This is a genomic window from Aeromicrobium halocynthiae, from assembly GCF_039531385.1.
Lineage (GTDB): Bacteria > Actinomycetota > Actinomycetes > Propionibacteriales > Nocardioidaceae > Aeromicrobium > Aeromicrobium halocynthiae.
This window is the reverse complement of the sequence record NZ_BAAAPY010000003.1, coordinates 113,203-170,128: the sequence shown is the minus strand read 5'-3', so window position 1 is coordinate 170,128 and position 56,926 is coordinate 113,203. Positions and strand designations below refer to the sequence as shown.

The following is a 56,926-nucleotide window of genomic DNA, read 5'->3' as shown; positions in this document are numbered from 1 at the left end:
GTCGTCGGCCTGCTGTCCTCCTACTTCGCGACGCGCCTCACGATCACCCAGCTGCAGGGCCAGAGCGCCGGCACGTACGACCACTACTTCAACACCTTCCTGCCACCAGGGGACGTGCTGTGGTCCTTCGGCAAGGTGCTCATCTTCGCGGTCGTCGTGATCCTCATCCACTGCTACTACGGCTACTACGCCACCGGCGGACCCGCCGGGGTGGGCGTGGCCGTGGGCCGTGCCGTCCGGACGTCCATCGTCGCCGTCAACGTCGTCGACCTGCTCGCCTCGATGGCGATCTGGGGCACGACCGCCACCGTGAGATTGGCAGGCTGATCGCCGTGGCTGCTACTCCCCTGGCCGAGCGCCCCACGGCGCTGAAGGTCCTCGGCATCGGGTTCATCGCCCTGATGATCTTCTTCGTGTGGCTCACCTACGCCTTCTTCAACAAGACGTTCGTCAGCGCGGAGATGGTGACCCTGGAGACCTCCAACTCCGGGCAGAGCCTGTCGGTCAACGGCGACGTCAAGCTGCGGGGCATGATCGTCGGCTCGATCCGCTCGATCGATCCGGTCGACGGCGGCGTCGAGATGCAGCTGGCCATGAAGCCGGAGCTGATCGACCGCGTCCCGGCCGGCGTCACGGCCGAGATCGTCCCGAAGACGCTGTTCGGCGAGAAGTTCATCAACCTCATCCCGCCGCCGGGCACCGGTCCGGACAGCGAGTCCCTCAAGGCCGGTGACGTCATCACGCGCGCCGAGGTGCCGATCGAGGTCGAGGACCTGCTCAACGACTTCTACCCGCTCCTGCAGGCCGTCGAGCCCGCCGACCTCTCCTACACCTTGACCGCGATGGCCCAGGCCCTCGAGGGTCGCGGGGAGAAGCTCGGGGACACCCTCGTGACCTTGAACGAGTACCTGCGCGAGCTCAACCCCGACGTGCCCGCGCTCGTCGACAGCCTGGTCGCCACCGGCGAGGTCGCCGACGTCTACGCCCGCGAGCTGCCCACGATCGCGCGGTTCCTCGAGAACTCCGTCGTCACCGGCAACACGCTCGTGGAGAAGCGCACCGAGCTGGCGGCGTTCTTCGACGAGGGCACGCGTCTGGCCGACACCCTGCGCACCTTCGTCGACGACAACGGCGACAACCTCACCGCGCTGGCGGCGCAGCAGCGCCGGATCCTCGCGGTCTCGGCCAAGTACTCCTCGACCTTCCCGTGCTTCCTGGGCGGCATGGCCACGTCGATCGAGCGACTCGACAGCGTCCTGAAGAACCGGACCGTGCACATCGACCTCAAGACCCTCGCCACGCAGCCGACCAAGTACGAGGAGGACGAGAACGCCTCCATCCCGGACCAGGCGACGATCGACCGCACCCCGGCCGCGCAGCCCACCGGTGGCCGCGGGACGATCGAGGAGGTCTGTGACCGGTTGCCGCAGTACCAGAACCGCATCGGCGCCGACGGCCTGCCCGACGACTCCCGCAACCCCTTCGCCGCGTTCAGCGCCGGCGGAGGACGAGAGGGCAAGCCCTACCCGGGTCCCGATGCCGAGGTCTACGGACTCATCGGTCTGACCAACAGCCACAACGGCAAGTTCGGCACCGACGCCGACTTCGAGCGCGCAGCCGCGGCGTCACTGGCCGAGATGGGCTACTGGAGTGCCAGCCTCGCGAACGTCGACAGCCCGCAGCAGCGTTCCCAGGTCCGCCAGCTCGCCGGTGCGATGGCCGGCGTGGCACCGGCCGACGTGCCCGACGTCGCCTCGCTGCTGCTCAGCCCCGTCCTGCGGGGCACGGAGGTGATCGCGCCGTGAAGCTCCTCGACCGCGAGTCCTTGAGCGCACTGCTCAAGCTGTGCGTCTTCTTCGGCGTCACCGGCGGGGCCACCGTGCTGCTGATGATGGTCCTCAGCCAGGGCCTGTTCCAGAGCACCGAGACGTACAAGGCGCGCTTCAGCGACGTCACGGGCGTGGCCAAGGGCGACGACGTCCGGATCGGCGGCGTGCGCGTCGGTGAGGTCGAGAAGGTCGAGATCGTCGACGGCAACGAGGCCCTCGTGTCCTTCGGCGTCGACACCGACGTCTCCCTGACGCAGAACACCAACGCCCAGCTGCGCTTCCGCAACCTGATCGGCCAGCGGTACATGGCGCTCTACCAGGGCCCGGAGGGCGGCACGGCCGTGCTCGAGCCGGGTAGCACCATCCCCCAGGAACGCACCGAGGAGGCCCTCGACCTCAACGTCCTGCTGAACGGCTTCAAGCCCGTCTTCCAGGCGCTGTCGCCGGAGGACACCAACCAGCTCGCGTTCGAGATCGTGCAGACCCTGCAGGGCGAGGCGGGCACGGTGCAGAGCCTCCTCGCGCGCACGGCGTCGCTCACCCGGACCCTGGCCGACCGCGACCAGCTCATCGGCGACGTCATCGTCAACCTCTCCGACGTGCTCGACACGATCGGCAGTCGCGACCAGCAGCTCACGTCCACGATCGACAACCTCCAGGCACTCGTGACGGGGCTGAAGGACGACCGGAACGCGATTCTCGGATCCCTGGACTCCATCTCCCTGCTCACCGAGGAGACCTCGGGCTTGCTCAGCGACGGCCGGGAGGACCTCGTCGCCGACGTCCGCGAGCTCAACCGGCTCACAGGGAACCTCGCCGAGGGCCGCAACGAGCAGCTCGGCGGGCAGCGCAACCTCGACGTCTTCGAGCAGTCGCTGAGGATCCTGCCCATCAAGATGGAGAAGCTCGGCAACCTCGCCTCCAACGGAGCGCTCTTCAACTTCTACGTCTGCGAGCTCGAGGTCGACGTCGCCCTGATCCCGGACGACGTCCTGGAGGGGCTGGCGCAGTCCACCGGCATCGACCTGCGCAACGTCCAGGCCGGCGGAGCGCGGTGCGAGACGGCGGACGGAGAGTACCCACAGTCATGAAGCCCTTCCGCGAGCGCAACCACACGATCATCGGCCTGCTCGGCTTCGCCGTCATCGCCGCCATGCTGCTGGCCGCCTTCCGCGCGGACCAGCTGCCCATCATCGGTGCCGGCGACACCTACTACGCCGAGTTCGCCGAGATCGGCGGCCTGCGCGACGACGCCGAGGTGCGGGTCGCCGGCATCACGGTCGGCAAGGTCCAGGACATCGAGCTCGACGGTGACCGCGTCAAGGTCACGTTCAAGATCGACAAGGGCACCGACCTCGGCGCCGAGACCGGCGCGGAGATCAAGCTCCGCACGCTCCTGGGGGCCCAGTTCCTCGCCCTCACCCCGAACGGCAGCGGCGAGCTCGAGCGAGGGGCCACCATCCCGCTCGAGCGCACCGTCCCGCCGTACGACGTCGTTGAGGCCTTCTCCGACCTCACGGAGGTCAACGAGGCCCTGGACAAGGAGCAGATCGCCCTGGCGCTGGAGACCCTCGGCGACGTCGCGGCCGAGACCCCGACGGAGTTCCGCGCGGCCATCTCGGGCGTCTCGGACCTGTCCGCGAACCTCGCGGCGCGCGACGAGCAGATCAACACGCTCCTGGTGAACCTCAAGAAGGTCACGGGAGTGCTGAACTCGCGCAACGCCGAGCTGGAGACCCTGTTCCGCGACGCCACGGTCCTGTTCGACGCGCTGAGCTCGCGTCGGGAGTCGATCAACCGACTCCTGGTCTCCACCCAGGAGATCTCCTCCGAGCTCCAGCTGCTGGTCGCGGAGACCGAGGCCGACCTCAACCCGGCCCTGCGCCGCCTCGAGCGCGTCACCGACATGCTCGTGCGCAACCGCGACAGCCTCGACCAGGCCATCACCTCGCTGCCCGGGTTCCTGAGGGTCTTCTCCAACGCCCTCGGCACCGGCCCGTGGTTCGAGCTCTACGTCCAGATCGGTGGTGACAACAACTGATGTCCGCCCTCATGAGCAGGCTCGCCGGCCTCAGTCGAGTCGTCACCGTGGCCGTCGTCCTGGCCCTCGTCGCCGGCGCCGTGTTCGTCTTCGTCGACCGGACGGAGTCCCAGACCCTCACCGTCGACTTCCCGCGCACGAACTCCCTCTACGAGGGCTCGGACGTCAAGATCCTCGGTGTCGCGGTCGGCACGGTCGACTCCTTGGAGCCGCGCGGCGACGTCGTCCGCGCCACGCTCTCCTACCCGCAGGACGTCTCGCTGCCGCAGGACGTCAAGGCCGTGATCGTCTCCCCGTCGATCGTCGGCGACCGCTTCGTTCAGCTGGCCCCCGTCTACAGCGGCGGACCGACGCTGCAGGACGCGGCCGTGCTCGGCCCGGAGCGCACCGAGGTGCCGATCGAGCTCGACGAGGTCTACGGATCGCTCGACGACCTCGCCGTCGCGCTCGGGCCCGACGGCGCCAACTCCGAGGGAGCCCTCAGCACCCTGATCGACTCCTCCGCCGAGCAGCTCGACGGCCAGGGTGCGCAGCTCAACCAGACGTTGCGCAACTTCGGTCGCCTCAGCCAGACGCTCTCCAACAACAAGGACGACCTCTTCGGCAGCGTTCGCGAGGTCTCCCAGTTCGTCGACCTGCTGAACCGCAACGATGCCGCCGTGCGGGCGTTCTTCGACTCCACCGCGGAGGTCTCCGAGGTGCTGGCCGGGGAGCGCGAGGACCTCGCTCTGACGATCGAGGCTCTGGGCGACGCGCTCGTGGAGGTCAGGCGCCTCGTGCGTGACAACCGGGAGGAGCTGCGTGGGAACGTGCAGAACCTCCAGGTCGTCGCCGAGGTGCTCGCCCAGCACGAGAAGGACATCGAGGAGATCACCGTCAACGCCCCCACTGCACTGTCGAACGTCGCCCTCGCCTACAACGGCAACCAGGGCACGCTCGACAACCGTGATGACGCCCTCGCGCTGCTGACCGGCGTCGTCGGCGGTCTGCCGAGCCTGCTGTGCAACGCCGGGGATGGTGCCGGTCTCGGTGACATCCCCGTCCTCGGGCCCATCCTGGTCGACGGGTGTCGTCAGTTGTCCGACCTCCTCGGGCCGGTCTTCGGCGGCCTGACCGACGCCGCCAGCGGCGCGGGTGGCGCTCCCGGTCCGGGCGACGTGCCGGAGATCCTGCCGCAGGGTGGCGACGAGGCGTCGCCAGAGCTGTTGCAGCAGCTCCGCGAGGGTCTCGGGGTCGAGCGCGCCGCCGTCGCCCCGACCTCCTCGCCCGACCGGACCCAGACGTCCCTCGAAGACATGCTGGCGGTGCCGTGATGACCTCGATCAAGCGACTCCTGACCTCCGCGCTGGCGGCGGCGACCTCCGCCGTGCTCCTGGCGGGCTGCAGCTTCTCTCCCTACGACCTCCCGCTGCCCGGCGGCGCCGACGTCGGCAGCGACCCGTACGAGGTCACCGTCGAGTTCCGCGACGTCCTCGACCTCGTCCCCCAGAGCGCCGTGCGTGTCGACGACCTCGCGGTCGGCAAGGTGACGGCGATCGAGCTCAACGGGTGGACGGCGACGGCGACCCTGCGGATCAACGACGCCGTCGAGCTGCCCGCCAACGCCGAGGCGACCCTGCGTCAGTCGAGCCTGCTCGGTGAGAAGTTCGTCGCCCTCGAGGCGCCGGCGAACCCCTCGAGCGAGCCGCTGAAGGACGGTGACGAGATCCCGCTCGAGCGCTCGGGACGCAATCCCGACATCGAGGAGGTCCTCGGGGCCGCGTCGCTGCTGCTGAACGGTGGTGGACTGGAGAAGACCAACACCATCGTCAAGGAGCTCAACCGTGCCCTCGACGGCAACGAGCCCGAGGTCCGCCAGCTCCTGAGCACCTCCGAGCAGTTCCTCGGACAGCTCGACGACAACAAGGGCGAGCTGCTCGACGCGCTGGACAAGGTCGACAACCTGGCCAGGACCACGCAGCAGCAGGAGGGCGCCATCACGAGCGCCCTCGACGACCTGCCCGAGGCGCTCGCCGTGCTGAACGAGCAGCGTGACCAGATCGTCGGGTTCCTGCAGGCGTTGGACCGTCTCGGCGACGTCGCCGTCGACGTCATCCGCGAGTCCAAGGACGACACGCTCGCGGTGCTGCGTGACCTCGAGCCGACCCTGAAGGGCCTCGCGGACTCCGGCGACGACCTCGCCACCAGCACGCAGGTGCTGCTCAGCTTCCCCTTCAGCGACGCGATCGTCGGCGGCAGCCTCGCTCGCGCCACGGAGGCCTGCCCGCTGGGAGTGACGTCGGCCAACCGCCGCATCGTGGAGGACACCGCCTGCTACGGCGACTACTCCAACCTCGACATCAACCTCGTGCTCGACGGGCCGCAGATCAGCAACCTGTTCCAGGGCCTGTTGAGCCTCGGCAACACCCTCGTCCCGGCGGGCGCCGACGCGGCGCAGGCCGAGGAGGCGGGGCCGTCCGCCGGGCCCGGACTCGTCTCGCTCATGGAGGGCCTCGTGCCCGAGGGGGCCGGGACCGAGGACGCCGGACCGGCCGAGCCGGGCCGGCCCACGTCGCCGGCACCCTCCGGCGGCGCCGGAGGTGACGGCAGCGGTGGAGGTTTCTGCGGGCTGCTCGGGCTCTGCCGGACCGCCCCGACCACCCCGGAGGCCCTCATGGAGTCCACCTCTGACCTGGGACGTCTCGTCATGGGACCGGCGGTGGCGCGATGATCACCCGGTTCACCAAGATCCAGCTCGTGATCTTCGCCGTCATCACCGTCCTCGGCACCGCCTTCGTCGGTGGGCGCTACGCGGAGGTCGACCGCATCTTCGTCGACCGGTCCTTCCCGGTCACCGCCCAGTTCGAGGACTCCGGCGGCATCTTCGCCGGCGCCCAGGTGACGTACCGCGGCATCGAGGTCGGACGCGTCGGGGCGTTGCAGTTCACCGACGAGGGCGTCGACGTCACCCTCGACATCGAGAACAGTGCACCGCCGATCGCTGCCGACGCCAAGGCCCTCGTGGCCAACAAGTCGGCGATCGGCGAGCAGTTCGTCGACCTGCAGCCGCAGACGAACCGCGGTCCCTACCTGGAGAGCGGCTCGGTCATCACGACCGAGAACACCCAGATCCCGATCGACACCACCACGATGCTGGTGAACGTCAACTCGCTCGTGCGCTCGGTCGACACCGAGAACCTGCGCACCCTGGTCTCGGAGCTGGGAGCCGCCTTCGAGGGAACCGGGCCCGACCTGCAGCGCATCGTCGACACCACGACGGAGTTCATCGACGAGGCCGACGCCAACCTCGGCGTCACCCGCGACCTCATCTACGGCTCGCAGACCGCGCTGCAGACGCAGCTGGACAAGCAGGGTCAGCTGGCGACGTTCTCGCGCAACCTCGCCCTGCTCTCGGACACGCTCGTCGAGTCCGACGCCGACATCCGACGCCTGGTCGACGAGGGGACGCCCGCCGCCCGCGACACGCGTCAGGTGATCGACGAGAACGCGGCGGACCTCCGTTCGGTCTTCGCCGACCTGCGCACCGCCCTGGACCCCGTCGCGAAGAACTCCAAGTCGCTGCAGGTGCTCTCGATCCTCTACCCGTACCTGCTCGAGGGGTCGTTCAGCGTCGTCGCTCCGAGCGAGCGTCGACCTGGCGAGTACGATGCGACCTTCGGGCTCGTCATCACGCCGCCGTTCGGGGACGACAAGGTCGAGGTCTGCCAGCAGGGGTATCGTCCCCGTCTGGGGGCCTCGGAGCTGGGAGAGGCCGGGGACCCCACCCAGCTGGGCGAGCGCAACGTCGCTGAGAGCCAGCGCCGGACCGCTCGTGGCTTCGACCTCGACATCGACTGCACCGATCCGGACGCGATGCCGCCGCGCACCCCGAGCCGGACCGAGATCAACCGCAACCGCGCCGCGGTCGCCTCCCTGGATGGAAAGGACGCCCTCTCGTGGCTGCTGCTGGAGACCGCGGAGCGCTGAGCCCCGACACCTCCTCCGAGAGCACAGCCACCTCACCGGAGAGCGCGGCCGAGGAGGGTCCCCCACGGCGCACCGTGGTGAGGACGGCGGTCCTCGTGCTCGTCGTCGCACTGGTGATCGGTGGGCTCGCTGCCGTGACCGGTCTGGTCGTCCCACGGGTCGTCGAGGGTGGCGAGCCGGAGCAGGTGCGTGAGGTGCTGCAGCGGACCGAGGACTTCGCCGTCACGTACAACACGTACGCCGTGGCCGAGAAGGACGACTACCAGGAGCGCATGCGCGACCTCCTGACGACGGAGTACTACGAGGAGTTCGTGACGATCACCGACGCGGTCTTCGACGCGCTGGGATCCAACGACCAGACCAGCGGTGACGCACGAGTGCTCGCCAGCGCGGTGCAGACCATCGACGAGGACAGCGCCGTCGCGCTCGTCGCCGTGAACGCCTCGGTGGCGACCGACGCCGAGGAGGCGGCGGTCGAGCGACGCTTCCGCTGGAAGGTCACCCTCCAGCGTGAGGACGGCCAGTGGCGGGTGAGCCAGTTCGAGCAGGTCGCGCCGGTCCAGGCCGAGCTCGGCGAGCCCGGCGAGCAGGGCGGCCTGCTCCCGGAGGGTTCGGACAGCGAGGACGGGAACCCCGATGAGCCCGGCGCCGATCAGCCCGGTGCCGACGAGCCCGCGCCGCAGGAGGACGAGTGAGCACCGAGGACAAGCGCCCGCGCCGCAGGATCGCGGGGGAGAGGCCGGTCGCCGACGCCGCAGCCACCCCGCCGCGCGTCGTCAAGCGGCCCGTCGTGCGGCCCCCGGCCGTCGTCCCGGAGGAGACCGAGAACCAGGACCGTGCGGTCGAGAGCCCTGCAGTCGATGGCCCCGGGATCGAGCACGCGCCGGTCCCGGATCCCGCTGTCGAGGACTCCGACGCCGAGGACGACTCCCCGCCCCAGGACCCGCCGACGGACGGCCCTTCCCGGGGGACGGGAACCCCCAGGATCGTCCCCGCCGGTCGCAAGCAGCGCACTCCTTCGCCGGCCCCGGTCGCCGACGCGGCGTCGCCTCGCCAGGACGCCGCCTCCGAGGTGTCCCGTTCCGGCACCCGCAGGCCCCTGGTCGCTGGCGTGGTCCTGCTGGCCGTCCTTGCCGTCGTCCTCGCCGGCGCCTCGATCGTCTGGGCTGCCCAGCAGGTCGCGGGTGCAGACACCGAGTCCGCGCAGGCCGAGGCCGCCGACGCCGCGGCCACGGCCGCCGAGACGATCCTCGGGTACCGCTACGACCAGCTCGAGCAGCACCTCGAGGAGTCGCAGGCTCTGATGACCCCGGAGTACGGGGCGGACTTCGAGTCGCTGTCCCCGGCGCTGAACGACCTGGCGCCGCAGCGCCAGATCGTGGTCGAGGCCGCCGCCCGCGAGGTGGCGCCGCTGCCGTGCGGCGACGACTGCAGCGCCGACCGGGTCGAGGTGCTCGTCTTCGTCGACCAGGCGCGCGTCGTGGCCGACGACCCCGAACCCACGGTCTTCGGCAACCGCATCTCGCTCACCATGGTGCGCGACGGTGACGCCTGGCTCGTCGACGACATCGAGGCCTACTGACGCCGGTCGGCCGCCGACGGCATGCCGCGACGCCCGTCCACCCCTGCAATGCCAGGCATCGCGACCCGCGCGGCCGGATATATTGACGGATGCCGCCGGTGTTGTCAAGCACCCGGTTGCCTTCCGTGGGTACGGCGGGTTAGACTGAACCTTCGCGCCCACCACGCTCGCATGAGGACCCCTTGACCGGGGTCTTGTGGCGTGCGCAGAAGTCCATACGAGCCACCTTGCGAAGCCCTTGGAAGGATTCCTCTTGGCCGCCTCGCGCACCTCCGCCCAGTCCTCTGCTGCACAGTCCTCTGCTGCAGGACAGTCCGCTCTCTCTCCCCGCCGCGTCTCCTTCGCCAAGATCTCCGAACCTCTCGAGGTTCCCGAGCTCCTGGCCCTGCAGACCGACAGCTTCGACTGGCTGATCGGCAACGACGTCTGGCAGAGCCGCGTCGACGCCGCGCTCGCCGCCGGCCGGACCGACGTCTCCACCAAGTCCGGGCTCGAGGAGATCTTCGAGGAGATCTCCCCGATCGAGGACTTCTCCGAGACGATGAGCCTGTCCTTCAGCGATCACCGCTTCGAGCCGCCGAAGTACTCCGTCGACGACTGCAAGGACCGCGACGTCACGTACGCCGCACCCCTGTACGTCACCGCCGAGTTCATGAACAACGAGACCGGCGAGATCAAGAGCCAGACGGTCTTCATGGGCGAGTTCCCGCTCATGACCGACAAGGGCACCTTCGTCATCAACGGCACCGAGCGTGTCGTCGTCTCCCAGCTGGTGCGATCCCCGGGCGTGTACTTCGAGCGCACCGCCGACAAGACGTCGGACAAGGACATCTACACCGCCAAGGTCATCCCGTCGCGCGGCGCATGGCTGGAGTTCGAGGTCGACAAGCGCGACACCGTCGGCGTCCGCCTCGACCGCAAGCGCAAGCAGAGCGTCACCGTGCTGCTCAAGGCCCTCGGCTGGACCGAGGCGCAGATCCTCGAGGAGTTCGGCGAGTACGAGTCCATCCGGCTCACCCTGGAGAAGGACAGCGTCGCCGACCAGGACGAGGCGCTGCTCGACATCTACCGCAAGCTGCGCCCGGGCGAGCCGCCGTCGCGCGAGGCAGCGCAGACGTTGCTGGACAACTACTACTTCAACCCGAAGCGGTACGACCTCGCGAAGGTCGGTCGTCACAAGATCAACCGCAAGATCGGCGTCGAGGAGGCCTTCGACGCCCAGACGCTGACGATCGACGACATCGTGGCGACGATCAAGTACATCGTCGCCCTGCACGACGGTCGCACCGAGCTCGAGACCGCCTCGGGCACGACGATCGTCGAGGCCGACGACATCGACCACTTCGGCAACCGCCGCATCCGCACCGTCGGCGAGCTGATCCAGAACCAGCTCCGCACCGGACTTGCGCGCATGGAGCGCGTCGTGCGCGAGCGGATGACGACCCAGGACGTCGAGGCCATCACGCCGCAGACCCTGATCAACATCCGTCCCGTGGTCGCTGCGCTGAAGGAGTTCTTCGGCACCAGCCAGCTCTCGCAGTTCATGGACCAGAACAACCCGCTCGCGGGCCTGACGCACAAGCGGCGTCTGAACGCCCTCGGCCCCGGTGGTCTGTCCCGTGAGCGCGCGGGCTACGAGGTCCGCGACGTCCACCCGTCGCACTACGGGCGCATGTGCCCCATCGAGACTCCCGAAGGCCCGAACATCGGCCTGATCGGGTCGCTGGCCTCCTACGGACGCATCAACGCCTTCGGCTTCATCGAGTCGCCCTACCGCAAGGTCGAGGACGGCCGCGTCACCGACCAGATCGACTACCTGGTGGCCACCGACGAGGACCGCTACATCATCGCGCAGGCCAACTCGGCCCTGAACGACGACGGCACCTTCGTCGAGGACGCCGTGCTGGTGCGCCAGCGCGGCGGCGAGGCCGAGCTCCGCCCGGCCGGCGAGGTCGACTACATGGACGTCTCGCCGCGCCAGATGGTCTCCGTCGCCACCGCGCTGATCCCCTTCCTGGAGCACGACGACGCCAACCGTGCGCTCATGGGCGCCAACATGCAGCGTCAGGCCGTGCCGCTGGTGCGCAACGACGCGCCGCTGGTCGGCACCGGCATGGAGTTCCGTGCCGCCGTCGACGCCGGCGACGTCACCGTGGCCAAGAAGGCCGGTGTCGTCAAGGAGGTCTCGGCCGACGCGGTCGAGATCATGGAGGACGAGGGCACGTACACCACGTACCGCCTCGCCAAGTTCCGTCGCTCCAACCAGGGCACCTGCACGAACCAGCGCCCGCTGGTCGCCGAGGGTGACCGGGTCGAGGTCGGCTCGCCGCTGGCCGACGGGCCGTGCACCGACGAGGGCGAGATGGCCCTCGGCGCGAACCTGCTCGTGGCCTTCATGCCGTGGCAGGGTCACAACTACGAGGACGCGATCATCCTCTCCCAGCGTGTCGTCCAGGAGGACGTCCTCACCTCGATCCACATCGAGGAGCACGAGGTCGACGCCCGCGACACCAAGCTGGGCCCGGAGGAGATCACCCGCGACATCCCGAACGTCAGCGACGAGATGCTCGCCGACCTCGACGAGCGCGGCATCATCCGCATCGGTGCCGAGGTCGGCAACGGCGACATCCTCGTCGGCAAGGTCACGCCCAAGGGCGAGACCGAGCTGACGCCGGAGGAGCGTCTGCTGCGGGCCATCTTCGGTGAGAAGGCGCGCGAGGTGCGCGACACCTCCCTGAAGGTGCCCCACGGCGAGTCCGGGACCGTCATCGGCGTGCGCGTGTTCAACGCCGAGGAGGGCGACGAGCTCAGCCCCGGCGTCAACCAGCTGGTGCGCGTCTACGTGGCCCAGAAGCGCAAGATCTCCGACGGTGACAAGCTCGCCGGACGCCACGGCAACAAGGGCGTCATCTCCAAGATCCTGCCGGTCGAGGACATGCCGTTCCTGGAGGACGGCACGCCGGTCGACATCGTCCTGAACCCGCTCGGCGTCCCCGGCCGCATGAACGTGGGCCAGGTCCTGGAGACCCACCTCGGATGGGTCGCCAAGGCCGGGTGGGACATCGGTGACATGAAGGACGAGTGGGCCGACCGGCTGCGCGCCATCGGCGCCGACCGGGCGCCGTCGGACTCCAACATCGCGACGCCGGTCTTCGACGGTGCCCGCGAGGACGAGATCTCCGGACTGCTGGCCTCCACGCTGCCCAACCGCGACGGCGACCGCATGGTCGGCCCGGACGGCAAGGCGGTGCTCTTCGACGGACGCTCGGGCGAGAAGTTCCCGGACCCGATCAGCGTCGGGTACATGTACCTGCTGAAGCTGCACCACCTGGTCGACGACAAGATCCACGCCCGATCGACCGGTCCGTACTCCATGATCACCCAGCAGCCGCTCGGCGGTAAGGCCCAGTTCGGCGGCCAGCGCTTCGGTGAGATGGAGGTCTGGGCGCTCGAGGCCTACGGTGCGGCGTACGCCCTGCAGGAGCTGCTGACGATCAAGTCCGACGACATCCTCGGCCGCGTCAAGGTGTACGAGGCGATCGTCAAGGGCGAGAACGTGCCCGAGCCCGGCATCCCGGAGTCCTTCAAGGTGCTCGTCAAGGAGATGCAGTCGCTGTGCCTCAACGTCGAGGTCCTCAACGCCGAGGGCACCGCCGTGGAGATGCGCGACGCCGAGGAGGACATGTTCCGCGCCGCCGAGGAGCTCGGCATCGACCTCTCGCGCCGCGAGCCCTCCAGCGTCGAAGAAGTGTGAGCCGGTGGCGGGGTCGCACCGCGACCCCGCCCGCTCACTCCCCTCCACCACAGATTTCCAGAACAACCAGGAAAGAAGACACCGTGCTCGACGTGAACTTCTTCGATCAGCTCAAGATCGGCCTCGCCTCCGCCGACGACATCCGTCAGTGGTCGTTCGGTGAGGTCAAGAAGCCTGAGACGATCAACTACCGCACGCTCAAGCCCGAGCGTGACGGCCTCTTCTGCGAGAAGATCTTCGGTCCCACCCGGGACTGGGAGTGCTACTGCGGCAAGTACAAGCGCGTGCGCTTCAAGGGCATCATCTGCGAGCGCTGCGGCGTCGAGGTGACCCGGTCCAAGGTGCGCCGCGAGCGCATGGGCCACATCGAGCTCGCCGCTCCGGTCACCCACATCTGGTACTTCAAGGGCGTGCCCAGCCGTCTGGGCTACCTGCTCGACCTCGCCCCGAAGGACCTCGAGAAGGTCATCTACTTCGCGGCGTACATGATCACCCACGTCGACGAGGACGCCCGCCACCGCGACCTCTCCAGCCTGGAGTCCAAGATCCAGATGGAGATCGAGCAGCTGGAGAACCGTCGCGACCAGGCTCTGGCCGACCGCGGCCAGAAGGCCGAGGCCGACCTCAAGCAGCTCGAGGACGAGGGCGCCAAGGCCGACGCCAAGCGCAAGGTCAAGGACGCCGCCGAGCGCGAGGAGCGCCAGCTGCGTCAGCGTCACGACCGCGAGATCGACCGCCTCCGGGAGGTCTGGGACCGGTTCAAGAACCTCAAGGTCCAGGACCTCGAGGGCGACGAGATGCTCTACCGCGAGATGACGTACCGCTTCGGCGACTACTTCGAGGGCTACATGGGCGCCGCGGCGATCCAGAAGCGCCTGCAGTCCTTCGACCTCGAGGCCGAGGCCGAGTCGCTGCGTGAGGTCATCGCCACCGGCAAGGGTCAGAAGAAGACCCGTGCACTCAAGCGCCTCAAGGTCGTCTCGGCGTTCCTCGGCAGCAGCAACCACCCGCAGGGCATGGTCCTGGACGCCGTCCCGGTGATCCCGCCGGAACTGCGTCCCATGGTCCAGCTCGACGGTGGTCGCTTCGCCACGAGCGACCTCAACGACCTGTACCGCCGCGTCATCAACCGCAACAACCGCCTCAAGCGACTGCTGGACCTCGGTGCGCCCGAGATCATCGTCAACAACGAGAAGCGGATGCTGCAGGAGGCCGTCGACTCGCTGTTCGACAACGGCCGTCGCGGTCGTCCGGTCACCGGTCCGGGCAACCGGCCCCTGAAGTCCATCTCGGACATGCTCAAGGGCAAGCAGGGTCGTTTCCGCCAGAACCTGCTCGGCAAGCGCGTCGACTACTCCGGCCGTTCGGTCATCGTCGTCGGACCGCAGCTCAAGCTGCACCAGTGCGGTCTGCCCAAGCAGATGGCGATCGAGCTGTTCAAGCCGTTCGTCATGAAGCGTCTGGTCGACCTCAACCATGCGCAGAACATCAAGAGCGCCAAGCGCATGGTCGAGCGCGGCGTCCGGGCCGAGGTCTGGGACGTGCTCGAGGAGGTCATCACCGAGCACCCCGTGCTGCTGAACCGCGCGCCCACGCTGCACCGTCTGGGCATCCAGGCGTTCGAGCCGCAGCTCATCGAGGGCAAGGCCATCCAGATCCACCCGCTCGTGTGCTCGGCGTTCAACGCCGACTTCGACGGTGACCAGATGGCCGTGCACCTGCCGCTGAGCGCCGAGGCGCAGGCCGAGGCCCGCATCCTCATGCTGAGCACGAACAACATCCTGAAGCCGTCCGACGGTCGTCCGGTCACCATGCCGACGCAGGACATGATCATCGGGCTGTACTTCCTGACGCTCGAGCGCGACGACCAGCCCGGCGAGGGTCGCCTGTTCGGCTCCATCGCCGAGGCGCAGATGGCCTTCGACCGCCTCGAGATCTCGCTGCAGAGCAAGGTCAGGATCCGCATCCCGGACGTCGAGGGGACCCTCGAGATCAAGGACACGACCCTCGGTCGTGCGTTGTTCAACCAGGCACTGCCCGACGACTACCCGTACGTGAACTACCAGGTCGGCAAGTCCCAGCTGGGCGTCATCGTCAACGACCTCGCCGAGCGGTACAGCAAGGTCGACGTGGGCGTCGCGCTCGACGCGCTGAAGGACACCGGCTTCCACTGGGCGACCCGCTCGGGCGTCACGATCTCGATCGAGGACGTCGTCACGCCCGACTCCAAGGCCGAGATCCTGGCCAAGTACGAGGGCCAGGCCGCGAAGGTCCAACAGCAGTTCGACCGCGGTCTCATCACCGAGGACGAGCGTCGCCAAGAGCTCATCGAGATCTGGACCCAGGCCACGGCCGAGGTCTCCGGGGAGATGGAGAAGGTCTTCACGGCCAACGCCGACAATCCGATCTGGATGATGGTCCACTCCGGTGCGCGAGGGAACATGATGCAGGTCCGCCAGATCGCCGCCATGCGCGGACTGGTGGCCAACCCCAAGGGCGAGATCATCCCGCGTCCGATCAAGGCCAACTTCCGCGAGGGCCTGAGCGTGGTGGAGTACTTCATCGCCACGCACGGTGCCCGCAAGGGTCTGGCCGACACCGCACTGCGCACCGCCGACTCCGGGTACCTGACGCGTCGACTCGTCGACGTCAGCCAGGACGTCATCATCCGCGAGGAGGACTGCGGCACCGAGCGTGGCCTCATCCACACGATCGCCGTGCGCAACGACGAGGGTGACCTCGTCGCGGCCGAGCACGTCGAGACCTCGGCGTACTCGCGCAACGCGGCCGTCGAGATCGCCCACCCCGAGACCGGGGAGGTGCTGGTCGAGGCCGGCGGTGACCTCGGCGACGTCGAGATCGGTCAGCTCGTGGCGGCCGGCGTGGAGAAGATCCGCGTCCGGACCGTCCTGACGTGCGAGGCCCGCACCGGCACGTGTGCCAAGTGCTACGGCCGGTCGCTGGCCACCGGCAAGCTCGTCGACATCGGCGAGGCGGTCGGCACGATCGCCGCGCAGTCCATCGGCGAGCCCGGCACCCAGCTGACGATGCGCACCTTCCACACCGGTGGTGTGGCCGGTGACGACATCACGCACGGCCTGCCGCGCGTGGTCGAGCTGTTCGAGGCGCGTCGTCCCAAGGGCGAGTCCCCGATCACCGAGCTCGCGGGCCGCGTCACGATCGACGACTCCGACAAGACCCGCAAGATCGTCATCACCCCCGACGACGGCTCCGACGTGCTCGAGTACCCGGTCACCAAGCGTGCCCGTCTGCTCGTGGCCGACGGCGACCACGTCGAGGTCGGCGACCAGCTCACGCACGGCACGCCCGACCCGCAGGAGGTCCTGCGGATCCTGGGTGTCCGCCGGGCCCAGGAGCACCTGGTCGACGAGGTCCAGGAGGTCTACCGCAGCCAGGGCGTGGCGATCCACGACAAGCACATCGAGATCATCGTGCGCCAGATGCTGCGACGGGTCACCGTCATCGAGCAGAGCGACTCCGCCCTGATCCCCGGCGACCTCGTCGACCGGACGATCTTCGAGGAGGAGAACCGTCGTGTGGTCGCCGAGGGCGGTACCCCCGCCTCCGGTCGTCCGGTGCTCATGGGCATCACGAAGGCCTCGCTGGCCGTGGAGTCGTGGCTGTCGGCCGCGTCCTTCCAGGAGACCACCCGCGTGCTCACCGATGCCGCCATCCACGGCAAGTCGGACTCGCTGCGCGGCCTGAAGGAGAACATCATCATCGGCAAGCTGATCCCGGCCGGTACCGGTCTGGACCGGTACAGCAACATCCGGGTCGAGCCGACCGAGGAGGCCCGTCAGGCCGCCTACGCCGTGAGCGGCTACGAATCCTTCGACTACGGCTTCGCAGGCACGGAGGACGGCATCCAGCTCGAGGACGCGGACTTCACGACCTACGAGTGACCACGCTGCAGCCACGCTGAGACGAGGGGCCCCGGACCGCATGGTCCGGGCCCCCTCGTCGTCCGGGGCCTCGACACGTCCTTCGTCGTGCCCCCGCCTCGGAGCGGTTCAGGCCTTGTGAGGCTGCGGCTCGGGCTCGCCGCTCGAGCCCTCCCGGGCGAACAGCCAGGTCAGGCGAGGCTCGAAGATCGGCCGGAAGACCATCGCGACGACCGAGGTCATGAGCACCGTGGCGGCGACGGTCGCGACGACCATCGTCAGCACCACGGCGGGAGCGCCGTACGGCTGCAGCGCGTCGAAGACCCCGAACTGGTACCGCAGCACGAGGATGATGTAGCCGTGCAGCAGGTAGGCGTAGAGCGTGCGCTCGCCGAGGCGACTCGTCCAGGAGCGGCGGCGCGGCACGAGGGACAGGGCAGCGAACGTCATGACCAGCCCGACGGCCAGCAGCTCGCCGCGTTGCAGCATGCCCTCCAGCGGCGCGGCCTCGAGCGGAGGTTCGTCGTAGCGCTGCTTCCACAGCAGCCAGTCGAGGGTCCACTGCGAGGAGAAGAGGTAGCAGTAGACGAAGGCGCCGGTGAGCAGGAGCGCGGAGGCCACGCGGATCCGCACGTCGGCGAGCCGCTCGAACCGCTCGCGGGTCATGTGCATCCCGATCACGTAGAACGGCAGGAAGCCCAGGATCTTCGGCAGTGCCAGCACGTTCGGGACCTCGATGAGGCCGACGAGCAGCGAGATCGCCAGCGAGGTGGCGATGGGGTAGCGCAAGGAGCGCCAGATCGGGGTCGTCAGCCGCCAGACGAAGAGCGCGGCGAGGAACCAGCCGAGCCACTGGGGCGACAAGAACATGTAGGGCGTCGGTTCGCCCGTGTAGTGGCGGAAGATCATCTGCAGCGAGATCTCGACGATCAGGTACGGGACGACGAGCGTGCTCACGACGCGCCGCACCTGACGCGGCGTGCCCGTGTAGTTCCGCGCGAGGAAGCCGGAGACGAGCACGAACAACGGCATGTGGAACGCGTAGATCCAGGTGTAGACACCGCGGGCCGAGTCCATCTGCGTGAACTGGGTGAGAGAGTGTCCGATGACGACGAGCAACATGACCCAGTAGCGGGCGTTGTCGAGGTAGGCGACGCGTCCCGCGGGCTCGCGCGTCGTGGGACTCGATGACGGGTGCTGACTCACCGGCCCGATGATAGTGACCTCCGGAAAGGACGAGCGTGGGGACGACGCCACGACGGACACAGCGCCTCGGCGCCTACGCGGTGATCCTGCGCGACGACCCGCAGGGCGTCGAGCACGTGCTGCTGACGCAGATCTCCGACCGGGGCTACCCGCCGCGCTGGTGGGCACTGCCCGGGGGAGGGGTGGACCACGGCGAGTCGCCCGACGACGCCGTCGTGCGGGAGGTCCACGAGGAGTCCGGCGTGCGGGTCGTGGGGCACCGGCTCGTCGCCGTTCACGACGTCCACCTCATCGAGCAGGGCCGCGACGACGCCTACGAGGACTACCACGGCGTCCACCTGCTCTACGCGGCGTGGATCGAGGGCGAGGGACTCGTCCCGCTCGAGGTCACGGAGCAGGACGGGACGACCGAGGTGGCCCGCTGGCTGCCGACGGCGACCCTCCTGCAGGATCCTCCGGGACGACTCCTGCCGGCGGCCGTCCACGCGCTCGAGCGGCTCGACGACTATCGGTCGTCGTCCGCGGCGGCGCCCAGGGGCTCGATCGGGCCCTCGTCCACCGGGCCGGTCGAGCCCTCGGGGACGTAGAACATCAGCGCGTAGTTGCCGCGCGCCGAGAGGACGTAGGCCGCGACGGCCACGTTGCCGTCGGCGTCGACCGACCGGTACGCCGTCGTGATCTCGTTGAGGTCCTCCACGACGTCGACCTCCGGCTCCCCGACGCCGCTGGCGAACCGCTCGGCCAGCTCGTCGGCACCGCGGACGCGGTCGGCGGCCGCCGCGACGAACGTCGGACCCACTCCCGAGAGCAGGACCGTGGTCTGCTGCGGCGTCTCCCACTCGAAGGGGAGCCCCTCGGGGGAGGGCGCGTCGAGGTCCATCCGCGGCCAGATCAGGCCCGAGCGGTCCTCGCCGTCGATGGACCGAGGCACCTGGACGGTGGACGTCTCGCGCTCGACCTGTCCGCTGCGGGGGTCGCCCACGTACTCGGCCGTGACCGTCATGACGGGGCTCTGTCGGGACGCGGCGCGACCCGTGCGGGTGGCGGCGTCGCCGGGGTCGGCGGTGACGACGAGGCGGACGTCGCGACCATCGGACGTCAGACCGCGAGCCTCGACGCGGCAGGAGGTGACCCGACCGTCCTCGTCCTCGCAGTAGCGTCCGATGTCGTCGGTGACGAGCCCGGCGCCCGGCACGACGGCGTTCATCTGGCCGATCATCAGCCGCAGTGCCTCGGTCGGGTCCTCGTCGATGCGCAGCACCGCGATCGTCGTGTCCGGCCGTGGTGGGGTGCCGATGGGGGCGAACGTGTCCCGGCCGGGCTGGGTCTCCGGCGTGGGGGCAGGGGTGGGGATCGGCTCGCCGGACTCCTCGGCCTCGGCGCGCTGCGCCGCCTCGGCGGCCTCCTGCTGGGCGAGGGCGGCATCGAGCGCCGGACGGTAGGCGGCGAGGAGCCGCTCGCTGCGCAGGCGGACGAGCGGACCCAGCTGGGTGGCGCCCTCGGGGACCTCGAGGCCGTAGGCGATGGGGGTCTGCGGACCCGACTCGTGCTCGGCGATGCTGGTCGGGGCCGAGGCGACCGCGGACGGGGTGGGGCCGAGGACGTCGGTGGGTGTGCGCGCGTCGCAGGCGGCCGCACCGAGCAGCAGCAGGCTGGCGCAGGCGGCGACGACGGGTCGTCTCATGTCTCTCCTCGCGGCGGGCTCCGTGGCGGTGGTGTGGCTGGCGCCGTCCGCCATCCTCCCATCGAGGTCGCGCGGACCGGCCACACCCCATGTTCGCGGTACCGTCCAAGGAGGCGAACCGATAGCATCGCGGGCGACCGAGACGGAAGCGAGCTCCCCATGTGCCCGGCGCAGTCCTCGTCGCACCCGAGTGCTGCCGATCGCGTCTTCACCGTGGTCCGCGACGCGATCCTCACCGGGTCCCTGGCGGCCGGCTCCCGCCACTCGGTCTACCGCCTCGCCGCCGAGCACGACGTCTCCCGCACGCCGGTGCGCGAGGCCGTGCTGCGCCTCGCGGACGCGGGGCTGGTCTCGATCGAGCGCAACCGCGGGTTCGTGGTCCGCTCCATCACCGCCGCGGACGTGCGCGAGGTCTTCGAGCTGCGCCTCCTGCTCGAGGTCCCCGCGGCGGCGTGGGCGGCGGCGCACCTCGACGCGTCGCTGGCCGAAGAGCTGCGCGGCGCCCTCTCCGACCTCCGCGAGGCCGCCGCGTCCGGCTCCCTGGAGAGGTTCGAGGGGTGCGACCGGGCGCTGCACGCGATCATCGACGGCGCCCCGGGCAACGACCGGCTCGCGCGAGAGGTCGGACAGCTCCGGTCGTCGGTCCGGGCCCGAGGGGCCGTGACCGTGGACCGGTCCCGCACCGTGACCGACGTGCTCGAGGACCACGAGCCCATCGTCGCGGCGATCCTCGCGCAGGACCCGGACGCGGCCGCCGAGGCGATGCGCACCCACCTGGTGCGTACCGCCGCCCTGCTGATCGGTCAGCTGAGCGATGACCCGACGGACGTGCGACTGTGGCCCGAGGACGTCGAGCCGAGCTGATGGCGCTCGCACCACCGACCCCACCTGTCCGGCCCGCGCGGCCGACCATCATCGAGGAGCCGACATGAGCCACCACCCCGAGCACGCCGAGTCGATCTTCACCTACGGGGCGCCGCGGCTGAAGTTCGGTGCCGGTGCGCGTCACGAGCTGGGGCACGACCTGGCCGACCTGGGGGCACGTCGTGTCCTGCTCGTCACCGACCCCGGTGTCGCGGCGACAGGCGCCCCGGCAGAGGTGGCCGAGGCGTTGGGTCGGGACGGCATCGAGGCGGTCGTCTTCGACCGGGCCCGCGTCGAGCCGACCGACGCGAGCCTCGCCGAGGCGGTGGCGTTCGCGCGGGCCGAGGCGCCGTTCGACGCCGTGGTGGCGATCGGCGGTGGCACGGCCATCGACACCGCCAAGGCCGTCGACCTGCTGCTGACCAACGACGGTGAGCTGATGGACTACGTGAACGCCCCGGTCGGCGGCGGGCGGGCGCCGGCCAACGCGCTGCTGCCGCTCGTCGCGGTGCCGACCACGACGGGCACGGGGAGCGAGAGCACCACCATCTGCGTGCTCGACGTCGTCAGCCAGCACGTCAAGACCGGCATCTCCCACCCGCGCCTGCGCCCGACCATGGCGGTCGTCGACCCGGAGCTCACCATGAGCCAGCCGGCGGGCGTCACGGCGGCCTCCGGCCTGGACATCCTGTGCCACGCCCTCGAGAGCTACACCGCCCGTCCCTTCACGTCCTACGAGGCCAAGCGCGCGGACCAGCGGGTGCCGTACTGCGGGTCGAACCCGATCTCCGACCTGTGGTGCGAGAAGGCCCTGACCCTGATGTCGGGCTCGTTCCGCACCGCCGTCCTCGACGGCGGCGACGCGCACGCCCGGACGGAGGTCGCGATGGCGGCGACCTTCGCCGGACTGGGCTTCGGCAACGCAGGGGTCCACATCCCGCACGCGAACGCCTACCCGATCGCGGGGCAGGTGCGTGACTTCAGGCCCGACGGCTACCCAGTGCTGGTCGAAGGGGGGGACCACGCGATGGTGCCGCACGGGATGGCGGTCTCGCTGACCGCCCCGGAAGCCTTCCGATGGACCTTCGACGCAGCCCCCGAGCGCCACGTGCGCGCGGCACGCCTGCTCGAGCCGGCTGCGCCGGAAGCCGACGGCCCCGACCTCCTGCCGGCGGTCCTGACGCGGGTGATGCGCGACGTCGGCATCCCGCCGGGCCTGTCCGCGGTCGGCTTCGGCGAGAGTGACGTCGATGCGCTCACCGAGGGGGCGTTGAAGCAGGAGCGGCTGCTCACGACCGCACCGAAGGCTCCACAGGCCGAGGACCTCGCCGCGATCATGACGGCGTCGCTGGACCTGTGGTGACCCACTCCCTGCGACGCTCGGGGTCTTGACGCTCGGGGTCGTCGCCGCACCGTAGTAGCATGCTACTCATGGTCGACACCACCCTCTCCGTGCGGCAGGACGTCGTCGCCGCTCTCCGGCGCCACGGGGTGGGCGACGTCGACGACTCCTCGCTGGCACGCGCGCTGTACAGCACCGACGCGTCGCTCTACCGCGTCGTGCCGCAGGTCGTGGTGCGACCACGCCACGGCGACGAGCTCGAGGCCGTCCTCGCCGCCTCGCGCGAGACCGGCGTGCCCGTCACGCCGCGCGGTGCCGGGACGTCCATCGCCGGGAACGCCGTCGGGTCGGGCATCGTCGTCGACCTCTCCGCGCACCTGAACCGCGTGCACGAGGTCGACGTCGAGGCGGGCCGCGCGACGGTCGATCCCGGCGTCGTCCACGCCGCGCTGCAGACCGCCGCCGGCCCTCACGGGCTCCGCTTCGGCCCGGACCCCTCGACCCACACCCGCTGCACGGTCGGCGGGATGATCGGCAACAACGCCTGCGGCAACCGCGCCCTCGGCTACGGCCGCAGCGCCGACAACGTCGCGGGCCTGGAGGTGCTCACCGCGGCGGGGGAGCGACTCGTGCTCGCCCGCGACGGGTCCAGTGCCTCGCCCACCCTGGACCGGCTGCGGGAGGTGATCGGCTCCGACCTCGCCACCGTGCGCACCGAGTTCGGTCGGTTCGGACGTCAGGTCTCCGGCTACAGCCTCGAGCACCTGCTCCCCGAGCGCGGCTTCGACGTGGCCTCCTTCATGGCAGGCACCGAGGGCACCCTCGGCCTCATCCGCTCGGCCACCGTCGACCTCGTCGAGGTCCCGCGGCACGTCCACCTCGTGGTGCTGGGGTACGGGTCGATGGCCGAGGCCGGTGACGACGTCCCGACGATGCTCCCCTTCGACCCGATCGCCTGCGAGGGGCTCGGCGCGCGGATCGTCGAGGTCTTCGCAGAGGCCAAGGGCAGTGCCGGCGTCCCGGACTACCCGCGCGGCGGGGGATACCTCTACGTCGAGCTCGCCGGCGACGACCCCGCGGCCCTCGCGGCGCGCGGCGACGAGGTCGTGCGTGCCTCCCAGGCGCTCGACCACCGGCACGTCACGGACTCGCGCGCGCAGGCGGCCTTCTGGCGGATCCGTGAGGAGGGCGCCGGCCTGGCCTCGCGCATCTGGGACCGGCCGGCGCTGTCGGGCTGGGAGGACGCGGCCGTCCCGCCGGAGGCGGTCGGTGCCTACCTGCGCGACTTCGCCGGACTCCTCGCCGAGCACGACCTCCACGGCGAGCCCTACGGGCACCTCGGCGACGGATGCGTGCACGTGCGCATCGACTTCCCGCTCTCCGACGACGGCGGGAGCGCGGCGTACCGGCACTTCATCGAGGACGCCGCCCGACTCACCGCGTCCCACGGGGGATCCTTCTCCGGGGAGCACGGCGATGGCCGGGCCCGCTCGGAGCTGCTCCCGCTCATGTACTCCCCGGCCGCGATCGACCTGTTCGCCGCGGTCAAGCACGTCCTCGACCCCGACGACCTCATGAATCCCGGCACGCTCGTCCGTCCGGCCCCGCTCGACGCCGACCTGCGCGGACAGGGTCGCGGGTGGGCGCCCGGTCTCCAGGGGGCGCGGCGCGGACTTCGCCTGCTGCACGACGACGGCGACCTCGGAGCAGCCGTGCACCGCTGCACCGGCGTGGGCAAGTGCCTGGCCGACAACCGACCCAACGCCTCGGTCATGTGCCCCTCCTTCCAGGCCACCCGGCAGGAGAAGGACTCGACCCGCGGCCGCGCGCGCGTGCTGCAGGAGATGGTCGACGGCCGCCTCGTGGGGGAGGGCTTCCGCTCGCCCGAGGTCCACGAGGCACTCGACCTGTGCCTGTCCTGCAAGGGCTGCCTCAGCGACTGTCCCACCGGCGTCGACATGGCCACGTACAAGAGCGAGGTCCTGCACCAGAGCTACCGCGGACGCGTCCGCCCGCGCAGCCACTACGTGCTCGGCCGGCTGCCGTTCTGGGCGCGGCTCACCTCGCCGGTCGCCCGGCTCACGAACCTGGCCCTGCGGGTCCCGGGTCTGGTGCACGTCGCCCGCTGGGTCGCCGGGGTCGACCAGCGACGCAGCCTGCCGACCTTCGCGACGCGTCGCTTCGGTCGTCTCGCGCGCGCCCGCGCCCACACCGACGGCGCTGCTGCCGTTGAGTCGCGGGGAGGGAGTGCCCGGGTCCTGCTGTGGGCCGACTCGTTCACCGAGTACTTCTCCACCGACGCGGGCCGAGCGGCGATCACGCTGCTCGAGTCGGCCGGGTACGCCGTCGAGGTCCTGCGTCGCCCCCAGTGCTGCGGCCTGACGTGGATCACCACCGGCCAGCTGGACACGGCGCGCACGCTGGTCCGACGGGCCGTCGAGCAGCTGCACCCCTACGTGGAGCAGGGTGTCCCCGTCCTCGGGCTCGAACCCTCGTGCACCGCCGTGCTGCGCTCCGACGCCGTCGAGCTGATCGACGACCCGCGCGCGGCCGAGGTCGCCGCCGGCGTCGTGACCCTGGCCGAGCTGCTCGAGCGGACCCCCGGGTGGAGTCCGCCGGACCTCTCCGGAACCGAGGTGGTCGTGCAGCCGCACTGCCACCAGTCCTCCGTCATGGGCTTCGGCGCCGACCTGGCCCTGCTCGAGCGCAGCGGCGCCCGTGTCACCCGGTTGTCGGGATGCTGTGGCCTGGCCGGCAACTTCGGCGTCGAGAAGGGCCACTACGAGGTCTCCGTCGCGGTCGCCGAGCACCAGCTGATGCCGGCCGTGCGCGACGCCGGTCCCGGCGCGGTCGTCCTCGCCGACGGCTTCAGCTGCCGGACCCAGCTCGACGACCTCGCGGACGTGCGCGCCGTGCACCTGGCCCAGCTGCTCGTCGGTCGCACCTGAGGTGGTCCGGCCGGACCGGACCGTCACCCCCGCATTTTGACCCCGGCATGGGCGCCCGGTAGCATGGGCACCTGTGCCTGACGTCTGTCGGGCCGCACGTCGTGCCCACCAGCCGTCCGCGTCGTTCCGATGCGCTTCGCCGTGGGCAGCTCCCCACGAACCGCAACGAAAGAAGACGTAGTGCCCACGATCAACCAGCTGGTCCGCAAGGGTCGTCAGACCAAGGTGGTCAAGAACAGCACGCCGGCCCTCAAGGGCTCGCCCCAGCGCCGCGGCGTGTGCACCCGCGTGTACACCACGACGCCGAAGAAGCCGAACTCCGCGCTGCGCAAGGTTGCTCGTGTCAAGCTCTCCAGCGGGACCGAGGTCACCGCTTACATCCCCGGCGAGGGGCACAACCTGCAGGAGCACTCCATCGTGCTCGTGCGCGGTGGCCGTGTGAAGGACCTCCCCGGCGTCCGGTACAAGATCGTTCGCGGCTCCCTCGACACCCAGGGTGTCAAGGGCCGCAAGCAGGCTCGCAGCCGTTACGGCGCGAAGAAGGAGAAGAGCTGATGCCTCGCAAGGGTCCCGCTCCGAAGCGCATCCCCGAGACCGATCCGGTCTACAGCAACCAGCTGGTCACCCAGCTGATCAACAAGATCCTGGTCGACGGCAAGAAGCAGACCGCCCAGCGCATCGTCTACAGCGCCCTCGAGGGCGCTCGGGCCAAGAACGGCACCGATCCGGTCGTCACGCTCAAGCGCGCGCTCGACAACGTCAAGCCGAGCCTGGAGGTCAAGAGCCGCCGTGTCGGTGGCGCGACCTACCAGGTCCCGATCGAGGTTCGTCCGGCCCGTCAGACCACCCTCGCGCTGCGCTGGCTCGTCAAGTACGCCAGCGAGCGTCGCGAGAAGACGATGGCCGAGCGCCTGCAGAACGAGATCCTCGACGCCAGCAACGGCCTCGGGGGCAGCGTCAAGAAGCGCGAGGACACCCACAAGATGGCCGAGGCCAACCGCGCCTTCGCCCACTACCGCTGGTAACCAGCACCACCCCGACGTAAGGAACGGCTACCCCACGTGGCAACCGACATCACGACCGATCTGAAGCGCGTTCGCAACATCGGCATCATGGCGCACATCGATGCCGGCAAGACGACGACCACCGAGCGCATCCTGTTCTACACCGGCATCACCTACAAGATCGGTGAGGTCCACGACGGCGGCGCCACGATGGACTGGATGGAGCAGGAGCAGGAGCGCGGCATCACCATCACGTCCGCCGCCACCACCTGCTGGTGGAAGGACCACCAGATCAACATCATCGACACCCCCGGGCACGTCGACTTCACCGTCGAGGTCGAGCGCTCGCTGCGCGTCCTCGACGGCGCCGTCGCCGTCTTCGACGGTGTCGCCGGTGTCGAGCCGCAGTCCGAGACCGTCTGGCGTCAGGCCGACAAGTACGGCGTCCCGCGCATGTGCTTCGTCAACAAGCTCGACCGCACGGGTGCGTCGTTCGACTTCTGCGTCAAGACCATCCGTGAGCGCCTCGGCGCCACGGCGCTCGTCCTGCAGATCCCGATCGGCGCCGAGAGCGACTTCCTCGGCGTGATCGACCTCGTCGGCATGCGTGCCCTCACGTGGCGCGGCGAGACCACGATCGGTGAGGACTACACCGTCGAGGAGATCCCCGCCGAGCTCGCCGACACCGCGGCCGAGGGTCGCGAGCGCCTGCTCGAGACCCTCTCCGACGTCGACGACGACATCGCGATGCTCTACCTCGAGGGCGAGGAGATCGACGTCGACACCCTCAAGGCCGCGATCCGTCGCGCGACCCTGGCGGCGGCGCTCAACCCGGTCCTGTGCGGCACGGCATTCAAGAACAAGGGCGTCCAGCCCCTGCTCGACGCGGTCGTCGACTACCTGCCCTCGCCCATCGACGTCGGGGCCGTCAAGGGCCACGACGCCAAGGACGAGTCGGTCGAGGACTCCCGCGAGCCCTCCGAGGAGTCCCCGTTCGCAGGTCTGGCCTTCAAGATCGCCACCGACCCGCACCTGGGCAAGCTGACCTTCGTCCGGGTCTACTCCGGTCGCCTGGAGTCCGGCAGCAACGTGCTGAACGTGACCAAGGGTCGCAAGGAGCGGATCGGCAAGATCTACCAGATGCACGCCAACAAGCGCGAGGAGATCGCGTCGGTCGGTGCAGGTCAGATCGTGGCCGTCATGGGTCTGAAGGACACCACCACCGGCGAGACGCTGGCCGACCCGGCCAAGCCGATCGTGCTGGAGTCCATGAGCTTCCCGGCGCCCGTCATCCAGGTCGCCATCGAGCCCAAGACCAAGAGCGACCAGGAGAAGCTCGGCGTCGCCATCCAGAAGCTCGCCGAGGAGGACCCGACGTTCCAGGTCCACACCGACGAGGAGACCGGCCAGACCATCATCGCCGGCATGGGTGAGCTGCACCTCGACATCCTGGTCGACCGCATGAAGCGCGAGTTCAAGGTCGAGGCCAACGTCGGCAAGCCGCAGGTCGCCTACCGCGAGACCATCAAGCGCGCCGTCACCGGTCACAGCTACACCCACAAGAAGCAGACCGGTGGCTCGGGCCAGTTCGCCAAGGTCGTCATCGGCGTCGCGCCGAACGCGCCGGAGGGCGAGAACGAGGGCGGCTACGAGTTCGTCAACGAGGTCACCGGAGGCCGCGTGCCGAAGGAGTACATCCCCTCGGTCGACGCCGGCGGTCAGCAGGCCATGGAGTTCGGCGTCCTCGCCGGCTACCCGATGGTCGACGTGAAGTTCACCCTCGAGGACGGCGCCTACCACGACGTCGACTCCTCCGAGCTCGCGTTCAAGCTGGCCGGCAACATGGCCTTCAAGGAGGCCGCGCGCAAGGCCGACCCCGCCCTGCTGGAGCCGATGTTCGCCGTGGAGGTGACCACGCCCGAGGACTACATGGGCGATGTCATCGGCGACCTCAACTCCCGCCGTGGCCAGGTCCAGTCCATGGAGGAGGGCTACGGCGGCGCCAAGCTCGTCAAGGCACTGGTGCCGCTCTCCGAGATGTTCGGCTACGTGGGCGACCTGAGGTCCAAGACCTCCGGGCGCGCGTCGTACTCGATGCAGTTCGACTCTTACGCCGAGGTTCCCAAGGCCGTCGCGGAGGAGATCATCAAGAAGGCCCGCGGCGAGTAACAGCGGTCCATCCCATAAGGTGGCCTGAGGTTCTCATCCGGATCCGACGGCGTTCACAGACAAGCAACAACCAACTCAGGAGGAGCCCAAGTGGCTAAGGCGAAGTTCGAGCGGACCAAGCCGCACGTCAACATCGGCACGATCGGTCACGTCGACCACGGCAAGACCACGCTGACGGCGGCGATCACCAAGGTGCTCGCCGACAAGTACCCGGATCTCAACTCCGCGTCGGCGTTCGACCAGATCGACAACGCGCCGGAGGAGAAGCAGCGCGGCATCACGATCTCCATCTCTCACGTCGAGTACCAGACCGAGGCGCGTCACTACGCGCACGTCGATGCTCCCGGCCACGCCGACTACGTGAAGAACATGATCACCGGTGCGGCCCAGATGGACGGCGCGATCCTCGTGGTCGCCGCCACCGACGGCCCCATGCCCCAGACGCGCGAGCACGTGCTGCTCGCCCGCCAGGTCGGCGTGCCCTACATCCTGGTCGCGCTCAACAAGTCCGACATGGTCGACGACGAGGAGATCCTCGAGCTCGTCGAGATGGAGGTCCGTGAGCTGCTCAGCGAGCAGGACTTCGACGGTGACAACGCCCCCGTGGTCAAGGTCTCGGCGCTCAAGGCGCTCGAGGGCGACCCGGAGTGGGTCAAGAGCGTCGAGGACCTCATGGAGGCCGTCGACGAGAACGTCCCGATGCCGGACCGCGACACCGACAAGCCCTTCCTGATGGCCATCGAGGACGTCTTCACGATCACCGGTCGCGGCACCGTCGTCACCGGCAAGATCGAGCGCGGCAAGATCAACGTCAACGAGACCGTCGACATCGTCGGCATCCGTGAGGACAAGCAGACCACGACGGTCACGGGCATCGAGATGTTCCGCAAGTTCCTCGACTACGCCGAGGCGGGCGAGAACGTCGGCCTGCTGCTGCGCGGCACCAAGCGCGAGGACGTCGAGCGCGGTCAGGTCGTCATCGCTCCGGGTTCGGCCACGCCGCACACGGAGTTCGAGGGCCAGGTCTACATCCTGTCCAAGGACGAGGGCGGCCGTCACACGCCGTTCTTCAACAACTACCGCCCGCAGTTCTACGTCCGCACCACGGACGTGACCGGTGTCGTCGAGCTGCCCGAGGGCACCGAGATGGTCATGCCGGGCGACAACACGGAGATCAGCGTCAAGCTGATCCAGCCGATCGCCCTGGAGGACGGCCAGCGCTTCGCCATCCGCGAGGGTGGCCGCACCGTCGGCGCCGGCCGTGTCACCAAGATCATCAAGTGAGTCTCTGACCCGCTGATCCGCGAAGCCCCCGCTCGAGCCCCGGCTCGGCGGGGGCTTCGTCGTGCTCGCGGTTTACCACGGTCCCACGGTATGGCTGTTCTTCCCGCGGCAGATCTGCCGCGGGAAGAACAGCATTGCCGGGGGAGGTCCGCCGCGTCCACAGTCGAGCAGTGACGGAGGCGTCGTCCACAGCGCCGACACGACCGATGGCGCCCCGCACCTGCGCTGACGACGATCTCCTCCATGGACGCTCACCTCACCGCGCTCGCCGAAGCCAACGGCGGCTACCTCTTCCGTCACCAGCTGCTCGACCTCGGGGTCGACGACCGCATCATCGCGGCCTGGCGCAGGGCTGGAGAGGTCGTGCGGATCCGTCACGGCACGTACGCCACTCGCGCGTCGTGGGCGACGGCGGACGACGGCCAACGGCTCGCGATCCGGACTCGATCGGTGCTCGACAAGCTCGGTCCCGGCGTCGTCGCCACCCACGCGAGTGCTGCGGCGCTCCACGGTCTCGACCTCTACCTCCCGAGCGCCGGCCCCGTGCACGTGACGAGGGTGGACGGCCGGGCCGGTCGGCAGGAGGCAGGGGTCATCCACCACGAGAACGACCTCCCGGACTCCGACGTCGTCGAGGTGGACGGTCGAGCGGTGTCGTCGCCGTTGCGCGCCGTGCTGGAGGTCGCTGTTTCCGAGGACGTGGAGTCGGCGATGGTGACAATCTCCTCGGCCCTCCGCCTGGGCTTGGTCAGCGAGACGGACCTCGAACGCAGCCTCGTCGCTCTGCGGCACTGGCCCGGCGTCCGGCGTGCGCGGCTGGCCGTCCGGCTCTCGGACCCGGCTCTCGAGTCGGTCGGAGAGGTGCGGTCGCTGCACATGATGTGGGAGGGCGCCCTCCCACACCCGACGCTCCAAGCGCGCCTGGCCCTCGCGGGTGGCGGGGACGCGCGGCTGGACTTCCTGTGGGAGTGGTGGTGCCACGTGGGCGAGTTCGACGGCCAGCTCAAGTACGGCCGCCTCAACCTCCTGCCCGACGACCGGGGGCTCGTCCTGACCCAGGAGAAGATCCGCGAGGACCGCATCAGGTCGCTCGGGCTGGGGATGTCCCGGTGGGTGTGGGCCGACCTCGCCCCGGATCGTCGTGCAGCCACCGCCGAGCGGATCCGGCGGGCGATGCACGAGTCCCGCCGGCTCTACGCCCGAGAGGCGCGCTCCTTCGCTGTCCATCGATGAGGCGCAGGCCCGAAGGCTGCCGCTGCGGTGAACGACAGCAGGGCCTGCCGGACGTGGACGCACGGGAGCAGGAGCGACGCCCCGCATCGCCGGTGCGCGGAGGGCCCTCCTCCCGCGGCGAGATGGTTCTTCCCCCGGCAGATCTGCCGCGGGGAGTGCACGCTTGCCGTGGGACCGTGGTAAACCGCAAGACCGCGGGAGGCGATTTGTGTTCTCGGGCGGGGGTCTGTCAGACTAGTGCGGTTGCTCCGGCTGGATCGCTGGGGCGCGCCTGCCCGGGCTCACGCCGGGAACCACGGGTGCGTCGCGGATCGGCCTGAGCGTCGCAGGTGCGACAGACACGGACTGGTCCCAGGCCGTCGTCGGCATCGGGCGCTCCAACCACCCAACTCCAGAAGTGTTGCGCATGCTCGTGGTCACGATCACGACACGCCCGACCTCGGGGGCCGGAGGGGAGCGACCCTCCACGGGTGGCGACATCCACGAGCACAGACAGCTGACGAGAGTAAGGACGAGCAGAGCATGGCGGGACAGAAGATCCGTATCCGGCTCAAGGCCTACGACCACGAGGTGATCGACACCTCCGCGCGCAAGATCGTCGACACGGTGACCCGGACGGGTGCCTCCGTCGCAGGGCCCGTGCCGCTGCCGACGGAGAAGAACGTGTTCTGCGTGATCCGTTCGCCCCACAAGTACAAGGACAGCCGCGAGCACTTCGAGATGCGTACGCACAAGCGGCTCATCGACATCATCGATCCGACGCCCAAGACGGTCGACTCGCTCATGCGACTCGACCTGCCGGCCGGCGTCGACATCGAGATCAAGCTCTGAGGGGAACGACAGACCTATGAGCACCACCTCCACCCAGAACACGCGCGGCCTGCTGGCCCGCAAGATCGGCATGACCCAGGTGTGGGACGAGAACGGCCTGGTCGTTCCGGTCACCGTCCTGGCCGCCGACACCAACGTCGTCACCCAGATCCGCACGCGCGAGACCGACGGCTACACCGCCGTGCAGCTCGGCTTCGGCGAGATCGACGGCCGCAAGGTCAACAAACCCGAGTCGGGTCACTTCGCCAAGGCCGGCGTCACGCCGCGCCGCCACGTCGTGGAGATCCGCACCGAGGCCATCGCCGACTACACCGTCGGTCAGGAGATCTCCCCGGAGATCTTCGCCACCGGCGACGCCGTCGACGTGACCGCCACCAGCAAGGGCAAGGGCTTCGCGGGCGTCATGAAGCGTCACGGGTTCGCCGGTGTGGGCGCCTCCCACGGCGCGCACCGCAACCACCGCAAGCCCGGTTCCATCGGCGGCTGCGCCACCCCCGGCCGGGTCTTCAAGGGCCTGCGCATGGCCGGTCACATGGGTGTCGAGACCGTCACCACCCAGAACCTCACCGTCCACGCGGTCGACGCCGACAAGGGCGTCATCCTCGTCAAGGGCGCGGTCCCCGGTCCCAAGGGCGGCCTCGTCGTCGTCCGCAGCGCAGCCAAGGGAGCCTGATCCATGGTCAAGAGCATCGATGCGGATCTGCCCGTCGACATCTTCGACGTGCAGACCAACGTCCCCCTGATCCACCAGGTCGTCACCGCCCAGCTCGCTGCAGCGCGTCAGGGTACCCACGACGTCAAGAGCCGCGGCGAGGTCCGCGGTGGTGGCAAGAAGCCGTACCGCCAGAAGGGGACCGGCCGCGCCCGCCAGGGCTCGATCCGTGCGCCTCAGTACGCCGGCGGTGGCATCGTCCACGGACCGACGCCGCGCAGCTACGAGCAGCGCACGCCCAAGAAGATGAAGGCTGCCGCTCTGCGCGGTGCCCTCTCCGACCGGGCACGCACGGGCCGCCTGCACGTCGTCGAGTCCCTCGTGACTGGCGAGACGCCGTCGACGAAGGCCGCGATCGCCGCCGTGCGCGAGCTCACCGCCCGCCGCCGTGTGCTGGTCGTCGTCGAGCGTGACGACGCCGTGACCCAGCTCAGCCTGCGCAACGCCAAGGACGTCGAGCTGATCACCTTCGACCAGCTCAACACCTACGACGTCGTGCGCAGCGACGACCTCGTCTTCACCAAGGCCGCCTTCGACGCGTTCGTCGCGGCCCGCTCGGCCGAGGGTGTCTCCACGGTCGCGTTGAGCGAGGCCGTCGTCGAGGCCGACGCGGCACCGGCCACGAAGGCCCCGGCGAAGAAGGCCCCGGCCAAGAAGGCCGAGGCCGCCGCGACCGAGTCGGTCGACGCCGAGGTCGAGGGCGCCACCAAGACCCAGCCGTACGGCCCCGGGTCCAAGGCGCCGCTCAAGAGCGGCAACGCGCCCAAGGGTCACGAGGTCAAGGGCGTCGAGTCCAGCAAGACGTTCCTGGTCGAGGGCGACGGTGGCTACGCCGACGCCGAGGCCGACGTCTGGTTCGAGAACGAGTCGGCGGCAGAGGCTGCCGGCTTCACGAAGGCAGGAGAGTGAGCATGAGCACCCTGCACAAGGATGCACGTGACGTGCTGATCGCCCCCGTCGTCAGCGAGAAGAGCTACAACCTCCTCGACGACAACAAGTACACGTTCCTGGTGCGCCCGGACGCCAACAAGACGGAGATCAAGATCGCCGTCGAGAGCGTCTTCGGCGTCACGGTGACCGCTGTGAACACGATCAACCGCAAGGGCAAGACGCGCCGCACGCGCAACGGCCTCGGCAAGCGCAAGGACACCAAGCGCGCGATCGTCAGCGTGGCCGCCGGCCAGAGCATCGACATCTTCTCGAGCCCGAGCTGAGGTAGCGAACCATGGCCATTCGAAAGTACAAGCCGACCACGCCCGGTCGACGCGGTTCGTCCGTCGCCGACTTCGCCGAGGTCACCCGCAGCACGCCGGAGAAGTCCCTGCTGGAGCCGCTGCCCAAGAAGGGCGGGCGCAACAACCAGGGCCGCATCACCACCCGTCACCAGGGTGGTGGCCACAAGCGTGCCTACCGGGTCATCGACTTCAAGCGGTACGACAAGGACGGGGTGCCGGCCAAGGTCGCGCACATCGAGTACGACCCGAACCGCACCGCTCGCATCGCGCTGTTGCACTACGCCGACGGTGAGAAGCGCTACATCATCGCGCCGGACGGGATCCGCCAGGGTCAGACCGTCGAGGCCGGTGTGGGCGCTGACATCAAGACCGGCAACAACCTGCCGCTGCGCAACATCCCGGTCGGCTCCACCATCCACGCCGTCGAGCTCCGCCCCGGCGGCGGTGCCAAGATGGGCCGCTCGGCCGGATCGCGCGTGCAGCTCGTCGCCAAGGAGGGCAGCCGCGCCCAGCTGCGCCTGCCGTCCGGCGAGATGCGCTACGTCGACGTCCGCTGCCGCGCGACGCTGGGCGAGGTCGGCAACGCCGAGCAGTCCAACATCAACTGGGGCAAGGCCGGCCGCAACCGCTGGAAGGGCAAGCGTCCGACCGTCCGCGGTGTCGTCATGAACCCTGTGGACCACCCGCACGGCGGTGGTGAGGGCAAGACCTCCGGTGGCCGTCACCCGGTCAGCCCGTGGGGCAAGCCCGAGGGCCGCACGCGCAAGCGCAAGGCCAGTGACCAGATGATCGTCCGCCGCCGCAAGTCCGGCCGCTGAGAGAGGACCTGAAGAATGCCACGCAGTCTGAAGAAGGGTCCCTTCGTCGACGGCCACCTCGAGAAGAAGGTGGACGCTCAGAACGAAGCAGGGACCCACACCGTGATCAAGACCTGGTCGCGTCGCTCGATGATCCTGCCGTCCTTCATCGGACACACGATCGCCGTGCACGACGGCCGCAAGCACGTGCCGGTGTTCATCACCGACTCGATGGTCGGGCACAAGCTCGGCGAGTTCGCTCCGACCCGCACGTTCCGCGGCCACGAGAAGGACGACCGAAAGGCCAAGAGGCGATGAGCGCAGCGACCCGTACCACCGTCAGTGCACGCCGCGAGCGGCTGCTCGGCGACGCGCCCGGCGCGTTCGCCGTGGCCCGCTTCGTGCGCGTCACCCCGCAGAAGTCCCGCCGCATCGCGGACCTCATCCGTGGCATGAACGCGGAGGAGGCCGTCGCGATGCTGCAGTTCGCGCCGCAGGCCGTCGCCCAGGACTTCCGCAAGCTGGTCGCCTCCGCGGTGGCCAACGCCGAGACCACCGAGGACCTCGACGCCTCCGACCTGGTCATCTCCACCGTGCTGGTCGAGGAGGGCCCGACGATGAAGCGTTGGCGCCCGCGCGCCAAGGGTGCGGCCAACCGCATCCTGAAGCGCTCCAGCCACCTGACCGTCGTCGTCCAGCCGGCCGACACCCTGCCGAAGACGCGCAAGGGTTCATCCACGAGCAAGAAGAAGGGCGGGAACTGAGCATGGGTCAGAAGATCAACCCGCATGGCTTCCGACTCGGCATCTCGACCGACCACAAGAGCCGTTGGTACGCCGACAAGCTGTACAGCAGCTACGTCGGTGAGGACGTCAAGATCCGCAAGATGCTGACGCACGGCATGGACCGTGCCGGCATCAGCAAGGTCGAGATCGAGCGCACGCGCGATCGCGTCCGGGTCGACATCCACACCGCTCGTCCGGGCATCGTCATCGGTCGTCGCGGCGCCGAGGCCGATCGCATCCGCGGTGACCTGGAGAAGCTGACCGGCAAGCAGGTGCAGCTGAACATCCTCGAGGTCAAGTCCCCGGAGATGGACGCCCAGCTCGTCGCGCAGGGCGTGGCCGAGCAGCTCAGCGGTCGTGTGCAGTTCCGTCGCGCCATGCGCAAGGCGATGCAGACCACGATGCGTTCGGGCGCCAAGGGCATCCGCATCCAGTGCTCCGGTCGTCTCGGCGGCGCCGAGATGAGCCGCTCGGAGTTCTACCGCGAGGGTCGCGTGCCCCTGCACACGCTTCGCGCGGACGTCGACTACGGCTTCTACGAGGCCAAGACGACCTTCGGCCGCATCGGCGTGAAGGTCTGGATCTACAAGGGCGAGGTCGCTGGCACGCGTGCCGAGCGCGAGGCCGAGGCCGCCAAGCGTGCCGCGGCTCCCGGTCGTTCGCGTCCGCAGCGCGGTCGCCGTCCGGCCCGTGACGGCGACGCCGCCGCGGCTCCCGCCCAGGGCGAGACGGCTGCGGCCGCTCCCGCCCAGGACCAGGCGCAGGCCCAGCCCGCCTCGGAAGGAGCGCAGAGCTGATGTTGATCCCCCGTAGGGTCAAGTACCGCAAGCAGCACCACCCCAAGCGCCGCGGCATGGCCAAGGGCGGCACGGAGCTCGCCTTCGGCGACTTCGGCATCCAGGCGGTGGAGGGTCACTACGTGACCAACCGTCAGATCGAGTCCGCTCGTATCGCCATGACCCGTCACATCAAGCGAGGCGGAAAGGTCTGGATCAACATCTACCCGGACCGTCCGCTGACCAAGAAGCCCGCCGAGACCCGCATGGGTTCGGGCAAGGGCTCGCCCGAGTGGTGGGTCGCCAACGTCAAGCCCGGCCGGGTGATGTTCGAGCTCTCGGGCGTCTCCGAGGACGTCGCCCGCGAGGCGATGCGCCGCGCCATCCACAAGCTGCCGATGAAGGCCCGCTTCATCAGCCGCGAGACCGAGGGAGGCATGTGATGTCGAAGACGACCGCTGCTGACCTGCGCGAGCTCGACGCCGACGCGTTGGCCGAGAAGCTCCGTGAGGCCAAGGAAGAGCTGTTCAACCTGCGGTTCCAGAACGCCACCGGCCAGCTGGACAACACCGCCCGACTGAAGACCGTGCGCCGCGAGATCGCGCGCATCTACACGGTCCTGCGCGAGCGCGAGCTCGGGATCATCGAGGTGGACGCATGAGCGAGAACACGAAGAAGGAAGAGACTGTGGAGCGTACGACGCGCAAGGTCCGCGAGGGCCTGGTCGTGAGCGACAAGATGGACAAGACGGTCATCGTGACCGTCGAGGACCGCGTCAAGCACGGCCTCTACGGCAAGGTGCTGCGTCGCAACACCAAGCTGAAGGTCCACGACGAGCAGAACGCTGCCGGCGTCGGCGACCGTGTCCTCATCAGCGAGACGCGCCCGCTGTCGGCCACGAAGCGTTGGCGTCTCGTGGAGATCCTCGAGAAGGCGAAGTGAGAGACCAATGATCCAGCAGGAGTCGCGACTCAAGGTCGCCGACAACACCGGTGCGAAGGAGATCCTCTGCATCCGTGTGCTCGGCGGCTCCGGTCGGCGCTACGCCGGCATCGGTGACACCATCGTCGCCACCGTCAAGGACGCCATCCCCGGCGGCAACGTCAAGAAGGGCGACGTCGTCAAGGCCGTGGTGGTGCGCACCGTCAAGGAGCGCCGTCGTCCGGACGGTTCGTACATCAAGTTCGACGAGAACGCCGCCGTCATCCTCAAGACCGACGGCGACCCGCGCGGAACCCGCATCTTCGGCCCCGTCGGCCGCGAGCTGCGCGACAAGAAGTTCATGCGCATCATCTCGCTGGCACCGGAGGTGCTCTGAGCCATGGCCCAGAAGAACACGAAGCAGAACGAGAAGAAGACCCTGTCGATCCGCAAGGGTGACCAGGTCAAGGTGATCGCCGGAGCCGACAAGGGCGTCGAGGGCAAGGTCATCGAGGTCCTGGCCGACCGCGAGCGCGTGATCGTCGAGGGCGTCAACCGCGTCAAGCGGCACACCCGCACCGGCACCGACGGCGGAGCGAACACCGGCGGCATCATCACCAGCGAGGCCGCGGTGCACGTCTCCAACGTCATGCTGGTCGTCGACGCCGATGGCGACAAGACCACGACCCGCGTCGGACACCGCCGCGACGAGGTCACCAAGTCCCGTTCCGACGGGTCCACCTACGCAGCGCACCGCAGCGTGCGCCTCGCCCGCAAGACCGGGAAGGAGATCTGATCATGGCCGAGACTGCCACCGCACCTCGCCTCAAGGCGAAGTACCGCGAGGAGATCGTCCCTGCTCTGCAGGACCAGTTCGCCTACGGCAACGTCATGCAGGTCCCGGGCCTGACCAAGATCGTCGTGAACATGGGCGTCGGTGAGGCTGCTCGTGACGGCAAGCTGATCGAGGGCGCCATCCGCGACCTCACGGCCATCACCGGCCAGAAGCCGCAGGTCACCAAGGCCCGCAAGTCCATCGCGCAGTTCAAGCTGCGCGAGGGCATGCCGATCGGCGCGCACGTCACGCTGCGCGGCGACCGCATGTGGGAGTTCCTGGACCGCCTGCTGACGCTGGCCCTGCCCCGCATCCGCGACTTCCGAGGGCTCAGCCCCCGCCAGTTCGACGGCCGCGGCAACTACACGTTCGGTCTGACCGAGCAGGTCATGTTCCACGAGATCGATCAGGACAAGATCGACCGCTCGCGCGGCATGGACATCACGGTCGTCACCACGGCCACGACCAACGACGAGGGTCGCGCGCTGCTCAAGCAGCTCGGCTTCCCCTTCAAGGAGAACTGACATGGCGAAGACCGGTCTGAAGATCAAGGCCGCCCGCAAGCCGAAGTTCGCGGTGCGTGGCTACACGCGCTGCCAGCGTTGCGGACGTCCGCGCTCGGTCTACAAGAAGTTCGGCCTGTGCCGCATCTGCCTTCGCGAGATGGCGCACCGCGGCGAGCTGCCCGGCATCACCAAGAGCAGCTGGTAACCCACCCCCTGACGCAGCAGGTCCCCTCCCACCGGCGTCCGTGACCACCACGGCCGGGACGAGACGGAAACCGCAGCGAGAACGGATACACCCCTCATGACCATGACCGATCCGATCGCGGATCTGCTCACGCGGATCCGCAACGGCAACCAGGCCTTCCACGACGAGATCGTGGCGCCCTACTCCAAGCTGAAGGAGGGCGTCGTCGCCCTGCTGAAGCAGGAGGGCTTCATCACCGACTACGAGGTGCTCGAGCCCGGTGAGGGCGAGGTCGGCAAGAGCCTGCGCGTGACCCTGAAGTACGGGCCGCAGCGCGAGCGCTCCATCGCCGGCATCCGCCGCATCAGCAAGCCCGGACTGCGCGTCTACGCCAAGTCCACCAACCTGCCCAAGGTGCTCGGCGGACTCGGTGTCGCCATCATCTCCACCAGCCAGGGTCTTCTCACGGACCGTCAGGCCACGACCAAGAACGTCGGCGGGGAAGTCCTCGCCTACGTCTGGTGAGAGAGGAGACGAACATGTCGCGCATCGGCAAGCTGCCCGTCGCCGTCCCCAGCGGTGTCGAGGTCACCATCGAAGGCCAGGACGTCCGCGTCAAGGGCCCCAAGGGCCAGCTGTCCCACACCGTCGCCGCACCGATCACGGTCGCGAAGGGCGAGGACGGCAGCCTCGAGGTCAACCGTCCCAACGAGGAGCGCAAGAGCAAGGCCCTGCACGGGCTGAGCCGCACGCTCATCAACAACATGGTCATCGGTGTCACCGAGGGCTATGAGAAGAAGCTCGAGATCGTCGGCGTCGGCTACCGCGTCCTCGCCAAGGGTCCTCAGGCGATCGAGCTGAACCTCGGGTTCAGCCACCCGGTCCCGTTCGAGGCTCCCGAGGGCATCACCTTCACGGTGGAGTCCCCGACCAAGCTGACGGTCGCCGGCATCGACAAGCAGGCCGTCGGCGAGGTCGCGGCGAACATCCGCAAGATCCGCAAGCCCGAGCCCTACAAGGGCAAGGGTGTGCGCTACGCCGACGAGCGCGTCCTGCGCAAGGCTGGAAAGGCTGGTAAGTGATGGCCATCTCGATCAAGCAGGTCAAGGGCCGTTCGGACCGCGCCACCTCGCGTGCGCGTCGCCAGATCCGTGGCCGCAAGAAGCTGCACGGCACCGCCGAGCGGCCGCGGCTGGTCGTCACCCGCTCCAGCAAGCACATCGTGGCCCAGGTCGTCGACGACCTGCAGGGGCACACGCTGGCGTCGGCCTCCACCCTGGAGGCGGACCTGCGCACGCTGGAGGGCGACAAGACCGCCAAGGCCCGCAAGGTGGGCGAGCTCGTGGCGGACCGCGCCAAGGGCGCCGGCATCTCCGCGGTCGTCTTCGACCGCGCCGGCAACCGCTACGCCGGACGTGTCGCGGCCCTGGCCGACGGCGCCCGCGAGGGTGGACTGGAGTTCTGATGATCAACAACGTCAACGAGAACGGGAGTGCCGCATGAGCGCCCAGCAGCGCCGCGGAGGCGGCGACCGTCGCGGAGGCCGCGGAGACCGCGGCGGCGACAAGAGCAACTACATCGAGAAGGTCGTCACGATCAACCGTGTCGCCAAGGTCGTCAAGGGTGGACGTCGCTTCAGCTTCACCGCCCTGGTGATCGTCGGTGACGGCGACGGACAGGTCGGCGTCGGCTACGGCAAGGCCAAGGAGGTCCCCACGGCGATCTCCAAGGGTGTCGAGGAGGCGAAGAAGAACTTCTTCCGCGTCCCGCGCATCCAGGGCACCATCCCGCACCCCGTCACGGGGGAGAAGGCGGCCGGCGTGGTCTTCCTGCGTCCCGCCTCGCCCGGTACCGGCGTCATCGCCGGTGGTCCGGTGCGCGCGGTGCTCGAGGCCGCCGGTGTCCACGACGTGCTGAGCAAGTCGCTCGGCTCGTCCAACGCGATCAACATCGTCCACGCGACGGTCGAGGCGCTCAAGCTGCTGGAGTCCCCCGAGGCTGTCGCGGCTCGCCGCGGCCTCGCCGTCGAGGAGGTGGCTCCCGCCGCCCTGCTCAAGTCCGCGGCACTGGGTGTCGAGGAGGCCAAGGCCGAGAAGGCCGACGCCGCAGGGGTGGGTGCATGATGGCCAAGCTCGAGGTCACCCAGATCCGCTCGGCCATCGGCCGGGCGCAGAACCAGCGCCACACCCTGCGTTCGCTGGGTCTGAAGCGCATCGGCGACGTCGTCGTCAAGGACGATCGTCCGGAGATCCGTGGCATGGTCGAGACCATCCCGCACCTCGTGGACGTCAAGGAGGTGGACTGACATGGCGCTGAAGCTTCATCACCTGCGCCCTGCTCCCGGAGCCAAGACCGCCAAGACCCGTGTGGGTCGCGGTGAGGGCTCCAAGGGCAAGACCGCCGGTCGCGGCACCAAGGGCACCAAGGCCCGCTACCAGGTGCCCGCCGGCTTCGAGGGTGGGCAGATCCCCATCCACATGCGACTGCCGAAGCTGAAGGGGTTCACGAACCCGTTCCGCGAGGAGTACCAGGTCGTCAACGTCGAGCGTCTCGGCGCGCTGTTCCCCGAGGGCGGCACGGTCGACGTCGACGCGCTCGTCGCTGCCGGCGCGGTCCGCAAGGGCCAGCTGGTCAAGGTGCTCGGCACCGGCGAGCTGGACGTCGCGGTGCAGGTCACCGCGCACAAGTTCTCCGGTTCGGCCCGCAGCAAGATCGAGGCAGCCGGCGGAAGCGTCACCGAGCTGTGAGCATCGGCTGATCGACACGACGACGAGGCATCCCCGTGATGCCTCGTCGTCGTCGTCGTGAGGGCCGATGTCCGAACGGACCCGCACCGCCGTTGCCGACGGCATCGCTCGTAGGTCCGACTGTTAGAGTCGCGGGGGCTTCGCCCGGCCCCACGATCGAGGAGGAAACCGGTGCTCAGCGCCTTCGTGAACGCGTTCAGGACGCCTGACCTGCGACGCAAGATCCTGTTCGTGCTGGGCATCCTGGTGCTGTTCCGGTTGGGCTCGACGCTGCCGGCCCCGGGCATCAACGTCCCGAACGTGCAGACGTGCGTCGACGCTGCCGCGCAGGGCGAGAACAGCAGCCTGTTCGCGCTGATCAACCTCTTCTCCGGCGGCGCCCTGCTGCAGCTCACGGTCTTCGCGCTCGGCATCATGCCGTACATCACCGCCAGCATCATCTTGCAGCTTCTCGTCGTGGTGATCCCTCGCCTCGAGGCCCTCAAGAAGGAGGGCCAGCAGGGCCAGGCCAAGATCACGCAGTACACCCGGTACCTGACCCTCGGTCTCGCGGTGCTGCAGGCCACGGGCATCGTCGCCCTGGCGCGCTCGGGCAACCTCTTCGGCGGGGCGTGCAACCTCGACCTGCTGTACTACATGGACAGCATCCCGGCCTTCCTGCTCATCGTCCTCGTCATGGTCGCCGGCACCGCCGTCATCATGTGGATGGGCGAGCTCATCACCGACCGCGGCGTCGGCAACGGCATGTCCATCCTGATCTTCACGCAGGTCGTCGCCACCTTCCCCGGCGCTCTCTGGGGCGTGCGCCAGGTCAACGGCCTCACGACCTTCTCGGTGGTCATCGCCGTCGGCCTGGTCATCGTCGCGGCCGTCATCTTCATGGAGCAGGCCCAGCGACGGATTCCCGTCCAGTACGCCAAGCGGATGGTGGGCCGTCGCATGTTCGGCGGTTCCTCGACCTACATCCCGCTCAAGGTCAACCAGGCCGGCATCATCCCGGTCATCTTCGCCTCGAGCCTGCTGTACCTGCCGGCCCTCTACGCTCAGTTCGAGCCGTCGAGCCGCTACGCGGCGTGGATCAACGACCACTTCGTGCGTGGAGACCACCCGTACTACATGATCACGTACTTCGCGCTGATCGTGTTCTTCACGTACTTCTACGTCTCGATCACGTTCAACCCCGAGGAGGTCGCCGACAACATGAAGAAGTACGGCGGCTTCATCCCGGGCATCAGGGCCGGCCGTCCCACGCAGGACTACCTCGCGTACGTGCTGAGCCGCATCACCGCGCCGGGTGCGGTCTACCTCGGCGTCGTGGCGCTGATCCCGATGGCGGCGGTCGCGCTGCTCGGCGCGAGCCAGAACTTCCCCTTCGGTGGTACGTCGATCCTCATCATCGTCGGCGTCGGCCTGAACACCGTGCAGCAGATCGAGAGCCAGCTGCAGCAGCGCAACTACGAAGGATTCCTGCGATGAGCCGTTTGTTGATCATGGGTCCGCCCGGAGCGGGCAAGGGCACGCAGGCCGTGGGCCTGGCGGAGCGGCTCGGTGCCGTGCACATCTCCACCGGCGACATCTTCCGCGAGAACGTCTCGGCGCAGACCGAGCTCGGGCAGAGGGCGCAGCGGTACATGGATGCCGGTGAGTACGTCCCCGACGAGGTCACCAACGCCATGGTGCGTGACCGCCTCGGCCAGCCCGACGCGCGCGAGGGCTTCATCCTCGACGGGTACCCGCGCACGCTCGACCAGGTCGAGACGCTCGACGGGATCCTCGCGGACCTGGGCGTCTCGCTCGACGGCGTGGTCGCTCTCGTGGTCGACACCGACGAGGTCGTGGCGCGCCTGCTCAAGCGGGCGGAGTCCAGTGGCCGCTCCGACGACACCGAGGACGTCATCCGTCACCGCCAGGAGGTCTACGTGAAGGAGACGGCGCCCTTGCTGCGCGTGTACTCCGAGCGTGGTCTCGTGCGTGAGGTCGACGGCCTCGGCGAGATCGACGAGGTCGCGTCGCGCATCGACGCCGCCCTCGACGCCTGAGCGACGCCCACGGTGTTCGGTCGTGGCATCGAGCTGAAGACCACGGAGCAGATCGAGGTCATGGCGCACGCCGGTGCCGTCGTGGCGGAGGCGCTGGAGGCGATGCGTGAGGTCGTCGCCCCGGGTGTGACGACGGGGGACCTCGACGCCCTGGCGCGCGAGGTGATCACAGCGCACGGTGCGACCTCCAACTTCCTCGGCTACGGTGCCGAGCCGGGGGTCCCCGGCTTCCCCGCAGTGGTCTGCACGTCGGTCAACGACGAGGTGGTGCACGGGATCCCGGGCTCGCGCGTGCTGCGCGAGGGCGACCTGATCTCGATCGACTGCGGCGCGGTCGTCGACGGGTGGCACGGCGATGCTGCCATCACCGTCGGCGTGGGGGAGGTCTCCGAGGAGGTGGCGCGCCTGGTCGAGGTCACCGAGAGTGCGCTCGCGGCAGGGATCGCCGCCGGACGGCTCGGCGGCCGGGTCGGTGACATCAGCGCCGCCATCGAGGCGAGCGTCCGGTCGGCGGGGTCCTACGCCCTGACCGACGGCTTCACCGGACACGGCATCGGGTCGGCCATGCACCAGGCGCCCGACGTGCCCAACACCGGACGCGCGGGCCGGGGTCCGCGCATCGTCCCGGGGCTGGTCCTCGCGATCGAGCCCATGGTCACGCTGGGCACGTCGCGCAACCGCACCCTCGACGACGAGTGGACGGTCGTGACGGCCGACGGTTCGTGGGCGGCGCACTGCGAGCACTCGGTCACGTGGACCGAGGAGGGTCCGCGCATCCTCACCGCGCGCCGCTGACGCACGCTGTCCCGTCGCTGCGAGCGAAGCGGTGTCCCGTCCTCGTCCATCCTTCGGACGGGGAGGGGTGACAGTGCTCCTCAGGATGCTTTAAGTTAGGCACGCCTTGCCTTGGTGAGGTAACCCTACCCTAAGGAATGGTCTGTCATGTTCGATCGCGCCCCCGAGCGGTCCGCTCCCTCGTCCCCGACCTCGAGCGCGAGGATGCTGCTCGCTCTCGCCCTGGCCGTGCTGCTGCCCGCGAGCCTCCTCGGTCCGGCCGGCGTGAGCGCCGCCGCTGCCGCACCGCAGGGACCCTCGGTGGAGGTCTCGGTGTCGGAGTTCTCGGTCGAGGGTGTGCAGTCGGTGACGGTGACGGGTCGTGGGTTCGATCCTGGGGCGGCGACGGGGACGCGGCCGCCGTTGGCGGGTCGTCCTGGTGGTGTCTACGTGGTGGTGGGCAAGTTCGCGTCGTCGTGGCGGCCGTCGCAGGGTGCGCCGTCGTCGTCGCGCAAGGTCGGTTCGCAGAAGTGGGCGGTTCTTGCCGAGGACATGGGCCGGATCGGTGGACCGGGTGCGGGGGCGATCGAGCTGCGTCCGGACGGGTCGTTCACCGCGGAGCTGGTGGTGGACAAGGCGGCGTTGGACGAGGGTGCGGGCGCGTCCTTGACGGAGTACGGGATCTACACCTACGCCGGCTCCGGTGCGGTGGCGCCGGCGTACGAGACGGCGACCCCGATCACGTTCACCGAGCCCGAGCCCGAGCCCGAGCCCGACCCCGATCCGGAGCCGACCGGTCCGCGCCTCGACGTCACGATCGTCGAGCAGGTCCGCGGCCGGCTCGCCGTCGACGTGCGTGGTGCTGGCTACGCCACGACCAGCCCGGGCATCTACGTGGGCATCGCCGAGTCCGGCGGCGCCGACCCCACCGACGCGACCGCCTACCGCGGCACCGTCTTCGTGCCGCACACGCAGATGGGTGCCGGTGGGACGTTCACACGGCGGATCACCCTGGACGCGGCGGAGATCGCGACCCTGCGGACCGACCGCAGCTACAGCCTCTACACCCTGAAGGCCCACGGTCAGGCCGTCGCCGACCCGTCCCAGACCGTCGAGAAGCGCCTGACCCTCGACGTCGCCCTCCTGCGCGGTGGTACGGGCACCGGCGGCGGCCAGCCGGCCCCGACCGACCCGGTGTCCCCGGGCGCACCACCGATGCCCGGCACGGGGCCTGGTGGGGGCGGCGGCGCATCGTCGAGGACGTCCGGCTCCCTGACCTGGGGAGTGGCGGCGGACTTCCGTTCCTACGTGACCGGTCCGATCGCTCGTGGCTCGGTCAGCGTGGCCGGTGGCGCGACGGCCTTGGGCGGGGCCTACCGGTTCCCGCAGCGCAGCAGCGACGCCCGTGGTGCCGACGCGCGCGGAACCACCGGATACGCGGGCTCGGTGCGCTTCTCCGGGCACTCCGGGGCGCTCTCGCTCACCCTCGCCGACCCGAGCGTGGTCGTCCAGGGTGGCGGCCGCGGGCTGCTGACGATCGAGGTCGACGGCGTGCGGCGCGGCTTCGCGACGCTCGACCTCTCCGCCGCGGCCCGCACACGGTCCGGGGGCAGCACGACGTACCGCGGTGCGCCGGCACGCCTGACCGCCGAGGGTGCGTCGGCGTTCCAAGGCTTCTACGCGGCCGGTCGTGCGCTCGACCCGGTCACCTTCACCGTCGGCGCGGACTCGCCGCGGTCGTCGGCGGCGGCGCGGACGGTCGCGACGTCGTCGCTGTCCTCGAGTGAGGACTTCCAGCCGCCTGCGACACCACCGTCGCGCACCGGCGCGACGATCGACGTGGACGACCCGGACGGCATCCGTGCCGGTGACCGCATCACCGCCTCGGCCGACGGCTTCCAGCCGGGGGAGCAGGGCATCGCGGTGGTCGTCTACTCGAGCCCCGTGGTCCTGGCGCGCGACGCCTCCGCCGACGAGGACGGTCGCGTCGAGTGGACCGGCAACCTGCCTGGGGACCTCGAACCAGGCGAGCACACGCTCACCTTCCAGGGCAGCGTGACGCGCGGGGTGTCCTTCACGGTCGTCGAGGACGACGAGGTCGGACCGTGCCTGGTCGAGGACGCGACGCTCACGTGGGGCGTGAAGGAGTCCTTCCGCGCCTACGTGTCGGGCAGCATCGCGAACGGCGACTGGAGCACCGAGGGTGCCGCGTCCTACGAGACGCCGGAGTTCCGGTTCGAGGCGGGCGCGGGGTCCCTGTCGGAGGACGGGACGCAGGGCGACGTCGAGTTCGACGGCGCTCTGCGGTTCACCGGTCACGGCGGGGCGTTGGCCGTCACGCTGGCCAACCCCGTCGTGCGCTTCAGCGACGCGGACTCCGCGGTGCTGATGCTCGACGTGACCTCCGGTGACCGCGCGGCCGCGGAGGCGGGGGACACCTCCACGCGGACCACGACGAGGGTCCCGTTCGCCGACCTCGACCTCGCGGCCGCGACGAGATCGGACGCCTCGGCGCTCCGCTTGGAGGACGTGCCGGCCACGCTGACCGAGCAGGGACACGGCGTCTTCGACTCCTACGAGGCGGGCACGGTCCTGGATCCCGTGGACCTGACGGCCACGGCGGCCGACTGCGGCGCGACGGCTGCGCCGCTCGACGAGGCCGCCGGTGACGCGCAGCCGCGAACCGCGTCGGTAGGCGCCACCTCCGGTCCCTCGGCGCTGTGGTGGGGTGCCGGTGCTGCCGCGCTGGTGCTGACCTTCGCCGCCGGTCTCTGGGCCGGTCGTCGTCGAGGGGCCGCGACGTGAGGAGGGTCGCCCTCGCCCTGCTCGCGCTGCTCGTCCTCGCCGGGTGTGCGGCGCCCGCGGCGTCCTCCGGCGACGGCCGGGCGGGGACGCCCGACCGGGTCCCCCTGAGCGAGGTGGAGCCGCTGGTCGACCCCGCGGCGCACGAGGGACCCAGCACCGCCGTGCTCGCAGACCGCGCGATCGAGCCCGTCGCCGAGGCGCCCGACCAGACCCTCCCGGTGACGGTGACGTCGTACGACCGGTCCGGTCCGCGCGACGTGACGATCACCGACACCGACCGGGTGCTCGCCCTGGACCTCTCGGGGAGCCTTGCCGCCACGGTGTGGGGACTCGGTCTCGACGGCCTGCTCGTCGGCAGGGACGGTGCCACCACCTTCGCCGGCAGCGAGGACCTGCCCGTCGTCACGAACGACGGCCACTCCCTGAACGCGGAGTCGATCCTGCGCGCCCGGCCGACGTTGGTGGTCACGGACGGCTCGGTCGGTCCGCGCGACGTCGTCCAGCAGCTGCGAGACGCGGGCGTCCAGGTGGTCTTCCTCGAGCGGGAGTCATCGTTCGAGGGGGCGTCGAGGCTCGCCCGCGACATGGGGCAGGTGCTCGGCGTGCCGGCCGAGGGGCAGGCTCTCGCCGAGCGGATCGAGCAGCAGGTGGCCGATGTCGGCACGGACGTCGAGCGCCTGGCGCCCGACGACGAGGACGACCGGCTGCGCATGGTCTTCCTGTACCTGCGCGGATCCGCCGGTGTCTACTACCTGCTCGGGGAGGACTCCGGCGCCGACGACCTGATCCGCACGCTGGGCGGGGTCGACGTGGCCGGCGAGCTCGGCTGGCGCGACGTCCAGCCGTTGACCGACGAGGCCGTCGTGGCGGCGGACCCGGACCTCGTCCTCGTGATGACGTCCGGACTCGAGTCGGTCGGCGGCATCGAGCAGCTGCTGCAGGACAAGCCCGTGCTCGCGCTGACGTCGGCCGGGAAGAACCGTCGCTTCGTCGACATGGCCGACGGGGACGTCCTCTCGTTCGGGCCGCGCTCGGCCGACGTCCTCGACGCCCTGGCCCGCGCCGTCTACGCGCCGGACCGGTGAGCAGGCGGTGGCGATGACGACCCTCACGAGGAGCGCAGCCACGACCCCGCGTCGCCGACGGTCGCCCGCGCCCACGATCGTCGTGATGGCCGGATTCCTGGTGCTCGGCGTGCTGGTGGCCGCGACGGTCGGGCAGCTGGACGTCACGCCGGCCGCCGTCCTGGGCAGCATCCTCGACCGGGTCGGCATCGCGACCGCGTGGCGTCCCGAGCCGCTGCTCGGCGACGCCCTGTGGTTCATCCGGTTCCCTCGCATCGCGATGTGCGTCGTGGTCGGCGGCGCCCTCGCGGTGGCGGGGGCGGTCATGCAGGCCGTCTTCGGGAACCCGCTCGCCGAGCCGGGTGTCGTGGGCGTCTCGGCAGGCGCGGCCCTCGGCGCGGCGATCGCGATCGCGGCGGGCCTGACGTTCGCCGGGGGCTGGGCGGTGGCCGTGATGGCGTTCGTCGGCGGTCTGGTCGCGACGCTGTTCGTGTACACGACCGCGCGCCGCGAGGGCCGGACGGAGGTCGTGACGCTGCTGCTGACGGGCATCGCCGTCAACGCGTTCGCCGGAGCCGGACTGGCCCTCGTGCTGTTCGCCGGTGACACCGCCTCCCGCGAGCAGATCGTCTTCTGGCAGCTCGGGTCGATGAACGGCTCACGCTGGCCCGAGGTCCTGATCGTCGCGGTCGTGGTCGTCGGTGGTGCGACCTTCGCGGTCCTCGCCGCACGCCAGTACGACCTCCTCGCGCTGGGGGAGCGGTCCGCCGCCCACCTGGGCGTCCGTGTGGAGCGGCTGCGGATCGCCTCCGTCGTCGTCGTCGCCCTGCTGACCGGTGCAGCCGTGGCGTTCGTCGGGATCGTGGCCTTCGTCGGGCTGGTCGTGCCCCACGTCGTGCGCATGCTGCTCGGCCCGAGCCACACGACGCTGATCCTCGGCAGCGCGGTCGCCGGGGCGGTGCTGCTCGTGTGGGCCGACGTGCTCGCGCGGACCCTCGTCGCCGGCGCCGACCTCCCCATCGGGTTGCTGACGTCGGCCGTGGGTGGCCCGTTCTTCCTCCACCTGGTCCGCCGCGCCCGGTCCCGAGCCGGAGGATGGGCATGAGCGCGGGCATCGCGATGGTGCTGCGCGGTGTCGGCTGCGAGCTCGGTGGCCGGACGGTGCTGCGCGACGTCGACCTCGACCTCCCGTGGGGGTCGGTGACGGTCGTCGTCGGCCCGAACGGGGCGGGCAAGTCGACGCTCCTCGGCGTCCTGGCCGGGGACCGACGGGTCAGCAGCGGGTCGGTCACGCTCGACGGCGCCGAGCTCGCGCAATGGGTCGGCCCGCAGCTCGCCCGTCGGCGAGCGGTCCTGACCCAGGAGCAGGAGGTGACCTTCGGCTTCACCGTCCGGGAGGTCGTCGCCATGGGCCGTTACCCGTGGACCGACGAGGCCGACCTCGCGGCCGACGAGGCCGTGGTCCACGACGCGCTCCGGCGTACCGACGTGCTCCACCTCGCCGACCGCTCGTACCGGAGCCTGTCCGGTGGTGAGAAGGCACGGGTCTCCCTCGCCCGCGTGCTCGCGCAGGACACGGAGATCGTCCTGCTCGACGAGCCCACCGCCGCTCTCGACCTGCGCCACACCGAGGAGGTCCTCGGTGTGGCGAGGAGGCTCGCCCGATCCGGCCGGTGCGTCGTCGTCGTGGCGCACGACCTCACGCTCGCCTCGGCCTACGCCGACCTCCTGGTGATCGTCGACGACGGGCGCGTCGCCGCACACGGATCGCCCGCCGACGTCCTCACGCCCGAACGGATCGAACGCACCTACGGCCTGCCGGTCGACGTGCACGCGCTCGGGGACCGCCTCGCGGTGGTCCCGCGGCTCAGCGCCACCTCACCCCCACCCCCACGAGAAGGATGACGACATGACGATCGCGAACGACCGGGCCCCGAGCCTGGCGAAGCTGCTCAAGGACGGCTCCGCGGCCGAGCACACGGCGGCGGAGGGGTCGAGCTTCATCGGCGAGCTGCTCGCGGGCCGGGTGAACGAGCGCGGTTACGCGGACTACCTGGCGCGGTTGCGCCGTGTATATGAGGCGTTGGAGCAGGCGGGTCGTGCCCTCGGCGGCGACCCGGTCGTCGCGACGGTGCTCGACGCGGACCTCGAGCGGCTCGACGCCATCGACGCCGACCTCGCCCACTGGGGTGCCGGTGACGCGAACTCACCGGCCACGGACGCCTACGTGGCGCGCCTGCAGACGTGCCACGACCACCCGGTGCGCTTCGTCGCCCACCACTACACGCGCTATCTCGGCGACCTGTCCGGTGGTCGGGCCATCGGTGCGATCGTGCGCCGTGAGTTCGGCCTGGGCGACGGCCCCGGGGCCGAGTTCTACCGCTTCGAGGCGATCGACAAGCCGAAGCCGTACAAGGACGCCTACCGTCGCCGCCTCGACGCGCTTCCGCTCGACGCCGCCGGACGCCAGGAGGCGCTCGGGGAGGTCAAGCGTGCGTTCGCCCTGAACGGCGGGCTCTTCGCCGAGCTGAGCGCCGACCTGCCTCGCTACCGTCGGTGACCGCGCTCAGGCGTGCCACTCCATCGTGCAGCACTTGACGCTGCCGCCGGCCTTGACGAACTCCGAGAGGTCGACGGGCACGGGGGTGTAGCCGCGAGCCGCGATCTCCTGCGCGAGGCGGGTCGCGGCGCTCGGCAGGACGACGTTGCGACCGTCGCTGACGAGGTTGAGGCCGAACGCGAGGGCGTCCTCGACGCTGCAGTGCAGCGCTCCGGGGAAGAGATCGTCGAGGACGGCCCGACTCGACGCGCTGAAGGCCTCGGGTACGTAGGCGATGTCCGCGGGGGCGTCGCCACCGCCATCGTCGAGGATGCCGAGGGCGACGTCGAGGTGGTAGAAGCGAGGGTCGACGAGCTCGAGCGAGACGACCCGCCTTCCCAGCACTCGTGCGGCCTCCTCGTGCGCGGCCACGGAGGTGCGGAATCCGGTCCCGGCGAGGATGACGTCGCGCAGGACGAGGAAGTCGCCCTCGCCCTCGTTGACGTGCTCGGGGGTGTGCACGGAGATGCCGTGTGCGCGGAGCCAGGCCGCGTGCGCCTGCGCCTCGGGGCGACGCTCGTCGTGGCGGAATCGGGCGCCGTAGGCGCGGCCGCCCACGACGACGGCGCCGTTGGCCGCGAAGACCATGTCGGGCAGTCCCGGCAGCGGCGCGAGGAGCTCGATGCGGTGACCGAGGTCCAGGTGCGTGCGGTGCAGCTCCTGCCACTGGCGCATCGCTCGGGCGCGGTCGACCGGGACGCTCGGGTCCATCCACGCATTGATCGCGTACGCCACCTCGAAGTGCTCCGGGGTGCACATGCCGTAGGCCCGGGTGCGAGCCGATCGGACCGGCTCGATGACGGGGCGGGTCCGGGGCAGGGGGCCGGTGGGATTCTCGAGGATCGTCATGTGGCGGTGGCCTCCTGTGATCGCGCAGTCTGCAACGATCCCATCGTACTGATCGCGATGGACGGCGATGACCCTCGATCGTGTGCGTCGATGTGGCAGTATCGAAGGTGCATCGTCGAACAGCGTCGATTCATTGCGTGGAGGTGACGTGGACGACATCGACCGCTCGATCATCGACCTGCTCAGCCAGGACGGGCGGGCCGCCTACGCCGCGATCGGCGCACGGGTCGGCCTGTCCGCGCCAGCGGTGAAGCGTCGCGTCGACCGTCTGATGGAGGTCGGGGTGATCCGTGGGTTCACCGCAGTCGTCGACCCCGATCCGATGGGGTGGTCGGTCGAGGCGTACGTCGAGGTCCACTGCCGCGGCACGATCTCCCCGGAGCGCTTGCGGGCCGCGTTCGCGCGCGTGCCGGAGGTGCACTCGGCGGCCACGGTCACCGGCCGGGCCGACGCGCTCCTGCGCATCGTCGCGCGTGACGTGCCCGACCTGGAGCGAGCGCTCGAGCTGGTGCGCGTCGAGGTCCCCGACGTCGACCACACCGACACGACCGTCGTGTTGTCCCGCCTCATCGACCGGCCCGGAGTGGTGCGCCGCTCCTGAGGCGAGCGAGGAGGCTCGTGCACCGCGAGGGCGATGGTGATGCCGTCCTGCCGTCGGGGTCGGCGCCCGTCCTGTCCTCCATTCAGGCATTCGGCGGCTGCAACCGACGTCCCGGACCTAGGGTGTGGCGCGTGCGCCGCTCTGCCGTTGGACTCCTCGCCCTGATGTCCATGCTCGTCGGGTGCGTCCCGTCGCTGGAGGCCCGCGAGGAGTTCCGACGCCCCGTCCCCGCGGACATCCCGCCGTTGCCGGCCATGGTCGTCCTCGACGCCTCCGGCTCGATGAAGGCCGACGACGCACCGGGTGTGCGGTTCGAGGCGGCCCAGGCGGCGGTCCGGACCCTGGCCGATGCCTTGGAGCCCGGTCACGAGATCGGCCTGCTCGCGTACGGCACCGGCACCGGATCCAGCGACGAGGAGGCGGCGGAGGGGTGCCAGGACGTCAGCACGGTGGTCCCGTTCGGTGCGTTGGACGCTCCGTCCTTCGTGGCCGAGGTCGACGACCTCGCCCCGTCCGGGTACACCCCGATCGGCCTCGCGCTCGAGCGTGCCGTCGAGTCCCTGCCCCAGGACGGCGAGCGCGCCGTCGTCCTCGTCTCGGACGGCCTCGACACGTGCGCCTCTGAGGGGCTCGGCCCAGAGCCCTGCGAGCTGGCCGAGGGCCTGCCCGAGGGCGTGACGGTGCACGCCGTGGGATTCAAGATCACCGGCGAGCTCGAGGCCCGGGAGCAGCTCGACTGCATCGCCGCTGCAACTGGCGGCCTGAGCCTCGACGCCTCCAACGCTCGCCTGTTGCGCACCAGGCTCCTCGCGGCCTTCGACCCCGGCCGGGCCGGCAACAGCCTCCAGCCCGGCGAGTACCGGGGCGTGGAGCCGGGCATGACCGTCGCGGAGGTGAGATCCGTCGTCGAGGACCTCCCGGACGTCGCGACCGCCGGTGAGGTGGAGGTGCGCTACGTCGACTGCACACTGATCTTCCGCGACGGGGTGGTCCAGCGGATCGTCCCGACCACCGACGACGTCAGGACCGTGGACGGCGTCGGTGTCGGTGACGACGTCGCCGAGGCGCTGGACCTCTACGCCGACGGAGGGTCGACGCCGCAGGTCGAGGGCGACACCGTGGCCCTGCCGGCGGACGGAGCGGCCGGCACCGGGTTCGAGATCACGTTTGACGGACCGGTGTCAGCGGGGGTGCCGACCGGTTCGATCACGCGGATCGTGCTGTGCCTGTGCGCCCCGGGCGGCGCACCGCCGGTGCGGGTCATCAACCCCTTCGACGCCGACGGCAGCGTCGGGTCGCAATGGCAGGTGTCCGACGAGCGCGGAACACGGCTGGCGGGCGGAGAGGGCGACGTCTTGACTGGCGGAGGATTCGGTCCGTCACCCCACGGTGTGGGTCCGGATACCTACTATCTCGGTGCCTCTGCCGACTCGGCCCACGCATGCTGGGGGATGCCTCAGGACGCCTACGCGGTGCTGTGCATGGTGGATCCGTGGAGCACTGAGCTCAGGCAGCTGTCGCTGGAGGCGCCGTTGCCACGCGTACAAGCCGCCGACGACGCCTGGCCGTTGGGCATCGAGCTCGAGGACGGCTCACGGTGGGCGGCCCGTAACGGCGGCGCGTGGGGCGGTCGGGACGACGACCTGATCCCCATCTACTACTGCGTCGACGAATGTCCGTCGACCGACCTGTACGTCCTCGCCGATGGCTCGGGGACGTCCACCATGCTCGAGGAGGACGACGGGTGGTACGTCCTGGTCGGAGAGATCGGCGACATCGCCAAGGAGTACCCGGCGCCGAAGAAGGTGCGGGTGAGCGAGGTGAGGTACATCGGGTGAGTCGGCTCGTGCTCGGACGTCGGACGCGCCGAGGGACACCGTCTCGACCACCGGCCGCGGGAGGCCTCACCCGACCTCTCCGGTGATCCCCGGGTGACGCCCGTCGCGGAGGAGCGGGGACCTACGCTGGTGAGGTGGTGATGCGTACAGGACTGACCTCCGTCGCGGTCGCCGTCGTGCTGGCGGCGGTGGCCGGTGCACCTGTCACGATCGCGCCACCCGTGACGCCGGTCGAGCCTCCTGGGACCGCGACGACAGTCGCTGCCTCGGCGCCTCTGGACGCCGCATCCGTCCTCGCCGACGCCGTCGGCGGCCTTCGCGACCCGGCCGACGAGGCGGCCGACCTTGCGGTGGGCGCCGTCCTCGAGCACGAGCTGGCCGGGCTCGGCGCCGACGTCTCGGTCGCGGTCATGGACGTCGAGTCCGGCGCGGAGCTGGTGGCGGGCCGGACCGTGGTGGAGGCGGCGAGCACCGTCAAGGTCGACATCGTGGCGACGCTCCTGCTCGGCCAGGACGGTCGTCCTCCGCGGCAGCAGCGGGCCCTCGCCCGCGAGGCGATCGAGGTCAGCGGGAACGAGGCCACCGACGCCCTCCTGGCGCTCGCCGGCCGCGACGACGTCAACGCCTTCCTGTCGCGGGTCGGGGCGGTGGACACGCGGCTCGAGACGTCGGAGTGGGGCAGGGCCGAGACCACGGCGACGGACCGCCTCCGCGTCCTCCAGGCCACGCTCGGTCCCGACTCGCTGCTCGACGAGCAGGACCAGCGCATGCTGCGACGCCTCATGCGTGACGTCACCGAGGAGCAGCGCATCGGCGTCGACGCGGCTGCCGACGACCCGGCGAGCGCCCTGCTCAAGGCCGGCTACCTCCCCGATGCCGACTCCGACCGCTGGTACGTCTCGAGCATGGGCGAGGTCGTCCGCGACGGACGCACGTACCTGGTGGCCGTCGTCTCGGCGGGCAACGAGGGACTCGAGGACGGTACTGACCGGATCGAGAAGGCCGCGGTGCTGGCGGTGGACGCGGTGGCGAGCCTCGCCGCGACGGGGGAGCGCTCAGAGGGAGGATCGGGCTGAAGTCGCGGTCCTGGAAGGCGACGGACTGGTCCGAAGCCGAGTTCGCCCCAGGGGAAGGGCTCGAGATGTCAGAGCTCGACGAGTGCGGGAGAGCCGTTCTCGTGACGAACCGTGCCGCTGACGTTCTCGGCGCCAAGCGCGGTCGGCTCGAGTGGCTCGGTCAGGCGAGACGACGGACTCACCAGGTGTCGATGAAGGTGCGCCGAGGTCGGTCGACGGCAGTATCCATCGATCCGACTGTCGCCATGATCCACGTCCGGCTCTCAGAAGGATCGATGACCTCGTCGAGCTCGTGCTTCATGGCGCCGTTGATGGCGCGCCCGGTGTCGTAGTGCGCGTCGAGCAGCTCGGTGTACCGACGCTCTCGTGCAGCGTCGTCCTCGATCGCGCCAAGTTCCTTCGCGTACCCCAGGCGGACGGCGCCCTCCAGACCCATCCCACCGATCTCTCCGGTCGGCCAAGCGACGGTAGCCAGTGTTTGGGCGAATCCGCCGGCGGCCATGGCCTGAGCACCCAAACCGTAGCCCTTGCGCAGGACGATGGTGATCATCGGGACGCTGAGATGCGAGCCGATGACGAAGAGTCGACTGACGTGGCGAACGGTGGCTGCTCGTTCGGCTTCGGGCCCCACCATGAACCCAGGGGTGTCGCACAGGGAGATCACTGGCAGGCCGTGTGCGTCGCACAACTGGAGAAAGCGAGCCATCTTGTCGGCTGCGTCGACATCGATGGCACCGCCGAGGTGTCGCGGGTCGTTCGCGATCAACCCCATCGACCTGCCCTCGACGCGTACCAGTGCCGTGACCGCTCCGATACCGAAGTCCGTCCGAAGCTCCAGGACCGAGTCCTCGTCAGCGATCAGTCTCACGACCTCCCGGATGTCGTAGACGACTTTGCGATTCTCCCCGATGACGTGACGCAGTCGTCTCTGGTCCGCCACCGTCCAGGCGGTGGATTTGTCGCTGAAGAAAGAGAGATACGACGTCGCGGTCGCAATGGCGTCGTCGTCGTTCTCGACGACCACGTCGACCACGCCGTTCGCGGACTGGATGTCCATGGGTCCGATCTCCTCAGGCGAGAAGCGACCCAGCCCGCCGCCCTCGATCATGGCGGGACCGGCCATGCCGAGGTTGGAGTCGGCGGTCGCGATGACGACGTCGCAGCACCCAAGGAGTGCGGCGTTGCCGGCGAAGCAGCGACCCGTGAGGATCCCGATCGTCGGGACCAGTCCACTGAGGGACGCGAACATCGCGAACGTCGTGACGTTCAACCCTGCAGCGATGGTGTCGACGGTGTCGGTGTCACCAGGTCGACCACCCCCGCCCTCGGTGAAGAAGACGACCGGGAGGCGGCGCGACCTGGCAACGTGGAGTAGTCGGTCGGTCTTCTTGTGGTTGAAGTATCCCTGAGTACCTGCCAGGACGGTGTAGTCGTAGGCGAGCACGGCCACCTCGGTGCCGTCGACCCTCGCAAGCCCGGTGACGATGCCGTCTGCGGGCGTGCTCCGGATCAGGTCGTCGAGGTCTCGTCGGCTTCGCTGAGCGGCGACCGGCAATGACCCGTACTCCACGAAGCTGTCCTTGTCGGTGAGCCGGGCCACCTGCTCGCGAGCTGTGAGATGGCCGCGGGCGTGTCGTTTGGCGACAGCCGTGGGCCGAGCCGCATCCAAGGTCAGTTCGCGACGCTCACGCAGTTCGGCCAGGTCCGGTCGGATGTGGTTCAGGTCGACAGCGGCGACTTCGCCGTCGGTCGTGTGCGCGTGTTCGGAAGCGCGCACGTCTGCTATGAGCTGACCTTCGAGAACCGTCTGCCCGATCCCCACAGCGAGGGACTCCAGGACGCAGGCGTGTCCTGCCGTCACGGTGTGCTCCATCTTCATGGCTTCCAGCGTGACGATCGGTGTGCGGGGATCAAGGCGGTCACCAGGGCCGACATGAACGGCGACGACGGTCCCTGCTGTGACTGCCGAGACCGATCCGGAATGCTCTGCGATCGTCTCAACGGTCCTTGCCATCGCGTCATCGACGAAATCGGTGGTCGCCATCCCGGCCGCGAAGGTGGGGTGAGCGAGAATCCTCAGCAGCTCCGCGCGGTTGGTTTCGACGCCATCGATGGACAGAGCTTCCAGTGCTGCGGCGGCGTCT

Annotated in this window: 56 protein-coding genes (2 of these 56 running past the window's edge); 52 read left to right on the top strand and 4 right to left on the bottom strand. The window is 69.7% G+C overall.

What is annotated here, in order from left to right; translation table 11 throughout:
- From ABD213_RS06360 to ABD213_RS06310, 11 genes are all read left to right on the top strand, one after another.
- On the top strand, positions 1 to 327 hold the end of the coding sequence (locus tag ABD213_RS06360; RefSeq protein WP_425546025.1) for an MlaE family ABC transporter permease. Its footprint begins 507 nt before the window's first position; the window shows 327 of its 834 coding nt (coding positions 508-834); its start codon lies beyond the left edge, outside the window; it ends in the stop codon at positions 325 to 327.
- Positions 328 to 332: 5 nt separating this feature from the next.
- Entirely contained in the window at positions 333 to 1,805 is a 1,473-nt protein-coding gene (locus ABD213_RS06355; RefSeq protein ID WP_344326045.1) for an MCE family protein, read from the top strand.
- Positions 1,802 to 2,920 carry an MCE family protein gene (locus tag ABD213_RS06350; RefSeq protein ID WP_344326043.1) on the top strand — a complete coding sequence of 373 codons (1,119 nt, stop codon included), beginning with the start codon at positions 1,802 to 1,804 and terminating at the stop codon, positions 2,918 to 2,920. Before ABD213_RS06355 ends, ABD213_RS06350 begins: the two co-directional genes overlap by 4 nt.
- Complete coding sequence (locus ABD213_RS06345; RefSeq protein WP_344326041.1) at positions 2,917 to 3,870, top strand: MCE family protein; 954 nt, start codon at positions 2,917 to 2,919, stop codon at positions 3,868 to 3,870. The genes ABD213_RS06350 and ABD213_RS06345 overlap by 4 nt, the downstream gene beginning before the upstream one ends.
- A gap of 11 nt (positions 3,871 to 3,881) precedes the next feature.
- Positions 3,882 to 5,183, top strand: coding sequence for an MCE family protein (locus tag ABD213_RS06340; RefSeq protein ID WP_344326039.1), 1,302 nt, complete (start codon positions 3,882 to 3,884; stop codon positions 5,181 to 5,183).
- A complete protein-coding gene (locus ABD213_RS06335; RefSeq protein WP_344326037.1) occupies positions 5,183 to 6,580 on the top strand; it encodes an MCE family protein in 1,398 nt (465 codons plus the stop codon). The genes ABD213_RS06340 and ABD213_RS06335 overlap by 1 nt, the downstream gene beginning before the upstream one ends.
- Positions 6,577 to 7,836, top strand: coding sequence for an MCE family protein (locus ABD213_RS06330; protein ID WP_344326034.1), 1,260 nt, complete (start codon positions 6,577 to 6,579; stop codon positions 7,834 to 7,836). Before ABD213_RS06335 ends, ABD213_RS06330 begins: the two co-directional genes overlap by 4 nt.
- Positions 7,806 to 8,531, top strand: coding sequence for a hypothetical protein (locus ABD213_RS06325; protein ID WP_344326032.1), 726 nt, complete (start codon positions 7,806 to 7,808; stop codon positions 8,529 to 8,531). Before ABD213_RS06330 ends, ABD213_RS06325 begins: the two co-directional genes overlap by 31 nt.
- Positions 8,528 to 9,418, top strand: a complete 891-nt coding sequence (locus ABD213_RS06320) for a hypothetical protein (RefSeq protein WP_344326030.1) — start codon at positions 8,528 to 8,530, stop codon at positions 9,416 to 9,418. The genes ABD213_RS06325 and ABD213_RS06320 overlap by 4 nt, the downstream gene beginning before the upstream one ends.
- A 253-nt stretch (positions 9,419 to 9,671) precedes the next feature.
- Positions 9,672 to 13,172: a DNA-directed RNA polymerase subunit beta gene (gene rpoB / locus ABD213_RS06315; protein ID WP_344326028.1), complete on the top strand. Its 3,501-nt coding sequence runs from the start codon at positions 9,672 to 9,674 to the stop codon at positions 13,170 to 13,172.
- A gap of 83 nt (positions 13,173 to 13,255) precedes the next feature.
- Positions 13,256 to 17,095, top strand: a complete 3,840-nt coding sequence (locus ABD213_RS06310) for a DNA-directed RNA polymerase subunit beta' (protein ID WP_344326026.1) — start codon at positions 13,256 to 13,258, stop codon at positions 17,093 to 17,095.
- A gap of 108 nt (positions 17,096 to 17,203) precedes the next feature.
- Here ABD213_RS06310 and ABD213_RS06305 read toward each other — a convergent pair whose 3' ends face one another.
- Entirely contained in the window at positions 17,204 to 18,280 is a 1,077-nt protein-coding gene (locus ABD213_RS06305) for an acyltransferase family protein (protein ID WP_344326023.1), read from the bottom strand.
- A gap of 35 nt (positions 18,281 to 18,315) precedes the next feature.
- Between ABD213_RS06305 and ABD213_RS06300 the strand changes: the two genes are divergently transcribed.
- Entirely contained in the window at positions 18,316 to 18,867 is a 552-nt protein-coding gene (locus tag ABD213_RS06300) for an NUDIX hydrolase (protein ID WP_344326021.1), read from the top strand.
- Here the strand turns inward: ABD213_RS06300 and ABD213_RS06295 are convergent.
- Positions 18,786 to 19,964, bottom strand: a complete 1,179-nt coding sequence (locus ABD213_RS06295; protein ID WP_344326018.1) for a hypothetical protein — start codon at positions 19,962 to 19,964, stop codon at positions 18,786 to 18,788. The genes ABD213_RS06300 and ABD213_RS06295 overlap by 82 nt on opposite strands.
- 159 nt (positions 19,965 to 20,123) lie before the next feature.
- Between ABD213_RS06295 and ABD213_RS06290 the strand changes: the two genes are divergently transcribed.
- The 37 genes from ABD213_RS06290 to ABD213_RS06110 all read left to right on the top strand — a co-directional run bounded on the left by ABD213_RS06290 (position 20,124) and on the right by ABD213_RS06110 (position 50,379).
- Positions 20,124 to 20,828 carry a GntR family transcriptional regulator gene (locus ABD213_RS06290; RefSeq protein ID WP_344326016.1) on the top strand — a complete coding sequence of 235 codons (705 nt, stop codon included), beginning with the start codon at positions 20,124 to 20,126 and terminating at the stop codon, positions 20,826 to 20,828.
- A gap of 64 nt (positions 20,829 to 20,892) precedes the next feature.
- Positions 20,893 to 22,191 (top strand): hydroxyacid-oxoacid transhydrogenase, encoded by a 1,299-nt coding sequence (locus ABD213_RS06285; protein ID WP_344326013.1) that lies wholly within the window; start codon positions 20,893 to 20,895, stop codon positions 22,189 to 22,191.
- A 68-nt stretch (positions 22,192 to 22,259) separates the two neighbouring features.
- Positions 22,260 to 25,118, top strand: coding sequence for an FAD-binding and (Fe-S)-binding domain-containing protein (locus ABD213_RS06280; protein ID WP_344326009.1), 2,859 nt, complete (start codon positions 22,260 to 22,262; stop codon positions 25,116 to 25,118).
- Between the two features lie 180 nt (positions 25,119 to 25,298).
- Positions 25,299 to 25,673 (top strand): 30S ribosomal protein S12, encoded by a 375-nt coding sequence (gene rpsL, locus ABD213_RS06275; protein ID WP_344326006.1) that lies wholly within the window; start codon positions 25,299 to 25,301, stop codon positions 25,671 to 25,673.
- Positions 25,673 to 26,143 carry a 30S ribosomal protein S7 gene (rpsG, locus tag ABD213_RS06270; protein ID WP_344326003.1) on the top strand — a complete coding sequence of 157 codons (471 nt, stop codon included), beginning with the start codon at positions 25,673 to 25,675 and terminating at the stop codon, positions 26,141 to 26,143. The genes rpsL and rpsG overlap by 1 nt, the downstream gene beginning before the upstream one ends.
- A gap of 87 nt (positions 26,144 to 26,230) precedes the next feature.
- The gene (gene fusA, locus ABD213_RS06265) at positions 26,231 to 28,291 is read left to right on the top strand and encodes an elongation factor G (RefSeq protein ID WP_425546027.1); all 2,061 of its coding nucleotides are present in this window, start codon (positions 26,231 to 26,233) and stop codon (positions 28,289 to 28,291) included.
- Positions 28,292 to 28,381: 90 nt separating this feature from the next.
- Positions 28,382 to 29,575 (top strand): elongation factor Tu, encoded by a 1,194-nt coding sequence (gene tuf / locus ABD213_RS06260; RefSeq protein ID WP_344325997.1) that lies wholly within the window; start codon positions 28,382 to 28,384, stop codon positions 29,573 to 29,575.
- A 243-nt stretch (positions 29,576 to 29,818) separates the two neighbouring features.
- Positions 29,819 to 30,808 carry a type IV toxin-antitoxin system AbiEi family antitoxin domain-containing protein gene (locus tag ABD213_RS06255; RefSeq protein WP_344325994.1) on the top strand — a complete coding sequence of 330 codons (990 nt, stop codon included), beginning with the start codon at positions 29,819 to 29,821 and terminating at the stop codon, positions 30,806 to 30,808.
- 522 nt (positions 30,809 to 31,330) lie between these two features.
- Positions 31,331 to 31,639 carry a 30S ribosomal protein S10 gene (gene rpsJ, locus ABD213_RS06250; RefSeq protein ID WP_067859819.1) on the top strand — a complete coding sequence of 103 codons (309 nt, stop codon included), beginning with the start codon at positions 31,331 to 31,333 and terminating at the stop codon, positions 31,637 to 31,639.
- 16 nt (positions 31,640 to 31,655) lie between these two features.
- Complete coding sequence (gene rplC / locus ABD213_RS06245; RefSeq protein ID WP_344325989.1) at positions 31,656 to 32,312, top strand: 50S ribosomal protein L3; 657 nt, start codon at positions 31,656 to 31,658, stop codon at positions 32,310 to 32,312.
- 3 nt (positions 32,313 to 32,315) lie between these two features.
- Entirely contained in the window at positions 32,316 to 33,260 is a 945-nt protein-coding gene (gene rplD, locus ABD213_RS06240) for a 50S ribosomal protein L4, sunset domain variant (protein ID WP_344325986.1), read from the top strand.
- Between the two features lie 2 nt (positions 33,261 to 33,262).
- Positions 33,263 to 33,565, top strand: a complete 303-nt coding sequence (rplW, locus tag ABD213_RS06235) for a 50S ribosomal protein L23 (protein ID WP_344325983.1) — start codon at positions 33,263 to 33,265, stop codon at positions 33,563 to 33,565.
- Between the two features lie 11 nt (positions 33,566 to 33,576).
- Positions 33,577 to 34,404, top strand: coding sequence for a 50S ribosomal protein L2 (rplB, locus tag ABD213_RS06230; RefSeq protein ID WP_344325980.1), 828 nt, complete (start codon positions 33,577 to 33,579; stop codon positions 34,402 to 34,404).
- Positions 34,405 to 34,419: 15 nt separating this feature from the next.
- Entirely contained in the window at positions 34,420 to 34,701 is a 282-nt protein-coding gene (gene rpsS, locus ABD213_RS06225) for a 30S ribosomal protein S19 (RefSeq protein ID WP_344325977.1), read from the top strand.
- A complete protein-coding gene (rplV, locus tag ABD213_RS06220) occupies positions 34,698 to 35,147 on the top strand; it encodes a 50S ribosomal protein L22 (RefSeq protein WP_344325974.1) in 450 nt (149 codons plus the stop codon). The genes rpsS and rplV overlap by 4 nt, the downstream gene beginning before the upstream one ends.
- A 2-nt stretch (positions 35,148 to 35,149) precedes the next feature.
- Positions 35,150 to 35,965, top strand: coding sequence for a 30S ribosomal protein S3 (rpsC, locus tag ABD213_RS06215; RefSeq protein ID WP_344325971.1), 816 nt, complete (start codon positions 35,150 to 35,152; stop codon positions 35,963 to 35,965).
- Complete coding sequence (gene rplP / locus ABD213_RS06210) at positions 35,965 to 36,387, top strand: 50S ribosomal protein L16 (protein ID WP_344325968.1); 423 nt, start codon at positions 35,965 to 35,967, stop codon at positions 36,385 to 36,387. The genes rpsC and rplP overlap by 1 nt, the downstream gene beginning before the upstream one ends.
- Positions 36,387 to 36,605, top strand: coding sequence for a 50S ribosomal protein L29 (gene rpmC, locus ABD213_RS06205; RefSeq protein WP_425546024.1), 219 nt, complete (start codon positions 36,387 to 36,389; stop codon positions 36,603 to 36,605). The genes rplP and rpmC overlap by 1 nt, the downstream gene beginning before the upstream one ends.
- A complete protein-coding gene (gene rpsQ / locus ABD213_RS06200; RefSeq protein ID WP_344325962.1) occupies positions 36,602 to 36,886 on the top strand; it encodes a 30S ribosomal protein S17 in 285 nt (94 codons plus the stop codon). Before rpmC ends, rpsQ begins: the two co-directional genes overlap by 4 nt.
- Positions 36,887 to 36,893: 7 nt before the next feature.
- Positions 36,894 to 37,262: a 50S ribosomal protein L14 gene (gene rplN, locus ABD213_RS06195; RefSeq protein ID WP_087624392.1), complete on the top strand. Its 369-nt coding sequence runs from the start codon at positions 36,894 to 36,896 to the stop codon at positions 37,260 to 37,262.
- A 3-nt stretch (positions 37,263 to 37,265) separates the two neighbouring features.
- Entirely contained in the window at positions 37,266 to 37,661 is a 396-nt protein-coding gene (gene rplX / locus ABD213_RS06190) for a 50S ribosomal protein L24 (protein WP_344325959.1), read from the top strand.
- A 2-nt stretch (positions 37,662 to 37,663) separates the two neighbouring features.
- Positions 37,664 to 38,224: a 50S ribosomal protein L5 gene (gene rplE, locus ABD213_RS06185; RefSeq protein WP_344325956.1), complete on the top strand. Its 561-nt coding sequence runs from the start codon at positions 37,664 to 37,666 to the stop codon at positions 38,222 to 38,224.
- Between the two features lies 1 nt (position 38,225).
- The gene (locus tag ABD213_RS06180; RefSeq protein ID WP_344325953.1) at positions 38,226 to 38,411 is read left to right on the top strand and encodes a type Z 30S ribosomal protein S14; all 186 of its coding nucleotides are present in this window, start codon (positions 38,226 to 38,228) and stop codon (positions 38,409 to 38,411) included.
- Between the two features lie 96 nt (positions 38,412 to 38,507).
- Positions 38,508 to 38,915 (top strand): 30S ribosomal protein S8, encoded by a 408-nt coding sequence (gene rpsH, locus ABD213_RS06175; RefSeq protein WP_344325949.1) that lies wholly within the window; start codon positions 38,508 to 38,510, stop codon positions 38,913 to 38,915.
- Positions 38,916 to 38,929: 14 nt separating this feature from the next.
- Positions 38,930 to 39,472, top strand: coding sequence for a 50S ribosomal protein L6 (gene rplF, locus ABD213_RS06170; protein ID WP_344325945.1), 543 nt, complete (start codon positions 38,930 to 38,932; stop codon positions 39,470 to 39,472).
- Positions 39,472 to 39,855, top strand: coding sequence for a 50S ribosomal protein L18 (rplR, locus tag ABD213_RS06165; protein WP_344325942.1), 384 nt, complete (start codon positions 39,472 to 39,474; stop codon positions 39,853 to 39,855). The genes rplF and rplR overlap by 1 nt, the downstream gene beginning before the upstream one ends.
- A 34-nt stretch (positions 39,856 to 39,889) precedes the next feature.
- On the top strand, positions 39,890 to 40,513 hold the full coding sequence (gene rpsE / locus ABD213_RS06160; RefSeq protein WP_344325939.1) for a 30S ribosomal protein S5: 624 nt from the start codon (positions 39,890 to 39,892) through the stop codon (positions 40,511 to 40,513).
- A complete protein-coding gene (gene rpmD / locus ABD213_RS06155; RefSeq protein WP_344326288.1) occupies positions 40,513 to 40,695 on the top strand; it encodes a 50S ribosomal protein L30 in 183 nt (60 codons plus the stop codon). The genes rpsE and rpmD overlap by 1 nt, the downstream gene beginning before the upstream one ends.
- Before the next feature lies 1 nt (position 40,696).
- Positions 40,697 to 41,137, top strand: coding sequence for a 50S ribosomal protein L15 (gene rplO / locus ABD213_RS06150; RefSeq protein WP_344325936.1), 441 nt, complete (start codon positions 40,697 to 40,699; stop codon positions 41,135 to 41,137).
- Positions 41,138 to 41,308: 171 nt separating this feature from the next.
- Complete coding sequence (gene secY / locus ABD213_RS06145; protein ID WP_344325933.1) at positions 41,309 to 42,613, top strand: preprotein translocase subunit SecY; 1,305 nt, start codon at positions 41,309 to 41,311, stop codon at positions 42,611 to 42,613.
- Positions 42,610 to 43,176: an adenylate kinase gene (locus ABD213_RS06140; protein WP_344325930.1), complete on the top strand. Its 567-nt coding sequence runs from the start codon at positions 42,610 to 42,612 to the stop codon at positions 43,174 to 43,176. The genes secY and ABD213_RS06140 overlap by 4 nt, the downstream gene beginning before the upstream one ends.
- Before the next feature lie 12 nt (positions 43,177 to 43,188).
- Positions 43,189 to 43,971 carry a type I methionyl aminopeptidase gene (gene map / locus ABD213_RS06135; protein WP_344325927.1) on the top strand — a complete coding sequence of 261 codons (783 nt, stop codon included), beginning with the start codon at positions 43,189 to 43,191 and terminating at the stop codon, positions 43,969 to 43,971.
- A gap of 147 nt (positions 43,972 to 44,118) precedes the next feature.
- Entirely contained in the window at positions 44,119 to 46,755 is a 2,637-nt protein-coding gene (locus ABD213_RS06130; protein WP_344325924.1) for an HtaA domain-containing protein, read from the top strand.
- A complete protein-coding gene (locus ABD213_RS06125) occupies positions 46,752 to 47,840 on the top strand; it encodes a heme/hemin ABC transporter substrate-binding protein (protein WP_344325921.1) in 1,089 nt (362 codons plus the stop codon). The genes ABD213_RS06130 and ABD213_RS06125 overlap by 4 nt, the downstream gene beginning before the upstream one ends.
- 85 nt (positions 47,841 to 47,925) lie before the next feature.
- Complete coding sequence (locus ABD213_RS06120; protein ID WP_344325918.1) at positions 47,926 to 48,924, top strand: FecCD family ABC transporter permease; 999 nt, start codon at positions 47,926 to 47,928, stop codon at positions 48,922 to 48,924.
- On the top strand, positions 48,921 to 49,724 hold the full coding sequence (locus ABD213_RS06115; RefSeq protein WP_344325915.1) for a heme ABC transporter ATP-binding protein: 804 nt from the start codon (positions 48,921 to 48,923) through the stop codon (positions 49,722 to 49,724). The genes ABD213_RS06120 and ABD213_RS06115 overlap by 4 nt, the downstream gene beginning before the upstream one ends.
- A 4-nt stretch (positions 49,725 to 49,728) precedes the next feature.
- Positions 49,729 to 50,379 carry a biliverdin-producing heme oxygenase gene (locus tag ABD213_RS06110; RefSeq protein ID WP_344325912.1) on the top strand — a complete coding sequence of 217 codons (651 nt, stop codon included), beginning with the start codon at positions 49,729 to 49,731 and terminating at the stop codon, positions 50,377 to 50,379.
- Between the two features lie 6 nt (positions 50,380 to 50,385).
- Here the strand turns inward: ABD213_RS06110 and ddaH are convergent, their stop codons facing one another.
- Positions 50,386 to 51,267 carry a dimethylargininase gene (gene ddaH / locus ABD213_RS06105; RefSeq protein ID WP_344325909.1) on the bottom strand — a complete coding sequence of 294 codons (882 nt, stop codon included), beginning with the start codon at positions 51,265 to 51,267 and terminating at the stop codon, positions 50,386 to 50,388.
- A 148-nt stretch (positions 51,268 to 51,415) separates the two neighbouring features.
- Here ddaH and ABD213_RS06100 point away from each other — a divergent pair, with 148 nt between their 5' ends.
- The 3 genes from ABD213_RS06100 (at position 51,416) to ABD213_RS06090 (ending at position 54,782) form a co-directional block, all read left to right on the top strand.
- Positions 51,416 to 51,868 (top strand): Lrp/AsnC family transcriptional regulator, encoded by a 453-nt coding sequence (locus tag ABD213_RS06100; protein WP_344325906.1) that lies wholly within the window; start codon positions 51,416 to 51,418, stop codon positions 51,866 to 51,868.
- Positions 51,869 to 51,999: 131 nt separating this feature from the next.
- Entirely contained in the window at positions 52,000 to 53,706 is a 1,707-nt protein-coding gene (locus ABD213_RS06095; protein WP_344325903.1) for a vWA domain-containing protein, read from the top strand.
- Between the two features lie 140 nt (positions 53,707 to 53,846).
- Positions 53,847 to 54,782 (top strand): serine hydrolase, encoded by a 936-nt coding sequence (locus tag ABD213_RS06090; RefSeq protein ID WP_344326287.1) that lies wholly within the window; start codon positions 53,847 to 53,849, stop codon positions 54,780 to 54,782.
- 178 nt (positions 54,783 to 54,960) lie between these two features.
- Here the strand turns inward: ABD213_RS06090 and ABD213_RS06085 are convergent, their stop codons facing one another.
- Positions 54,961 to 56,926 carry the 3' portion of a carboxyl transferase domain-containing protein gene (locus ABD213_RS06085; protein WP_344325900.1) on the bottom strand. It continues 1,196 nt past the right edge of the window, so the window shows 1,966 of its 3,162 coding nt (coding positions 1,197-3,162); its start codon lies off the right edge, out of view; its stop codon occupies positions 54,961 to 54,963.

Excerpts from the sequence above, each read along its gene's own strand:
- ABD213_RS06340 (WP_344326039.1), top strand. The coding sequence starts at position 3,882 with ATGAGCAGGCTCGCCGGCCTCAGTCGAGTCGTCACCGTGGCCGTCGTC.
- rpsG (WP_344326003.1), top strand. The coding sequence starts at position 25,673 with ATGCCTCGCAAGGGTCCCGCTCCGAAGCGCATCCCCGAGACCGATCCG.
- ABD213_RS06330 (WP_344326034.1), top strand. The coding sequence starts at position 6,577 with ATGATCACCCGGTTCACCAAGATCCAGCTCGTGATCTTCGCCGTCATC.
- ABD213_RS06295 (WP_344326018.1), bottom strand. The coding sequence starts at position 19,964 with ATGAGACGACCCGTCGTCGCCGCCTGCGCCAGCCTGCTGCTGCTCGGT.
- rplP (WP_344325968.1), top strand. The coding sequence starts at position 35,965 with ATGTTGATCCCCCGTAGGGTCAAGTACCGCAAGCAGCACCACCCCAAG.
- rplC (WP_344325989.1), top strand. The coding sequence starts at position 31,656 with ATGAGCACCACCTCCACCCAGAACACGCGCGGCCTGCTGGCCCGCAAG.
- rplD (WP_344325986.1), top strand. The coding sequence starts at position 32,316 with ATGGTCAAGAGCATCGATGCGGATCTGCCCGTCGACATCTTCGACGTG.
- rplO (WP_344325936.1), top strand. The coding sequence starts at position 40,697 with ATGGCGCTGAAGCTTCATCACCTGCGCCCTGCTCCCGGAGCCAAGACC.
- ABD213_RS06140 (WP_344325930.1), top strand. The coding sequence starts at position 42,610 with ATGAGCCGTTTGTTGATCATGGGTCCGCCCGGAGCGGGCAAGGGCACG.
- rpsE (WP_344325939.1), top strand. The coding sequence starts at position 39,890 with ATGAGCGCCCAGCAGCGCCGCGGAGGCGGCGACCGTCGCGGAGGCCGC.
- rplF (WP_344325945.1), top strand. The coding sequence starts at position 38,930 with ATGTCGCGCATCGGCAAGCTGCCCGTCGCCGTCCCCAGCGGTGTCGAG.
- ddaH (WP_344325909.1), bottom strand. The coding sequence starts at position 51,267 with ATGACGATCCTCGAGAATCCCACCGGCCCCCTGCCCCGGACCCGCCCC.
- ABD213_RS06290 (WP_344326016.1), top strand. The coding sequence starts at position 20,124 with ATGTGCCCGGCGCAGTCCTCGTCGCACCCGAGTGCTGCCGATCGCGTC.
- rpsQ (WP_344325962.1), top strand. The coding sequence starts at position 36,602 with ATGAGCGAGAACACGAAGAAGGAAGAGACTGTGGAGCGTACGACGCGC.
- ABD213_RS06285 (WP_344326013.1), top strand. The coding sequence starts at position 20,893 with ATGAGCCACCACCCCGAGCACGCCGAGTCGATCTTCACCTACGGGGCG.
- ABD213_RS06255 (WP_344325994.1), top strand. The coding sequence starts at position 29,819 with ATGGACGCTCACCTCACCGCGCTCGCCGAAGCCAACGGCGGCTACCTC.
- ABD213_RS06345 (WP_344326041.1), top strand. The coding sequence starts at position 2,917 with ATGAAGCCCTTCCGCGAGCGCAACCACACGATCATCGGCCTGCTCGGC.
- ABD213_RS06280 (WP_344326009.1), top strand. The coding sequence starts at position 22,260 with ATGGTCGACACCACCCTCTCCGTGCGGCAGGACGTCGTCGCCGCTCTC.
- ABD213_RS06115 (WP_344325915.1), top strand. The coding sequence starts at position 48,921 with ATGAGCGCGGGCATCGCGATGGTGCTGCGCGGTGTCGGCTGCGAGCTC.
- rpmD (WP_344326288.1), top strand. The coding sequence starts at position 40,513 with ATGGCCAAGCTCGAGGTCACCCAGATCCGCTCGGCCATCGGCCGGGCG.
- rpsC (WP_344325971.1), top strand. The coding sequence starts at position 35,150 with ATGGGTCAGAAGATCAACCCGCATGGCTTCCGACTCGGCATCTCGACC.
- rplE (WP_344325956.1), top strand. The coding sequence starts at position 37,664 with ATGGCCGAGACTGCCACCGCACCTCGCCTCAAGGCGAAGTACCGCGAG.
- rpsS (WP_344325977.1), top strand. The coding sequence starts at position 34,420 with ATGCCACGCAGTCTGAAGAAGGGTCCCTTCGTCGACGGCCACCTCGAG.
- rplR (WP_344325942.1), top strand. The coding sequence starts at position 39,472 with ATGGCCATCTCGATCAAGCAGGTCAAGGGCCGTTCGGACCGCGCCACC.
- rplN (WP_087624392.1), top strand. The coding sequence starts at position 36,894 with ATGATCCAGCAGGAGTCGCGACTCAAGGTCGCCGACAACACCGGTGCG.
- ABD213_RS06090 (WP_344326287.1), top strand. The coding sequence starts at position 53,847 with ATGCGTACAGGACTGACCTCCGTCGCGGTCGCCGTCGTGCTGGCGGCG.
- ABD213_RS06120 (WP_344325918.1), top strand. The coding sequence starts at position 47,926 with ATGGCCGGATTCCTGGTGCTCGGCGTGCTGGTGGCCGCGACGGTCGGG.
- ABD213_RS06180 (WP_344325953.1), top strand. The coding sequence starts at position 38,226 with ATGGCGAAGACCGGTCTGAAGATCAAGGCCGCCCGCAAGCCGAAGTTC.
- ABD213_RS06130 (WP_344325924.1), top strand. The coding sequence starts at position 44,119 with ATGTTCGATCGCGCCCCCGAGCGGTCCGCTCCCTCGTCCCCGACCTCG.
- rpsJ (WP_067859819.1), top strand. The coding sequence starts at position 31,331 with ATGGCGGGACAGAAGATCCGTATCCGGCTCAAGGCCTACGACCACGAG.
- rplV (WP_344325974.1), top strand. The coding sequence starts at position 34,698 with ATGAGCGCAGCGACCCGTACCACCGTCAGTGCACGCCGCGAGCGGCTG.
- rplX (WP_344325959.1), top strand. The coding sequence starts at position 37,266 with ATGGCCCAGAAGAACACGAAGCAGAACGAGAAGAAGACCCTGTCGATC.
- rplW (WP_344325983.1), top strand. The coding sequence starts at position 33,263 with ATGAGCACCCTGCACAAGGATGCACGTGACGTGCTGATCGCCCCCGTC.
- rpsH (WP_344325949.1), top strand. The coding sequence starts at position 38,508 with ATGACCATGACCGATCCGATCGCGGATCTGCTCACGCGGATCCGCAAC.
- ABD213_RS06110 (WP_344325912.1), top strand. The coding sequence starts at position 49,729 with ATGACGATCGCGAACGACCGGGCCCCGAGCCTGGCGAAGCTGCTCAAG.
- rplB (WP_344325980.1), top strand. The coding sequence starts at position 33,577 with ATGGCCATTCGAAAGTACAAGCCGACCACGCCCGGTCGACGCGGTTCG.
- ABD213_RS06335 (WP_344326037.1), top strand. The coding sequence starts at position 5,183 with ATGACCTCGATCAAGCGACTCCTGACCTCCGCGCTGGCGGCGGCGACC.
- fusA (WP_425546027.1), top strand. The coding sequence starts at position 26,231 with ATGGCGCACATCGATGCCGGCAAGACGACGACCACCGAGCGCATCCTG.
- rpmC (WP_425546024.1), top strand. The coding sequence starts at position 36,387 with ATGTCGAAGACGACCGCTGCTGACCTGCGCGAGCTCGACGCCGACGCG.